At 75.2% G+C, this 55,565-nt stretch carries 56 protein-coding genes and 1 riboswitch (2 of these 57 only partly in view); of the genes, 16 read left to right on the top strand and 40 right to left on the bottom strand.

The window, feature by feature from the left end:
* The 3 genes in view from tilS to dacB are tightly spaced (at most 13 nt apart) and all read right to left on the bottom strand, a layout consistent with a single transcriptional unit that may run on beyond the window.
* Window positions 1–830, bottom strand: partial view of a tRNA lysidine(34) synthetase TilS gene (tilS, locus tag K8Z61_RS10085; protein WP_224129076.1) — the 5' portion only. Its footprint begins 169 nt before the window's first position; 830 of the gene's 999 nt are visible here — the first part of the coding sequence; the start codon lies at window positions 828–830; its stop codon lies beyond the left edge, outside the window.
* A gap of 13 nt (window positions 831–843) precedes the next feature.
* Window positions 844–1,893 (bottom strand): zinc-dependent metalloprotease, encoded by a 1,050-nt coding sequence (locus tag K8Z61_RS10080; RefSeq protein WP_224129074.1) that lies wholly within the window; start codon window positions 1,891–1,893, stop codon window positions 844–846.
* 10 nt (window positions 1,894–1,903) lie between these two features.
* Entirely contained in the window at window positions 1,904–3,454 is a 1,551-nt protein-coding gene (dacB, locus tag K8Z61_RS10075) for a D-alanyl-D-alanine carboxypeptidase/D-alanyl-D-alanine-endopeptidase (RefSeq protein ID WP_224129072.1), read from the bottom strand.
* Window positions 3,455–3,575: 121 nt separating this feature from the next.
* Here dacB and K8Z61_RS10070 point away from each other — a divergent pair, with 121 nt between their 5' ends.
* Window positions 3,576–4,064, top strand: a complete 489-nt coding sequence (locus tag K8Z61_RS10070) for an inorganic diphosphatase (protein ID WP_224129422.1) — start codon at window positions 3,576–3,578, stop codon at window positions 4,062–4,064.
* Window positions 4,065–4,142: 78 nt separating this feature from the next.
* On the opposite strand, the gene K8Z61_RS10065 is transcribed toward K8Z61_RS10070, so the two are convergent.
* The 6 genes from K8Z61_RS10065 to K8Z61_RS10040 form a co-directional block, all read right to left on the bottom strand.
* A complete protein-coding gene (locus K8Z61_RS10065) occupies window positions 4,143–4,835 on the bottom strand; it encodes a class I SAM-dependent methyltransferase (protein ID WP_308116770.1) in 693 nt (230 codons plus the stop codon).
* A 67-nt stretch (window positions 4,836–4,902) separates the two neighbouring features.
* Complete coding sequence (locus tag K8Z61_RS19290) at window positions 4,903–6,279, bottom strand: C40 family peptidase (RefSeq protein WP_224129070.1); 1,377 nt, start codon at window positions 6,277–6,279, stop codon at window positions 4,903–4,905.
* 229 nt (window positions 6,280–6,508) lie between these two features.
* Window positions 6,509–7,531 (bottom strand): ABC transporter ATP-binding protein, encoded by a 1,023-nt coding sequence (locus K8Z61_RS10055; protein ID WP_224129068.1) that lies wholly within the window; start codon window positions 7,529–7,531, stop codon window positions 6,509–6,511.
* Window positions 7,531–9,186 carry an iron ABC transporter permease gene (locus tag K8Z61_RS10050; protein WP_224129066.1) on the bottom strand — a complete coding sequence of 552 codons (1,656 nt, stop codon included), beginning with the start codon at window positions 9,184–9,186 and terminating at the stop codon, window positions 7,531–7,533. Before K8Z61_RS10050 ends, K8Z61_RS10055 begins: the two co-directional genes overlap by 1 nt.
* 1 nt (window position 9,187) lies before the next feature.
* The gene (locus K8Z61_RS10045; RefSeq protein WP_224129064.1) at window positions 9,188–10,270 is read right to left on the bottom strand and encodes a thiamine ABC transporter substrate binding subunit; all 1,083 of its coding nucleotides are present in this window, start codon (window positions 10,268–10,270) and stop codon (window positions 9,188–9,190) included.
* Window positions 10,262–10,389, bottom strand: a riboswitch (TPP riboswitch). (Overlaps the previous gene by 9 nt.)
* Window positions 10,390–10,444: 55 nt before the next feature.
* Entirely contained in the window at window positions 10,445–11,092 is a 648-nt protein-coding gene (locus tag K8Z61_RS10040) for a response regulator transcription factor (RefSeq protein ID WP_224129063.1), read from the bottom strand.
* Window positions 11,093–11,382: 290 nt separating this feature from the next.
* Here K8Z61_RS10040 and K8Z61_RS10035 point away from each other — a divergent pair, with 290 nt between their 5' ends.
* A complete protein-coding gene (locus K8Z61_RS10035; RefSeq protein WP_224129061.1) occupies window positions 11,383–11,763 on the top strand; it encodes a response regulator in 381 nt (126 codons plus the stop codon).
* On the opposite strand, the gene K8Z61_RS10030 is transcribed toward K8Z61_RS10035, so the two are convergent.
* Window positions 11,764–12,141, bottom strand: a complete 378-nt coding sequence (locus K8Z61_RS10030) for an STAS domain-containing protein (protein ID WP_224129059.1) — start codon at window positions 12,139–12,141, stop codon at window positions 11,764–11,766.
* Window positions 12,142–12,233: 92 nt separating this feature from the next.
* Between K8Z61_RS10030 and K8Z61_RS10025 the strand changes: the two genes are divergently transcribed.
* Both K8Z61_RS10025 and K8Z61_RS10020 read left to right on the top strand, forming a co-directional pair.
* Window positions 12,234–12,887, top strand: coding sequence for a TetR/AcrR family transcriptional regulator (locus K8Z61_RS10025; protein ID WP_224129057.1), 654 nt, complete (start codon window positions 12,234–12,236; stop codon window positions 12,885–12,887).
* A gap of 155 nt (window positions 12,888–13,042) precedes the next feature.
* Window positions 13,043–13,612 (top strand): TetR/AcrR family transcriptional regulator, encoded by a 570-nt coding sequence (locus K8Z61_RS10020; RefSeq protein WP_224129055.1) that lies wholly within the window; start codon window positions 13,043–13,045, stop codon window positions 13,610–13,612.
* Here K8Z61_RS10020 and K8Z61_RS10015 read toward each other — a convergent pair.
* The 4 genes from K8Z61_RS10015 to K8Z61_RS10000 form a co-directional block, all read right to left on the bottom strand.
* A complete protein-coding gene (locus K8Z61_RS10015; protein WP_224129054.1) occupies window positions 13,558–13,953 on the bottom strand; it encodes a sterol carrier family protein in 396 nt (131 codons plus the stop codon). The genes K8Z61_RS10020 and K8Z61_RS10015 overlap by 55 nt on opposite strands.
* Window positions 13,953–14,807: a prolyl oligopeptidase family serine peptidase gene (locus K8Z61_RS10010; protein WP_308116769.1), complete on the bottom strand. Its 855-nt coding sequence runs from the start codon at window positions 14,805–14,807 to the stop codon at window positions 13,953–13,955. The genes K8Z61_RS10015 and K8Z61_RS10010 overlap by 1 nt, the downstream gene beginning before the upstream one ends.
* 43 nt (window positions 14,808–14,850) lie before the next feature.
* Complete coding sequence (gene purL / locus K8Z61_RS10005; protein ID WP_224129053.1) at window positions 14,851–17,124, bottom strand: phosphoribosylformylglycinamidine synthase subunit PurL; 2,274 nt, start codon at window positions 17,122–17,124, stop codon at window positions 14,851–14,853.
* Between the two features lie 116 nt (window positions 17,125–17,240).
* On the bottom strand, window positions 17,241–17,792 hold the full coding sequence (locus tag K8Z61_RS10000) for a TetR/AcrR family transcriptional regulator (RefSeq protein WP_224129052.1): 552 nt from the start codon (window positions 17,790–17,792) through the stop codon (window positions 17,241–17,243).
* Window positions 17,793–17,916: 124 nt separating this feature from the next.
* Here K8Z61_RS10000 and K8Z61_RS09995 point away from each other — a divergent pair, with 124 nt between their 5' ends.
* On the top strand, window positions 17,917–19,389 hold the full coding sequence (locus K8Z61_RS09995; RefSeq protein WP_224129051.1) for an MFS transporter: 1,473 nt from the start codon (window positions 17,917–17,919) through the stop codon (window positions 19,387–19,389).
* Between the two features lie 100 nt (window positions 19,390–19,489).
* Complete coding sequence (locus tag K8Z61_RS09990; RefSeq protein WP_224129050.1) at window positions 19,490–20,905, top strand: glycoside hydrolase domain-containing protein; 1,416 nt, start codon at window positions 19,490–19,492, stop codon at window positions 20,903–20,905.
* Window positions 20,906–20,917: 12 nt separating this feature from the next.
* Here K8Z61_RS09990 and K8Z61_RS09985 read toward each other — a convergent pair whose 3' ends face one another.
* The 4 genes from K8Z61_RS09985 to K8Z61_RS09970 all read right to left on the bottom strand — a co-directional run bounded on the left by K8Z61_RS09985 (window position 20,918) and on the right by K8Z61_RS09970 (window position 22,621).
* Window positions 20,918–21,403, bottom strand: coding sequence for a DUF3817 domain-containing protein (locus K8Z61_RS09985; protein ID WP_224129049.1), 486 nt, complete (start codon window positions 21,401–21,403; stop codon window positions 20,918–20,920).
* Window positions 21,400–22,086: a phosphoribosylformylglycinamidine synthase subunit PurQ gene (gene purQ / locus K8Z61_RS09980; RefSeq protein WP_224129048.1), complete on the bottom strand. Its 687-nt coding sequence runs from the start codon at window positions 22,084–22,086 to the stop codon at window positions 21,400–21,402. Before purQ ends, K8Z61_RS09985 begins: the two co-directional genes overlap by 4 nt.
* Window positions 22,083–22,325: a phosphoribosylformylglycinamidine synthase subunit PurS gene (gene purS / locus K8Z61_RS09975; protein ID WP_224129046.1), complete on the bottom strand. Its 243-nt coding sequence runs from the start codon at window positions 22,323–22,325 to the stop codon at window positions 22,083–22,085. The genes purQ and purS overlap by 4 nt, the downstream gene beginning before the upstream one ends.
* 80 nt (window positions 22,326–22,405) lie before the next feature.
* Window positions 22,406–22,621 (bottom strand): hypothetical protein, encoded by a 216-nt coding sequence (locus K8Z61_RS09970; RefSeq protein WP_224129044.1) that lies wholly within the window; start codon window positions 22,619–22,621, stop codon window positions 22,406–22,408.
* A 132-nt stretch (window positions 22,622–22,753) separates the two neighbouring features.
* Here K8Z61_RS09970 and K8Z61_RS09965 point away from each other — a divergent pair, with 132 nt between their 5' ends.
* The gene (locus K8Z61_RS09965) at window positions 22,754–23,260 is read left to right on the top strand and encodes a general stress protein (RefSeq protein ID WP_224129042.1); all 507 of its coding nucleotides are present in this window, start codon (window positions 22,754–22,756) and stop codon (window positions 23,258–23,260) included.
* An 81-nt stretch (window positions 23,261–23,341) separates the two neighbouring features.
* On the opposite strand, the gene K8Z61_RS09960 is transcribed toward K8Z61_RS09965, so the two are convergent.
* The 4 genes from K8Z61_RS09960 to K8Z61_RS09945 all read right to left on the bottom strand — a co-directional run bounded on the left by K8Z61_RS09960 (window position 23,342) and on the right by K8Z61_RS09945 (window position 26,985).
* Window positions 23,342–24,928, bottom strand: a complete 1,587-nt coding sequence (locus K8Z61_RS09960; RefSeq protein WP_224129040.1) for a long-chain fatty acid--CoA ligase — start codon at window positions 24,926–24,928, stop codon at window positions 23,342–23,344.
* A 78-nt stretch (window positions 24,929–25,006) separates the two neighbouring features.
* On the bottom strand, window positions 25,007–25,459 hold the full coding sequence (locus K8Z61_RS09955; protein WP_224129038.1) for an SRPBCC family protein: 453 nt from the start codon (window positions 25,457–25,459) through the stop codon (window positions 25,007–25,009).
* A complete protein-coding gene (locus K8Z61_RS09950) occupies window positions 25,456–26,352 on the bottom strand; it encodes a phosphoribosylaminoimidazolesuccinocarboxamide synthase (RefSeq protein WP_224129036.1) in 897 nt (298 codons plus the stop codon). The genes K8Z61_RS09955 and K8Z61_RS09950 overlap by 4 nt, the downstream gene beginning before the upstream one ends.
* 9 nt (window positions 26,353–26,361) lie before the next feature.
* Window positions 26,362–26,985, bottom strand: a complete 624-nt coding sequence (locus K8Z61_RS09945; RefSeq protein ID WP_224129034.1) for an antibiotic biosynthesis monooxygenase — start codon at window positions 26,983–26,985, stop codon at window positions 26,362–26,364.
* Between the two features lie 68 nt (window positions 26,986–27,053).
* Here K8Z61_RS09945 and K8Z61_RS09940 point away from each other — a divergent pair, with 68 nt between their 5' ends.
* Window positions 27,054–28,526, top strand: coding sequence for an MFS transporter (locus K8Z61_RS09940; protein ID WP_224129032.1), 1,473 nt, complete (start codon window positions 27,054–27,056; stop codon window positions 28,524–28,526).
* Window positions 28,523–29,344, top strand: a complete 822-nt coding sequence (locus tag K8Z61_RS09935; protein WP_224129029.1) for an NAD(P)H-binding protein — start codon at window positions 28,523–28,525, stop codon at window positions 29,342–29,344. The genes K8Z61_RS09940 and K8Z61_RS09935 overlap by 4 nt, the downstream gene beginning before the upstream one ends.
* Window positions 29,345–29,477: 133 nt before the next feature.
* Here the strand turns inward: K8Z61_RS09935 and K8Z61_RS09930 are convergent, their stop codons facing one another.
* Window positions 29,478–31,337, bottom strand: coding sequence for a Na+/H+ antiporter (locus tag K8Z61_RS09930; protein WP_224129028.1), 1,860 nt, complete (start codon window positions 31,335–31,337; stop codon window positions 29,478–29,480).
* A gap of 131 nt (window positions 31,338–31,468) precedes the next feature.
* On the opposite strand from K8Z61_RS09930, the gene K8Z61_RS09925 reads away from it, so the two are divergent.
* Window positions 31,469–32,335: a 3-hydroxybutyryl-CoA dehydrogenase gene (locus K8Z61_RS09925; RefSeq protein WP_224129026.1), complete on the top strand. Its 867-nt coding sequence runs from the start codon at window positions 31,469–31,471 to the stop codon at window positions 32,333–32,335.
* A gap of 27 nt (window positions 32,336–32,362) precedes the next feature.
* Here the strand turns inward: K8Z61_RS09925 and menD are convergent, their stop codons facing one another.
* The 3 genes from menD to K8Z61_RS09910 are packed head-to-tail and all read right to left on the bottom strand — an operon-like array spanning window position 32,363 to window position 35,999.
* Window positions 32,363–33,958, bottom strand: coding sequence for a 2-succinyl-5-enolpyruvyl-6-hydroxy-3-cyclohexene-1-carboxylic-acid synthase (menD, locus tag K8Z61_RS09920; RefSeq protein ID WP_224129024.1), 1,596 nt, complete (start codon window positions 33,956–33,958; stop codon window positions 32,363–32,365).
* Entirely contained in the window at window positions 33,955–34,917 is a 963-nt protein-coding gene (locus K8Z61_RS09915) for an o-succinylbenzoate synthase (protein ID WP_224129021.1), read from the bottom strand. Before K8Z61_RS09915 ends, menD begins: the two co-directional genes overlap by 4 nt.
* On the bottom strand, window positions 34,914–35,999 hold the full coding sequence (locus K8Z61_RS09910; RefSeq protein ID WP_224129019.1) for an AMP-binding protein: 1,086 nt from the start codon (window positions 35,997–35,999) through the stop codon (window positions 34,914–34,916). The genes K8Z61_RS09915 and K8Z61_RS09910 overlap by 4 nt, the downstream gene beginning before the upstream one ends.
* 80 nt (window positions 36,000–36,079) lie before the next feature.
* Between K8Z61_RS09910 and K8Z61_RS09905 the strand changes: the two genes are divergently transcribed.
* Window positions 36,080–36,985, top strand: coding sequence for a 1,4-dihydroxy-2-naphthoate polyprenyltransferase (locus tag K8Z61_RS09905; RefSeq protein WP_224129017.1), 906 nt, complete (start codon window positions 36,080–36,082; stop codon window positions 36,983–36,985).
* A 21-nt stretch (window positions 36,986–37,006) separates the two neighbouring features.
* Here the strand turns inward: K8Z61_RS09905 and K8Z61_RS09900 are convergent, their stop codons facing one another.
* On the bottom strand, window positions 37,007–37,273 hold the full coding sequence (locus K8Z61_RS09900; protein ID WP_224129016.1) for a DUF4229 domain-containing protein: 267 nt from the start codon (window positions 37,271–37,273) through the stop codon (window positions 37,007–37,009).
* A 66-nt stretch (window positions 37,274–37,339) separates the two neighbouring features.
* On the opposite strand from K8Z61_RS09900, the gene K8Z61_RS09895 reads away from it, so the two are divergent.
* Window positions 37,340–37,573 carry a hypothetical protein gene (locus tag K8Z61_RS09895; RefSeq protein ID WP_224129014.1) on the top strand — a complete coding sequence of 78 codons (234 nt, stop codon included), beginning with the start codon at window positions 37,340–37,342 and terminating at the stop codon, window positions 37,571–37,573.
* Window positions 37,574–37,641: 68 nt separating this feature from the next.
* Here the strand turns inward: K8Z61_RS09895 and ccsB are convergent, their stop codons facing one another.
* Genes ccsB through hemL form a run of 6 tightly spaced genes read right to left on the bottom strand, consistent with a single transcriptional unit; the run spans window position 37,642 to window position 43,677 of the window.
* On the bottom strand, window positions 37,642–38,661 hold the full coding sequence (gene ccsB, locus K8Z61_RS09890) for a c-type cytochrome biogenesis protein CcsB (protein ID WP_224129012.1): 1,020 nt from the start codon (window positions 38,659–38,661) through the stop codon (window positions 37,642–37,644).
* Between the two features lie 2 nt (window positions 38,662–38,663).
* Window positions 38,664–40,271, bottom strand: coding sequence for a cytochrome c biogenesis protein ResB (locus tag K8Z61_RS09885; protein ID WP_224129010.1), 1,608 nt, complete (start codon window positions 40,269–40,271; stop codon window positions 38,664–38,666).
* Entirely contained in the window at window positions 40,268–41,020 is a 753-nt protein-coding gene (locus K8Z61_RS09880) for a cytochrome c biogenesis CcdA family protein (protein WP_224129008.1), read from the bottom strand. Before K8Z61_RS09880 ends, K8Z61_RS09885 begins: the two co-directional genes overlap by 4 nt.
* Window positions 41,013–41,633, bottom strand: a complete 621-nt coding sequence (locus K8Z61_RS09875) for a TlpA disulfide reductase family protein (protein ID WP_224129006.1) — start codon at window positions 41,631–41,633, stop codon at window positions 41,013–41,015. Before K8Z61_RS09875 ends, K8Z61_RS09880 begins: the two co-directional genes overlap by 8 nt.
* Window positions 41,633–42,322 carry a histidine phosphatase family protein gene (locus tag K8Z61_RS09870; RefSeq protein ID WP_224129004.1) on the bottom strand — a complete coding sequence of 230 codons (690 nt, stop codon included), beginning with the start codon at window positions 42,320–42,322 and terminating at the stop codon, window positions 41,633–41,635. Before K8Z61_RS09870 ends, K8Z61_RS09875 begins: the two co-directional genes overlap by 1 nt.
* Window positions 42,319–43,677, bottom strand: a complete 1,359-nt coding sequence (hemL, locus tag K8Z61_RS09865) for a glutamate-1-semialdehyde 2,1-aminomutase (RefSeq protein ID WP_374227933.1) — start codon at window positions 43,675–43,677, stop codon at window positions 42,319–42,321. The genes K8Z61_RS09870 and hemL overlap by 4 nt, the downstream gene beginning before the upstream one ends.
* 224 nt (window positions 43,678–43,901) lie before the next feature.
* Here hemL and K8Z61_RS09860 point away from each other — a divergent pair, with 224 nt between their 5' ends.
* Window positions 43,902–45,155 (top strand): lytic transglycosylase domain-containing protein, encoded by a 1,254-nt coding sequence (locus K8Z61_RS09860; protein WP_224129002.1) that lies wholly within the window; start codon window positions 43,902–43,904, stop codon window positions 45,153–45,155.
* 60 nt (window positions 45,156–45,215) lie between these two features.
* Here the strand turns inward: K8Z61_RS09860 and hemB are convergent, their stop codons facing one another.
* From hemB to K8Z61_RS09825, 7 genes are all read right to left on the bottom strand, one after another.
* On the bottom strand, window positions 45,216–46,220 hold the full coding sequence (hemB, locus tag K8Z61_RS09855; RefSeq protein WP_224129000.1) for a porphobilinogen synthase: 1,005 nt from the start codon (window positions 46,218–46,220) through the stop codon (window positions 45,216–45,218).
* A complete protein-coding gene (locus K8Z61_RS09850; protein ID WP_224128998.1) occupies window positions 46,217–47,818 on the bottom strand; it encodes a uroporphyrinogen-III synthase in 1,602 nt (533 codons plus the stop codon). The genes hemB and K8Z61_RS09850 overlap by 4 nt, the downstream gene beginning before the upstream one ends.
* Window positions 47,815–48,774: a hydroxymethylbilane synthase gene (gene hemC, locus K8Z61_RS09845; protein ID WP_224128995.1), complete on the bottom strand. Its 960-nt coding sequence runs from the start codon at window positions 48,772–48,774 to the stop codon at window positions 47,815–47,817. The genes K8Z61_RS09850 and hemC overlap by 4 nt, the downstream gene beginning before the upstream one ends.
* Complete coding sequence (locus K8Z61_RS09840) at window positions 48,771–50,051, bottom strand: glutamyl-tRNA reductase (protein ID WP_224128993.1); 1,281 nt, start codon at window positions 50,049–50,051, stop codon at window positions 48,771–48,773. Before K8Z61_RS09840 ends, hemC begins: the two co-directional genes overlap by 4 nt.
* Complete coding sequence (locus K8Z61_RS09835; RefSeq protein ID WP_224128991.1) at window positions 50,048–50,782, bottom strand: redox-sensing transcriptional repressor Rex; 735 nt, start codon at window positions 50,780–50,782, stop codon at window positions 50,048–50,050. The genes K8Z61_RS09840 and K8Z61_RS09835 overlap by 4 nt, the downstream gene beginning before the upstream one ends.
* A 174-nt stretch (window positions 50,783–50,956) precedes the next feature.
* Entirely contained in the window at window positions 50,957–51,211 is a 255-nt protein-coding gene (locus K8Z61_RS09830; RefSeq protein WP_224128989.1) for a glutaredoxin family protein, read from the bottom strand.
* The gene (locus K8Z61_RS09825) at window positions 51,208–52,833 is read right to left on the bottom strand and encodes a class I adenylate-forming enzyme family protein (protein ID WP_224128987.1); all 1,626 of its coding nucleotides are present in this window, start codon (window positions 52,831–52,833) and stop codon (window positions 51,208–51,210) included. The genes K8Z61_RS09830 and K8Z61_RS09825 overlap by 4 nt, the downstream gene beginning before the upstream one ends.
* Before the next feature lie 52 nt (window positions 52,834–52,885).
* Here K8Z61_RS09825 and K8Z61_RS09820 point away from each other — a divergent pair, with 52 nt between their 5' ends.
* From K8Z61_RS09820 to K8Z61_RS09810, 3 genes are all read left to right on the top strand, one after another.
* A complete protein-coding gene (locus tag K8Z61_RS09820) occupies window positions 52,886–53,806 on the top strand; it encodes an HAD-IB family hydrolase (RefSeq protein WP_224128985.1) in 921 nt (306 codons plus the stop codon).
* A gap of 107 nt (window positions 53,807–53,913) precedes the next feature.
* Entirely contained in the window at window positions 53,914–54,705 is a 792-nt protein-coding gene (locus tag K8Z61_RS09815) for a sigma-70 family RNA polymerase sigma factor (RefSeq protein ID WP_224128983.1), read from the top strand.
* A gap of 118 nt (window positions 54,706–54,823) precedes the next feature.
* Window positions 54,824–55,565, top strand: the 5' portion of a protein-coding gene (locus tag K8Z61_RS09810; RefSeq protein WP_224128981.1) for a DUF5667 domain-containing protein. 455 nt of this gene lie beyond the right edge of the window; the window shows 742 of its 1,197 coding nt (coding positions 1–742); it begins with the start codon at window positions 54,824–54,826; its stop codon lies off the right edge, out of view.

Genomic DNA, 55,565 nt, shown 5'->3' with positions numbered 1-55,565 from the left:
AGGGCCATCAGCCGCAGCACCCGCCGACGCAGCGCCGTGGGCTGCGCGGCGAGCCCGTCGACGGCGGCGGTGACGACGCGCCCCTCGACGTCGACCAGCCGCGTGAGCAGCTCGTCGGCGAGGTCGTCGAGCAGCTCGACGTCGTGGCGCAGCTGCTCGGCGGTGCGGGCGAGCGCGGCGGCGACGCCCGGCCCGAGCTGGTCCTCCAGCACCGGCAGGACCCGCCGGCGCACCCGCACCCGGGCGTAGCCGGGGTCGTCGTTGTGGGGGTCGTGCCAGGGCTCGAGCCCCTCGACCTGGCAGGCGGTGACGGTGTCGTCGCGCGCGACCCCGAGCAGCGGACGGCGGAACGGGCCGAAGCCGGCGCGCATGCCGGCGATCGCCCGGCCGCCCGAGCCGCGGGCCAGGCCGAGCAGCACGGTCTCGGCCTGGTCGTCGCGGGTGTGGCCGAGCAGCACCGCCGACGCGCGCAGGTGCGCCGCCATCTGCTCGAGCACCGCGTACCGGGCCCGCCGCGCGGCGTCCTCGGGCCCCGTGCCGCTGGACTCCACGACGACGCGGGAGGAGATCGTCTCGTCGCACCCGAGGGCGGCCATCGTGCCGACCAGCCGGCGCGCGTGCTCGTCCGAGCCCTCTTGGAGGCCGTGGTCGATGGTCCCCCCGACGACCCGCAGCCCCGCGCGGTGGCCTTCGTGGAGGGTCGCGGCCAGCAGGGCGAGGGAGTCGGGGCCGCCGGAGCAGGCCACCAGCACGGTGTCGCCGGACGCCAGGTCGTCCAGCGAGCGACGCACCGCCCGTCGGACGGCGGCGACCGAGGGATGCAGCGCCATCGGATCGGGCCGCTCAGCCGTGGACGCGGGCGACCCAGGCGGCGGGGTCGGCGATCTCGGCCCGGCTCGGCAGCGCCTCGGGCGCCGACCAGACGGCGTTGAAGCCGTGCATGCCGACGGCGTCGATCGCACCCCGCACGAAGCGCGCGCCGTCGCGGTACTGCGCCATCTTGGCCTCCAGGCCGAGCAGCCGGCGCAGCAGCCGGTCGAGCGCGCCGATGCCCTGGCGCCGCTCGGTGAACCGCTCGCGGATGTGCGCGACGGTCGGGATGACGGTGGGCCCCACGTCGTCCATGACGACGTCGGCGTGCCCCTCGAGCAGCGACATGACCGCGGTGACGCGGTCCAGCAGCTCGCGCTGGGCCGGGCTGGAGAACAGCTCGACGAGGCTGCCGCGCCGGGCGTCCCTGTCGGCCAGCAGCTCGCGGACGCGGGCCAGGCCGCCGTCGACGAGGCTGGTCGCGTCGCCGCCGACGGTGCCGGCGACCTCGGCCACCAGCCCCTGGAGGTGGTCGCGCATCCACGGGACGGCCGTGAACTGCACCCGGTGGGTCTCCTCGTGGAGCGCCACCCACAGGCGGAAGTCGGACGGGTCGACGTCGAGCTGGCGCTCCACGTCGACGATGTTCGGGGCCACCAGCAGGAGTCGTCCGGTGGGCTCGTGGAAGGGGTCGAACTGGCCGAGCACCTTCGAGGCGAGGAAGCCCAGCAGCCCGCCGACCTCGGCCCCGGTGATGCGCGAGCCGATCGAGAGGGTCAGGCCGCTCGGCGGCCGCTTCTCGGTGAGCCGTCCGACGAGCGGGCCGAGCAGGTGCGCGAAGGCGTCGGCGTTGGCCTGCACCCAGCCGCCGCGATCGACGACGAGCAGCGGCGCGGTGCGCTCGCCGGCGTCGAGGCCCGTGCAGGCGCGCACGAGGTCGGTGGAGCGGCCGGCGGCGGCGCGCAGCTCGGCCACGGCGGCGTCGGCCTCGGCCCGGGTGACCCGCGGACCCTCGCCCGCCAGCCGGGTGCCCAGCGAGACGGCGAGGTCCCAGTCGATCATCGCGGCGGGGTCGGCGGCCATGCGCTCGACGCTACCGGGGGGCCGGGCGGCTGCCGGCGGTGCACCGGCAGCGCGCGAGGGCGCCGAGCGCGCGCTCGAGCAGCTCGCGGGCGTCGAGGCTGCGCGCGTCGGGGATGCGGTCGGCGCTGAGGGCGACGAGGAACGGGGTGCCGGACGCGTCGGCGCCGACGCCCGCCAGCGCCCGGACGCCGGTGAGCGTGCCGGTCTTGGCCCGGACGACGCCGCGTCCGTCGGCGGGCACCTCGGCGAAGCGGGTCGCGAGCGATCCCGTGAGGCCGGAGACGGGGAGCCCGGCCAGCAGCGTGCGCAGCGGCGAGTCCGCGGGAGCGCGGGCGGCGACCGACAGCACCCCGAGCAGGGTGTCGCCGCCGAGGCGGTCGCGCCGCGAGAGCCCGCTGCCGTCGTAGAGGCGGGTGGGCGCGGGGACGCCCAGCCGCTGGAGGCCCGCGCGCACCGCCCGCACGCCGTCGACGGTGGTGCCCGGGGAGCCGGCGGCGAGGGCGATCTGCCGCAGCAGCACCTCGGTGGCCTCGTTGTCGCTGACCAGCAGCAGCTGCTGCACCTGCTGGCCGACGGGCGCCCCGGCGACCTCGGCGACCTCCTCCTCCGCGTCGACCGGCGCCCGTCCGGCCCGGGGGACGCCGCCCACCTCGACGCCCGCGGCCGTCAGCGCCCGGGCGAAGGCGTCGGCCGCGGCGCGTGCGGGATCCTCGACCCGCGCCGCGAGGCCGGGCGCCACGCGGCCCTCGTCGACCCACAGCGCGCTGGTCCGGGAGACGACGTCGGCGCCCCCGGGCTGGCCGGTGTAGCTGCGCGGCCAGGCCGGGTTGACGGCGGGACCGGAGAAGAGGGAGGCGTCGTAGGCGAGCCGGACCCGCTCGACTCCGCGACGCTCCAGCACGCGCGCGGTGCGCCGGGCCAGGGTCGTCACGTCGGCGCGCGGTGGCCAGACCCCGGGCCGCGGGACGCTGGCGAGGTACGGGTCGCCGCCGCCGACGAGGGTCAGCGTGGGCGCGTCGGCCCCGGAGAGCACCGTGCGGGTGCGGAACCGGGTGGTCGCGGGCAGCACGTCCAGCGCGACCAGCGAGGTCAGGAGCTTGGTGGTCGACGCCGGAGTGATCGACGCGGGCCCGCCGCGCAGGACGCGGGTGCCGTCGAGGCCGTCGACGGCCACGAGCACGCGGCGTCCGAGCGCCGCGGCGTTGCGGCCGCCGAGCACCGGCCGCAGCGCGCGGGCCACGCGCGCCTCGTCGAGGCGACCCGCGGCCGAGCCGGGGAGCCCCTCGGCGGCGGCCACCGGCCGCGCGTCGACGGCCGCCGCCGGCAGCCCGAGCGCCGTCAGCGCGCCGAGGTCGCGGGGACGCGTGGGCGAGGCGAGCCGGTGGGGCCAGAGCAGGACGCCCGCGACCAGCGCGAGCGCGACGGCACCGGTGGCCGTCCGGACGAGCCGGCGACCGCGGCGGGGACGCCGGTCCGGCCCGGGCGGGGCGTCGACGACCGGCGTGGCGTCGGCCCCGCGGTCGGCCGGTCGGTCGGCCTCGGCGCGTGCGTCGCGTCCCATCCCACCTCCCGCTGCGGCGTCGTCGCACATTGTGCGGGAGGATGGCCCGACGACCCACCCCGGGTCACCCGATCTCGCCCGGCCCGCACCCACGGGCCCGCCACCACCGGAGGAAGCAGTGCTGGAGTTCGACGTGCTCGTGGAGATCCCGAAGGGTCAGCGCAACAAGTACGAGGTCGACCACGAGTCCGGCCGGATCCGTCTCGACCGCACCCTCTTCACCTCGACGCAGTACCCGGCCGACTACGGCTTCATCGAGGACACCCTCGGCCAGGACGGCGACCCGCTCGACGCGCTCGTCATCCTGCAGGAGCCGACCTTCCCCGGCTGCCTGATCAAGTGCCGCGCCATCGGCATGTTCCGCATGACCGACGAGGCCGGCGGCGACGACAAGGTGCTGTGCGTGCCGTCGTCCGACCCGCGCCTGGAGCACCTGCGCGACATCTCCCACGTGTCGAAGTTCGACCGCCTGGAGATCCAGCACTTCTTCGAGGTCTACAAGGACCTCGAGCCCGGTAAGTCGGTCGAGGGCGCCGAGTGGGTCGGCCGCACGGAGGCCGAGGCCGAGGTGCACGCCTCGTTCGCGCGGTTCAAGGAGTCCGGCCACTGACCGGACGCCCGCAACGTCGCCCGAGCCCCCCGGACCGCACGGTCCGGGGGGCTCGTCGCGTCGGGAGGGACGCGGGCCTCAGCCGACCTTCTCGCCGCCGAAGTAGCCGAAGGCGCCGCTGAGCTCGACCTCGACGTCGACGCCGCCGCGGGCGAACCAGGTGCGCACCTCGCCGCTCGTGCAGCCGGGGCCGATCAGCCCGGAGAGCCGGCCGGCGGCCCGCAGGCCGGCGAACCGGAGCCCGGCGTCCTCGAGCACCGCGCTGCCGACGACCCCGCCGCCGGGGCGGAGCACCCGGGCCATCTCCTCGACGGCGCGCTGCGGGTCGGGGAAGCAGTGCAGGCCGGTCAGGCTGAGCACGAGGTCGAAGGAGTCGTCCTCGAAGGGCAGGTCGGTGACGTCGGCGCGCTCGGTGCGCACCAGGTGGCCCAGCCCCCGGCGCCGCGCGGACGCCGCCGTGCGCTCGAGCATGCGCGGGTCCAGGTCGGCCGCGACGTAGGAGAGGTCCTGGTCGGGCCGCAGCCCGCGCAGGGCGACGCCACCGCCGCACGGGACGTCGAGCACCCGGCCGCCGTCGGGCACCGCGGCGATCACGTCGGCCGCGCGATGCAGCCGGCGCAGGTCGGACTGGGTGCCGGCGAACCAGACCAGGCCCCCGACGTGCGGGTGCTCGACGGTCCAGTCGTAGACGGTGCCCCACAGGGGGTCCTCGCCCCAGGTGCCCCACACGCGGGGCAGACGACCGGCCAGGGACGCGACGTCGATCCTCACGCCCCCACGCTACGGGTGCCCGCGTGAGGGACGACGGCGTCGGCCCGCTACCGGGTCTGCGACCGGCTCAGGGACGGGCGAAGAAGGTCGGCGGCTCCCAGGCGTACATCGACTCCTCGTCGACGTCGCGCCCGGTGCGCGGCGCCTGGATGATCATGCCGTTGCCGGCGTACAGCGCGACGTGGTGGATGCCCGACGGGCTCGAGGTGGACGACCAGAACACCAGGTCTCCCGGACGGAGCTCGGAGAGCGAGATCGGCGTCGACTGCTCGTACTGGGCGACGCTGTAGTGCGGCAGCGAGCGACCGCCCTGCCGCCACGCCATCATCGTCAGGCCCGAGCAGTCCCACGAGCCCGGCCCGGCAGATCCCCAGACGTACGGCTCGCCGATCTGGGCCCGCGCGAAGCCGAGCACCGCCGAGACGTCGCCCGTGCTCGGCGGCACCTGGGGCGAGGGCTGGCCGGACGACCCCGAGCCGGACGAGCCCGAGCCGCCCGCGTCCTGCTGCTGCTCCTGCTGCTGCTGGGCCTGCTGCTGGGCCTCCTGCTGAGCCTGCTGCTGGGCCTCCTGCTGGGCCCGGATCTGCGCCTGCCGGAGGGCCTCGCGGCGGGCCCGCTCCTCGGCGGCCCGGCGGCGGGCCTCCTCGAGGCCGGCCTGGCGGCGCTCGGCCAGGCGGGTGCTGATGCCCTGGAGCCGGGCGAGCTCGGCGACCAGCGCGGTGCGCCGGCGCGCGACGCTCGTGGCCTCGGCCTGCGCGGCCTCGGCGGCGCGGGCGGCCTGCTCCCGCGCGGCAGCGGCCGCGGCGGTGGCGTCGGCCTGCTCGGCGCGGGCCTGCTCCGCGCGGGCCGCGGCGCGATCGGCCGACGCCCGAGCCGCCTGGAAGTCGCCGTAGCGCTGGCCGAGCGCCTCCTGGGCGTTGGCCATGGTGGCCATCGAGTCGAGCACGCCGTCGATGCCGCGGGCATCGGTGACGGCCGCCATCGCCTCGAGGGTCGGGGACTGCTCGTAGGCGGAGGTGACGCTGCGGACCACGCCGTTGCGCATCGCGCTCAGCGCGCGGCGGGCGGCCCGCGCGTCGGCCGCGGTGCGGGCGGCCCGGGCCTGGACGAGCTGGAGGCGGTAGCGGGCGCCGTTGTAGGCCTCGGCCGCGGCTCCGGCGGCGTCCGCGGCGCGGTGCAGGCGTGCCTCGGCGGCGTCGAGATCCGCCTCGACGGCGGCGACGTCCCGAGCCTGGTGGCGCGCGGCCCACTCCGCGTGGCGCACCTCGTGGCGGGTCGGCGTCCGGTGGTGGTCGGCCGCGACGGCGGTGGTGCCCCCGCAGGCCAGGGCGGCGATCGACAGTCCCGCCAGCAGGGCGCTCGTGCGCCGCCGCGCTCCCGTCGTCCCGGTCATCCTGGTCTCCGCTCGCTGCAGGAACGCCCCCGCGGCGATCCGGATCGTCACGCTAGACAACTTTCGTCACACCAGAAACATCTTCACCAGAAATCCGTTCGGCGATCGGCGTGTCGGCTTGACGATGACATCCGTGTAATTCGCAGGAATGACACGCGTGTCGTTCCGCGACCACCTGCGAGGACGACCGGTCGCGGCGGCTCGGACCACCTGTCGCGACGCATCCGGCGCGGGTCCGGGGAGACCGACAGCGCCGTCCCACATGCTGGGACGATCGGGCTCAGCCGACCGGCGCGGTCCGGCCCGCGTCGAGGAGCAGCGTGACGCGATCGCCGACCGCGGGCTCGGCCGTGCGCGGCGCCACGGCGTCGAGCTCGGCCACGCCGGCACCGGCCAGCGGGGAGCCCGGGTCGGGCACGACGCGCAGCCGCACCTGCTCCGGGGTCGGCCGCACGCCCAGCACCCGGGCCGTGAGCCGGGGCGAGCCGTCGACGTCGGGGATCACCCGCAGCGCCGAGCGACGCAGGGCGAGGCCGCCGGGCCCGGGCTCGAGCCCGGCCAGCTCACCGGCGGCCCGGGCCGCGGAGCCCTCGAGCACCCGGGCGTAGCCGAGGAACAGCGCCGTGGCGGCGTCCACCGGCCCTCGCCACACGGCGTCGATCGGGCCCTGCTGGACGACGGCGCCGTCGCGCATCACCGCGAGGCGGTCGGCCACCGCGAAGGCCTCCTCGTGGTCGTGGGTGACGAGCAGGGCCGTCGTGCCCGACTCCGTCAGGATGCGGCGGAGGTCGCCGGCCAGGCGCAGCCGGAGGCCGGCGTCGAGCGCCGAGAGCGGCTCGTCCAGCAGCAGCAGCCGGGGCCGCACCGCGAGCGCCCGGGCCAGCGCCACCCGCTGCCGCTCGCCGCCGGAGAGCGAGCCGGGCAGGCGGTCCTCGAAGCCGTCGAGGCCGACGAGCGCCAGCAGCTCGGCGACCCGCGCCGCGATCTCGGCGCGCGGACGACGCCGCAGCCGCAGCGGGTAGCCGACGTTGCGGGCCACGCTCAGGTGCCCGAAGAGCTGGCCGTCCTGGAACATCAGCGCGAAGCCCCGGCGGTGGGTCGGCACGCGGGAGAGGTCCGTGCCGTCCCAGCGCACCCGCCCGGCGGCCGCCTCGAGCCCGGCCACGGCGCGCAGCAGCGTCGACTTGCCGCAGCCGGACGGGCCGAGCACCGCGAGCACCTCGCCGTCGGGCACGTCGAGGTCGACGCCGCGCACCGCCGGGACGCCGTCGTAGGCGACCTCCAGCCCCTCGAGCCGGAGCATCAGAGCACCCCCGCCGGCACCCGGAGCCGCTCGATCGCGAGCATCACCAGCGCGGTGGTCGCGGCCAGCACCACGGACGCGGCCAGCGCCATCTCGTAGTTCAGGCCGCCCGGGCGGCCGAGCAGCCGGACGATCACCACCGGCAGGGTCGGCCGGGCGTCGCGGGCGAGGAACGACGTCGCCCCGAACTCCCCCAGGGACACGGCGAAGGCGAGGCCCGCCACCGCCAGGAGCGGCCGCGCGATCACGGGCAGCTCGACGCTCAGCCAGGCGCGGACGGGGTCGGCCCCCATCGACGCCGCGGCCTGCCGCTGCCGGTCGTCGATGCCGCCGAGCAGCGGCGCGAGCGTGCGCACCACCAGCGGGAGGGCGACCAGCGCCTGCGCCAGCGGCACCAGCAGCGGGGAGTCGCGCAGGTCGAGCGGCGGCCGGCTCAGCGTGATCAGCAGGCCGAAGCCGAGGGTGACCGCCGAGACGCCGAGCGGGAGCATGAACAGCCCGTCGAGCACCGTCCGGACGCGCCGCTCGGCCCGCCCGCGGGAGCGGCGGGTCACGGCCACCGAGACCAGCAGGCCGAGGAGCAGCGCCATCCACGTGGCGTCGACGGCGGTGCGCAGCGAGATCTGGACGGCCGTGGTGACCGGGACGACGAGGGCGTTGCCGCCCCCGGTCGTGTCGAGCGCGCGGTAGGCGGCGAGGGACCACGCGCCGTCGACGCGCAGCGAGCCGATCACCAGCATCGCCAGCGGCGCGACGACCAGCGTCAGCACCGCAGCCGTGACGACCAGCGCCGGGACGTCGGCCGCGACGATCCGGCGCGGCCGCAGCCGGGGGGCGTCGGAGCCGCGGCCGGTGGCGTCGGCGGGCCGCGCCCGGGCCGCCACGAGCAGCAGCGCCACCACCGAGGCGATCTGCAGCAGCGAGAGCGCCGCGGCCGCGCGCAGGTCGAGCAGCTGCGTGGTGAGCAGGTAGATCTCGGTCTCGACCGAGGAGTAGCGCAGGCCGCCCAGCGTCAGCACGATGCCGAAGGCGGTCGCGCAGAAGAGGAAGACGACGCTCGCCGACGACACGATCGCCGGACGCAGCGCTGGCAGGGTCACGGTGGTCAGCACCTGCCGGGGCGACGCGCCGAGGGCCGCCGCGGCCTGCGCGGGCCGCGGGTCGAGCCCGGCCCAGGCGGCGCCGACGCCGCGGACGACCACCGAGACGTTGAAGAACACGAGGCCGGCGACGATCGCGGCGGCCGAGCCGTCGAGCCCCAGCCCGCCCAGCGGACCGCCCTCGCCGACGAGCTGCCGGAAGGCGACGCCGACCACCACGGTCGGCAGCACGAAGGGCACGAGCAGCAGCAGCCGCACGAGCGAGCGCCCCGGGAACCGCAGCCGGTGGGCGACGAACGCGGCGGGCACGCCCAGGAGCACGGCGACGATCGTCGCGAGGCCCGAGGACCACACGGTGAACCACAGCACGCGGTGCACGCGCGGACGGCCCAGCACCTCCAGCACGCCCCCGAGGTCGGGACGCCCGTCGACGACCACGCCGCGGCCGAGCATCCCGGCCACCGGCACGACGAAGAGCACGACGAGCACCGCCGTCGGCAGCACCGCCAGGGCCAGGAGCCCCGGCAGCCCGCGCAGCGACGACGCCCGGCGCACCTCAGCTCCCGACCAGGTCGCTCCACTGGCGCAGCCACGTGTCGCGCTGCTCGGCGATCCGCTCCGGCGCGACCGACGCCGGGGACGCCGGCTGCTTGGCGAACCGCGCCCAGTCCTTCGGGAGCGCGGTGCCCTCGGCCACCGGGAAGACGTACATCGACTCCGGGAGCGCCGCCTGCACCTCCGGGCTCTGCAGCCAGGCGACGACCGCCTTCGCGCCCGCCTCGTTGGCGGCGCCTCGCAGGGCGCCGACGTACTCGACCTGCTGGAAGCAGGTGTCGAGCAGCGCCGAGGTCGTCGTGCCGCCCTTGCCGTCGACGGTGAACGCCGGCGAGGAGTCGTAGGAGACGACGATCGGACGCCGACCCTTGCCGCCGCCCTGGGTGAAGTCGACCTCGTAGGCGTCCGACCAGCCGCTCACGACCTTGGTGCCGTTGGCCAGCAGTCGCCGCCAGTAGTCCTGCCAGCCGTCCTCGCCGTACCGGGCGATCGTGGCGAGCAGGAACGCCAGGCCGGGCGAGCTGGTGGTGGCGCCGGGGGTGACCAGCAGACCCCGGTACCGCGGGTCCAGCAGGTCGTCGAAGGTGCGCGGGGGCGTCAGGCCCTTGGCCGCGAACCAGGTGTCGTCGACGTTGACGCAGACGTTGCCCTGGTCGACCGGACGCAGCGCGTGCGCGTCGTCGCCCGGCAGGTCGTACGCGGCGGCGCCGGCCGGCTCCGTGACGTCGACGGGCGTGAAGACCTGCGCCTGGAGGGCCCGGCTGCCGAAGGTGTTGTCGACGCCGTAGGCGACGTCGGCGACGGGGTCGTCGGCGTTGAGCACCAGCTGGCTGGTGAGCGTGCCGGCGTCGCCGGAGGAGCGCACCTGCAGGTCGTAGCCGGTGTCCTTCTCGAACTGCGCGATCAGCGCCTTCGGCAGGCTGAAGGAGTCGTGGGTGACGAGCACGACCTTCGTCGGCGCCGCCCCGTCGGAGCCGGACGCCTCCTCGGTGCCGGGACCGCCCAGCGAGCAGCCCGCGAGGGCCGAGAGCGCGAGCAGGCCGGCGGCCAGGGTCGTGAGCGAGGTGGGACGGGCACGAGTCATGGCGAGACTCCCTTCGCCGGTGTGAGCCGGTGCAGACGCCGTGCGGCGCCTCAGGTTCGGAGGGTCGTCGCCGACCAGCGACCTCTCAGCCCCTGCGCGGGGCTCCCCTGTCTGTCGTGCCCGAGTGTAGGGAGGGCGTCGCGGCCGCACGGAGGCGGCGTCCGCGGAGCGGGCTCAGCCCACCTGGCCGTCGGAGTCGGAGAGCGGGGCGAGCCCGTGCTCCATGCCCCACGCGACCGCCTGCGCGCGACGGCTGACGTCGATCTTGCGGTAGGCCGTGCGGATGTAGGTCTTCACCGAGTTGATCGACAGGTAGAGGCGTCCGCCGATCTCGGCGTTCGTCAGGCCCTGCGTGACCAGCGAGAGGATCTCGGCCTCGCGCGGGGTCAGATCGAAGTCGGAGGTGCCGGCGGCGGCCACCGCCTTGAGCGGGCCCTTGTCGACGGGCACCCGCACGCTGATGACCTGCTCGCCCGCGGCGAGGGCCTCGACGGCGGTGACGAGCTCCTCGGCCGGCAGGGCCTTGGAGAGGTGCCCGGCGAACGAGCCGTACGCGGCGCCGTCGGCGCGATCGCGCCAGGAGTAGATGACGGCACGGCGCTGCGAGCCCGAGATCAGGCGACGCAGGACCTCCTGGCTCGCGGGCGTCTGGTGCACCGGCTCGTAGAGGATGACGTCGAGGGAGGCGGGGTCGCGCAACGCGGTGTCGAGATCGACGAGGTTCAGCCGTCCCGCGTACGGCCGGAGCACGGCCTGGAGGCCTGCAGCTGCCAGCTCGTAGTTGTCCACCAAGGTGGCGCGCACGGGGCGCACGGCTATCACCCGAAGAAACCTACCGGACGATCAGGTGATCCGGCGATCCCCGGGCCCCCGGGAACAGGAACGAGGCGGTGGGGACGAACCCCACCGCCTCGTTGCTCACAGTCGGGTAGGCACCCATCGGAGCAGGTTCTCTGAGGCTCACCCGGCGCTGGTGACGGTTCACCCGCAGGAGGTGTTCAGCAAGAACGCCTGCACGATATCCGGATCCGCGCCCGAAGAGAAGTCATCGTCCCCACATCCTTCCCAGACCACCCCGGAGGGTGGCGGCGCCGGACGGCTAGCCTGAGGTCGTGGCCCGGATCCTCATCGCCGACGACGACGAGGACATCCGTCTGCTCATCGTCATGCGGCTGCGTCGCGACGGCCACGACCTCGAGGCCGTCACCGACGGCCAGGCCGCCTGGGAGGCGCTGCGCGCCGGCGGGTTCGACCTGGCGATCCTGGACAACTCGATGCCGGCGCTGACCGGGCTCGAGGTCGTCGAGCGGTGCCGGGCCGAGCCGGGCCTGGCGGGCCTGCGCATCCTGATGGTCACGGCCCTGGCGCAGGAGCAGGACGTCGAGGGCGGCCTCGCCGCGGGCGCGGACCGCTACATGACCAAGCCGTTCGGCCTGGGCGACCTCTCCCGCGAGGTCGGGGAGCTGGTCAGCCGGCAGGCCGACCCCGCCTGATCAGGCCGGCTCGGGCACGTCGACCTCGGCGGTCGACGACGGGATCGGGGCCGCCAGCGCGGCCTCGCGCGTCGGGTGCACGGCGAAGACCCGGTCGAGCGCGGTGACGCGCAGCAGCCGCAGCACGGTGGGGTGCGCCGCGACCAGGACGAGGCTGCCCTTGAACGCGCGCGCCTTGCGACGGGCCGCCACCAGGGCGCCGAGGCCGGAGGAGTCGAGGAAGGAGACCTCGGAGAGGTCGACGACCAGGTTGACCCGGCCCTCGATGATCTGCTCACCGATCACCGTGCGGAACTCGGCGGTGCTGACGAGGTCGACCTCGCCGCGGCAGACGATGACCGAGCGGCCGCCCTCGTCCAGGACAGAGATCGCGAACATGTTCGGACCCTATCCGCTCCCGCCGAACCCGCCTCACCCCTTTTCACCGCGGGGACGCCCGGACGTCGCCCGCCCCCTGCGAGACTGACGCCGTGTGCCCGGCGTCTCGTCCCTCCCGCCCGGCCGCCTCGACCCGTCGCTACGGGGGCAAGAGCGCCGAGGAGCGCCGCACCGAGCGGCGCGCCGCGCTGGTCGCCGCCGCGCGGGAGACCTGGCGCGAGCAGGGCTGGGCGGCGGTCACGATGCGCGGGGTGTGCGCCCGCGCCGGGCTCACCGACCGCTACTTCTACGAGTCGTTCCGCGATCGGGAGGAGCTGCTCGCCGCGGTGTGGGACGTCGTCCGCGAGCGCACCTTCGCCACTCTCGTCGAGGCGATCGCGTCCCACGCGAGCGAGGATCCCGACGCCCAGCTGCGGCACGTGCTCGAGCGGGTGCTGCACGAGATCGCCGACGACCCGGCCGAGGCGCAGATCCTCTTCGGCGACCACGCGGGCAGCGTCCTCCTCGAGCAGCGACGCCGCGAGACCATCCAGCTCACCTGCGACCTGCTGATCGACCTGCTCCGGCCGCGCCTGCGCGCCGACGTCGACGAGACGGCGCTCCGGGTCGGCGTGCTCGTGGGCATCGGCGGATTCGTCGAGGTGGTGCTCGCCTGGCGCTCCGGGCTGATCGGCGTCGACGTCGACACGCTCGTCGAGCACATCTCCGCCGCGGCCGACGCGGTGAGCCCGCGCTTCCTCGCCTGAGCGCATTCTCCCCCGCCGTCGGCTCACCCGGCCGGGCGGCCGCCGCGATGGGCGGGCGGGCGAGGTCCGTGCGAGGCTGCCACCACCCCTCGGGAGATCAGCGCACATGTGTGCACCGACGTAGGCTCCCACCTCCGTCCAGGACAGGAGGACCCGTGGTGCCCGCACCCCGCCGTGATCGCGACGACTTCGTGCGCGCGGCCATGGAGCTCATCGCCGAGGTGGGTCCCGACGGGCTCAAGGTCGGACGCGTGTGCGAGCGCCTCGGCGTCACCACCGGCTCCTTCTACCACCACTACGACGGGCTCGGCGTGCTGCTGCGCGACGTGCTCGCCGCCTGGCGCCAGGAGACGACCCGGCAGGTGGCCGACGCCCTGCTCGACCTGGAGTCGGCCGAGGACGCCATCGCGGTGCTCAAGCGCACCGCCGTGGGCCTCCCCCACGCCTTCGAGGCGCGCGTACGCTCCTGGGCCCTGCGGGACGCCGCGGTGGCCGAGGCGCAGGCGAGCGTCGACGAGGAGCGGCTGACGGTGCTCCGCTCGGCGATCTCCGCGGTGGCCCCGGGCGCCGACGCCGACGACCTCGCCCTGGTCGGCCTCACCGTGCTGGTGGGCTTCCAGCAGGCCCGCGACGTCACCGACCTCGCCGAGCTCGAGCGGCTGATGGACCGCTACGAGGCGCTCATCCTGCTCTCCGGCGCGGGGCCGGGCAGGATCGGCAGGTAGGGCGTCAGGTCGGCGCGCTCGCCGCTCGCGCGCACCGCGCGCGACTCCTCGGCGTCGGCCCAGTCGAGCTCGCCGGTGGCCAGCGCGATCAGCGTCGCGGCGTCGGTCTCGACGACCGCCGGCGGGGTGCCACGGGTGTGGCGCACGCCCTCGATGATCTGGACGGCGGCGTACGGCGGCACGCGCACCTCCACCGAGCGTCCGGGCGCCCGGGTCTCGAGCACCGCCAGGACGTGCTTGACGAGCAGCCGCAGGTCGGCCCGCTCGGCGGCGCCCGCACGGTGCCGCGCGAGCGCGGCGGCGACGTCGGCGGGATCGGCGGGCCGCAGCCGCGCCGGCATCAGGCCCCGCCCCCGGGCGCGATGCCCTCGAGGACCTCCAGCGTGCGGGCCCAGGCCGAGGAGCCCGGGTCGATGACCGCGAAGTGGTCGCCGTCGACCCGCACCAGCTCGGCGCGCGCGCCCGCCTCGGTGGCCGCCGCGACGTAGGCCTCGGACTGACTGGGCGGCACGATGTCGTCGTCGCCGCCGTGCACGCACCACACCGGCACGTCCAGCGGCACCTGGGCGATCGGGTCCCAGCGGGCGTCGCCGGGGCCGTAGGGGTGGCCGAGCAGCGCCTGCACCGCGCCCCCGCCGAGCCGCTCGGACGCAGCCGAGGCCAGGTCGACGACGCCGGCCTGCGAGATCACGTGCGTGAGCACCCCGCCGCCGCCGCGGCCGCCGGCCCAGGTGACGAGGTGTCCGCCGGCGGAGTGGCCGAGCCCGACGACGACGTCGAGGCCCGCGAGCGCCGGGTCGAGGTCGGCGACGGCGGCCAGCGCGGCGGCGACGTCGTCGAAGGTCTGGGGCGTGCCGCCGCCCCCGCCGGTGCCGCCGCCGACGCGGCGGTACTCGACGTTCCACGCCGCCCAGCCGCGGCCGACCAGCGAGCGGGCCAGCGGCGCGCCGAGGTCGAGGCCGTACTCGCTGCGCCAGAACCCGCCGTGGACGACCACGACCAGGCCGCGCGGCGTGCCGCCGGGCAGGTAGAGGTCGCCGAACTGGCTGGGGTCGGTGCCGTAGGGGATGCGGCGGGTGACGGCGTCGTCGCTGGGCGCGTCCATGGCGGTCTCCCTCCTCGAGCCCACCCCGCAGGCCGCGGCGAGCGCCGCGAGGCCGAGGGCGGGCAGGGTCAGCAGGCTACGACGACGCACGCCCAGGGGTTCGACGCGGGGCGCCGGGCCGGATGGGCCTCCGTCAGGCCAGCGCCGCCGGCAGCGTCGCCATCCAGCGCGAGCGCACCTCGAGCAGCGGCGTCGCGAAGAGCGCGTCCTCGCCGTTCGCGACGACCAGCGAGTCGCCGCCGGTGCGGCCGATCGCCGCGGCCGGGACGCCGTGGTCGGCGGCGAGCGCGAGCAGGGCGTCGCGGTCGTCGTCGGCGACGGTGACGAGCACGCGTCCGGCCGACTCGGCGAAGAGCGCGAGGAAGGCGTCCCCGCCCGCCACCGACGCGAGGTCGACCTCGGCGCCGACCATGTGCCGCAGCCCCGCCTCGACCAGCGCCTGGGCGAGACCGCCGTCGGAGAGGTCGTGGGCGGCGGTGAGCAGGCCCCGCTCGGGCCCGGCGGCGCGCAGCAGCGACGCCAGCGCCTTCTCGGCGGCGAGGTCGACGCGCGGCGGGCGGCCGCCGAGGTGGCCGTGGACGACGTGGGCCCACTCGGAGCCGGAGAGCTCCTCGCGGGTCTCGCCGAGCAGGACGATCGTCTCGCCGGCGGCCGACCAGGCCGACGGCGTGCGGCGGCGAACGTCGTCGATGACGCCGAGCACGGCGACGACGGGGGTGGGCAGGATCGCGGTGTCGCCGGTCTGGTTGTAGAGCGAGACGTTGCCGCCGGTGACCGGCACGCCGAGCTCGAGGCAGCCGTCCTTGAGGCCGCGGCAGGCCTCGGCGAACTGCCACATGACGCCGGGGTCCTCCGGGGAGCCGAAGTTGAGGCAGTCGGAGATCGCCAGCGGCTGCGCCCCGCCGGTGGCGACGTTGCGGTACGACTCGGCGAGCGCGAGCCGCGCGCCCTCGTAGGGGTCCAGGCGCGCGAAGCGGCCGTTGCAGTCGGTGGAGACGGCGACGCCGAGGTGGGTCTCCTCGTCGACCCGCACCATGCCGCTGTCGCTGGGCTGGGCCAGCACGGTGTTGCCCTGCACGTACCGGTCGTACTGGTCGGTGATCCACGACTTGTCGCACAGGTTCGGCGAGGCCGCGAGCCGGAGCAGGGTGTCCTCGAGCTCCGCGCCGCTGGACGGGCGGGGCAGCGCCTCGGCGGCGTCGGCCTGGAGGGCGTCCTGGGCCGCCGGCCGGGCGAGGGGACGGTGGTAGGTCGGACCGTCGTGGGCCACCGAGCGCGGCGGCACGTCGACGACCCGCTCGCCGTGCCAGTCGATCTCGAGCCGGCCGGTGTCGGTGACCTCGCCGATGACGACGGCGTCGACCTCCCACTTCGCGCAGATGGCCAGGAAGGCCTCGACGTCGCCGGGCTCGACGACGGCCATCATCCGCTCCTGGCTCTCGCTCATGAGGATCTCCTCGGGAGCCAGCCGGGAGTCGCGCAGCGGGACGCGGTCGAGGTCGACCCGCATGCCGCCGTCGCCGGCGCTGGCCAGCTCGGAGGTGGCGCAGGAGAGGCCCGCGCCGCCGAGGTCCTGGATGCCGGCGACCAGGCCCGCGGCGAAGATCTCCAGCGTGCACTCGATGAGCAGCTTCTCCATGAACGGGTCGCCGACCTGCACGCTGGGGCGCTTGGCGGGGCCGTCCTCGGAGAAGGTCTCCGAGGCGAGCACGGAGACGCCGCCGATGCCGTCGCCGCCGGTGCGGGCGCCGTAGAGCACGACCTGGTTGCCGACGCCGCTGGCCTTGGCCAGGTGGAGGTCCTCGTGCCGGAGCACGCCGACGCAGAGCGCGTTGACCAGCGGGTTGCCGAGGTAGGTCTCGTCGAAGACGGCCTCGCCGCCGATGTTGGGCAGGCCCAGGCAGTTGCCGTAGCCGCCGACCCCGGCGACGATGCCCGGCAGCACGCGGTGGGTGTCGGGGGCGTCGAGCGGGCCGAAGCGCAGGGGGTCCATCACCGCGACCGGACGCGCACCCATCGCGATGATGTCGCGCACGATGCCGCCGACGCCGGTGGCCGCGCCCTGGTACGGCTCGACGTAGCTGGGGTGGTTGTGCGACTCGACCTTGAAGCTCACCGCGTAGCCCTGGCCGATGTCGATGACGCCGGCGTTCTCGCCGATGCCGGCGAGCATCGGACCGATGGGGGTCTCCTGCGGGATCTCCGAGAACTGCTTGAGGTGCACCTTGGAGGACTTGTAGGAGCAGTGCTCGCTCCACATCACCGAGTACATCGCGAGCTCGGAGCTGGTGGGCCGGCGGCCGAGGATCTCGCGGATCCGCTCGTACTCGTCGGCCTTGAGGCCGAGATCGGCCCAGGGCTGCTCGCGGTCGGGATCGGAGGCGGCGACGGCGACGGTGTCCAGCACGGCTGCAATCTATCGGTGACCCGTGGCGTCCGGTGACCCGACGCCGGGCCGCGGGACGCCGGCGTCCGAGCGGCTGCGTGGCGGCCGGGGGTGGCCGGGAACGTGCCGGGGAGGGCTCAGGCCCGCAGCAGGCCGTCGGCGACGACCACCAGCAGCGGACGCACTGCCGCAGCGTCGAGCCCACCGTCGTCCGCGACGGTCGCGACGCCGCCGACGAGCCGGGCGGCCTGCACGGTGTCGACGCCCTCGCGCAGCGCGTCGGCGTCGCGCAGGCGTTGCATGACGCGCTCGAAGGCCCCGGTGAGCACCTCGCACTTGGTGCGGATCGGCGAGTCGGGGTCGCCGAGGGCCGAGGTGATCTTGGCCGGCCCGCCCCGGTGCAGGCTGATCAGCCCGACGTAGACGTCGAACCAGCCGAGGAGCAGCTCGCGCGGCGGGCCCTCGAAGGCCAGCGCCTTCTCGGCGGCCTCCTCCACGCGGTCGACCCAGGTCTGCATGATCGCGTCGAGCAGCGCGTCGCGGGTCGGGAAGTGGCGGTAGAGGGTGCCGGCGCCGACGCCGGCGCGCTTGGCGATCTCGTCGAGCGAGGCGTCGTAGCCCTGCTCGCGGAAGACCTCGCGTGCGGTGTCGATGATGCGCGTCCGGTTGCGCAGCGCGTCCGCGCGCATGGGACACCTCCGGTCCGGGTTGCTAAACGGAGACTGTCTCCGTATTGTCCTTCTCGATGCGGAGGAGATCTCCGCTTCTCGAAGTCTACGTCGGCCGCCCCGGCCAGAACAGGACACCCCTGGCATGTCTGCTCACTCCCGAGACCTCCCGGTCGACCTGCCCGACGGCGCCACCCGCGCCGCCACGGGCATCGCCGTCGTCCTCGTCGCCCAGCTGATGCTGGTGCTCGACGCCACTGTCGTGAACGTCGCCCTGCCGCACATCGGCACCGACCTCGGCTTCGGCCCCGCGTCCCTCTCCTGGGTGCTCAACGGCTACACCCTCGCCTTCGGCGGGCTGCTGCTCCTCGGCGGTCGCCTCGGCGACGTGCTGGGCCGCCGCCGGCTCTTCACCGTCGGCCTGGCCCTCTTCACCCTCGCCTCCCTGCTCGGCGGTCTCGCCCAGAGCCCGGGCGAGCTCGTCGCCGCCCGGGCCGCCCAGGGCGTCGGCGCGGCGCTGGCCGCGCCGAGCGTCCTGGCCCTGCTCACCACCAGCGCTCCGGACGACGCCGCGCGCTCGCGGGCCTTCGCGCTGTTCGCGGCCGTCTCCTCGGGCGGCGCCTCCCTGGGCCTGCTGCTCGGCGGCGTGGTCACCGACCTGGGGTCCTGGCGCTGGACGCTGTTCATCAACGTGCCGATCGGGCTGGCCGTGCTCGTGCTCGTCGGGCGGGTCGTGAGCGAGACCCCGCGCCGCCCGGGCCGCTTCGACGTCGTCGGCGCCACGACCGCCACCCTCGGCGCCGTGGCGGTCGTGTGGTCGCTCATCGGCGCCCCCGAGCAGGGCTGGACGTCGGCCCGCACCCTGGGCGGGCTCGCCCTGGGGGCCGCGCTGGTCGCCGTCCTGGCGCGCACCGAGACCCGCATCGCCCACCCGATCATCCAGCCGGCCCTGCTGCGCGACCGCCGCCGGGTCGCCGCGCTGGCGATGATGGCGATGCTGATGGCCGGCCAGCTGGCGGTGTTCTTCCTGGTGGTGCAGTTCGACGAGGGGGTGCTCGGTCTCGGCCCGGTCGAGACGGGCCTGGCGTTCCTCCCGCTGAGCCTCTCGATCTTCGCCGTCAGCCGGATCACCCCGCGGCTCGTCGAGCGCATCGGCGCCGGTCCGCTGCTGCTCGCCGGCAGCCTGTCGGTGACGGCCAGCTACCTGCTGCTCAGCCGGCTCGACGCCGGCTCCGCCTACGCGCCGGCGGTGCTGGTGCCGATGCTGCTCAACGGCCTCGGCGCCGGGCTGATGTTCATGCCGATCACCCGCACGGTGCTGCTCGGCGTGGAGCCCGAGCACGCCGGCGCGGCCTCCGGCCTGCTGCAGACCATGCAGCAGCTGGGCGGCGCGATCGGCGTCGCGGCGATCGTCTCGGTCTACGCGGCCGGTGCCGTGCCCGGGCAGATCGTGCCGGGGCTCGCGGCCGCGTTCCTCACCGCGGCGGCGCTCGGCGCGGTCGCCGTCCTCGGCGCCGTCGCACTGCTGCGGGCCGAGCGTCGCGCTCGCACGACGCACCCGGTCGCCGACCTCGCCCCGACCGCGCCGGCGGACGCGCTGGCGACCGAGGCGGCCTGACAGCACGCTCCTGACCTGCACGAACCGGGCGCCGGAACTACATGTCTGTAGTTCCGGCGTCCTGCTGTGACGGGTGTGACCCGTGTGATCAGATGCCCGCATGCGTCCTCGGGTCACCGTCCTCCGCCGGCTCTCCGGCGCCCTCGCCGTCGGCCTGCTCGGGCTGGGCGGCCTCGCCGTCGGGCTCCCGGACTCGACGCCCGGCGGCGCCGACCTCGCCGCGGCGACCACCCGGCCCAACCCCGTGACGCCGGGCAGCCTCACCGGCTACGGCTTCGACCAGTGCCACACGCCAAGCCAGAGGGCGATGGACGCCTGGTGGGCCTCCTCGCCGTTCATGGCGGTGGGCGTCTACCTCTCCGGGGACTCCCGCGGCTGCCGCGAGCAGCCGAACCTGACGCCGACCTGGGTCTCCACCCAGCTGCGCACCGGCTGGCGGATCCTGCCGATCACGCTCGGCCCGCAGGCCTCGTGCAACCCACGCTTCCCGCGCTACCGCGACGACGTCGTCATCTCGCCGGTCAAGGGCACCGGCGCCACGTACGCGAAGGCACGTGCCCAGGGCCGGGCCGAGGCCGAGGACGCCGTCGCCGCCGCCGGGCGGCTCGGGATCGTCCGCGGCAGCACGATCTTCTACGACCTCGAGGCCTTCGACATCGGCAAGACGGCCTGCCGCGAGTCGTCCCTGCGCTTCCTCGGCGGCTGGACCGACCGCCTGCACGACCTCGGCTACGTCTCCGGCTTCTACTCCAGCGCCGGCTCGGGCATCAAGATGCTCGACGACGTCCGCGCGCAGCGTCCCGGCCTGATCACCCTGCCCGACCAGATCTGGGTCGCGCGCTGGGACGGCGGGGCGAACAGCCGCGTCGAGCCGCAGTACCTGCGCGCCGACGGCTGGACGCCGCGCCGCCGCGTCAAGCAGTACCAGGGCGGCCACGACGAGACGTGGGGCGGCGTCACCATCAACATCGACCGCAACTGGCTCGACCTCGGTCGCGGCACCCGCGCCGCAGCCGAGCGCGACCATTGCGACGGCACGCGGATCGACTTCACCGACTACCCGGCGCTGTCCGCCCCCAGCCGCTCCTCGAACGGCGCGACGACGACCCCGTCGCCGACCCGGATGAGGGCCGCCCAGTGCCTGCTGAAGGAGGCCGGGCTCTACCGCGCGTCGCTCAACGGCCGCTGGTCGCGGACGTTCGCGACCGCGCTGAACGCGTGGCAGGGCTCGGTGCGCCACCGCCGGCAGCCCGTGGTCACCCGCGAGGACTGGATGAGCCTGCTGACGCGCGGCACCCAGCGTCAGCTCAAGGTCGGCAGCGGCAGCGCCGCCGTGCGCCGCGTCCAGCGTGCGCTCGACGCCTCGAGCAGCGCCTACCGACTGCCCGTCACCGGGGTCTTCGACCAGGCCACCGAGACCGCGCTGCGCTCGTACCAGAAGCGGATCGGCGCCTCGCGCACCGGCGTCGTCAGCCCCGCGATGTGGCGGGCGCTGCAGCGCGGCCTGCGCTCCTGACGCCCGCCCGGACTACTTCTGGAACGGCGGGCCGACGACCAGCGCGACGACGGTGAGCACGGCCACCGCCGCGACGCCCACCGCGACGCCGCGGCCGGGGTGGCGCAGCAGCCAGCCGGCGAGGCGCTCGGCCGGACGGGCCGACCGGCTCGCGGGCTCGCCGAGCAGACGCCACGCGCCGGCCAGGTGACCGAGGCGCTCGGCCCGGCGGTCGAACCAGATGGTCGCGAACGGCGGGATCGAGGACGCCAGGCCGAGCAGGACACGCCCCGCCGGCCAGCGCTGGTCGACCGCGACGAGCAGGACGGTCAGGCAGAAGCCGATGAACACGACGCCGTGCACGAGCCCGAACACGCGCACGCCGAGCTCGGTGACGCCGGAGTACTTGAGCACCATGCCGGCGAGCAGCAGGGCCCAGGTGATCGCCTCGGCCGTCGCGATGCGTCGGAACCAGACCAGCGGGCTCGGCAGGGTCCGGGCGGGCGCCTCGGCGCTCACGACAGCACCGCCTCCGCGACGCCGACCCAGCCGGCGAGGCCGGTGAAGAAGCCGAGGCCGTCGGTGCCGGAGCCGGTGAGCTCCTCGACCGAGTGCTCCGGGTGGGGCATCAGGCCGACGACGTTGCCGCGGGCGTTGCGCACGCCGGCGATGTCGCGCATCGAGCCGTTCGGGTTGAGCTCGAGGTAGCGGGCCACGACCTGCCCCTCCCCCTCGAGCCGGTCGAGCGTCGCCTCGTCGGCGACGTAGCCGCCCTCGCCGTTCTTGAGCACGACGGTGATCTCCTGGCCGGGCGCGTAGGCGCGCGTCCACGGGGTGTCGGTGCTCTCGATCCGCAGACGCTGGTCGCGGCAGACGAAGTGCCGGTGGTCGTTGCGGATGAGCGCACCGGGCAGCAGGTGGGACTCGCAGAGGATCTGGAAGCCGTTGCAGATGCCGAGCACCGGCATGCCGCGCTCGGCGGCGGCGATCACCTCGGTCATCACCGGGGAGAACCGGGAGATCGCGCCGCAGCGCAGGTAGTCGCCGTAGGAGAACCCGCCGGGCAGGATCACCGCGTCGACGCCCCGAAGGTCGTGCTCGCCGTGCCACAGCGCCACGGCCTCGTGGTCGCCAAGCCGCACGGCGCGCCGCGCGTCGACGTCGTCCAGCGAGCCCGGGAAGGTGACGACGCCGACCCTCACGACTCGACCCGCACGCGGTAGTCCTCGATGACCGGGTTGGAGAGCAGCGTCTCGGCCATCTTCTCGACCTCGGCGAGCACCGCGTCGTCGACGTGCGCGACCTCGAGCTCGAACCGCTTGCCCTGGCGGACCTCGGTGACGCCGCTGAACCCCAGCCGCGGCAGGGCGCCGAGCACGGCCTTCCCCTGCGGGTCGAGGATCTCGGGCTTGGGCATGACGTCGACGACGACTCGGGGCACGGGGCGCTCCTCGGGTGGGCCTGGCGGCCTGGGTGGTTCCGGCGGGACGAGTCTAGGGGCGGACGCGGGGGCGGACGCGCTCAGGCGTCCGCCTCGGGACCGTCGTCGACGTCGGCCACCGGCGCCACCGCCGAGGTCGTCTGCGCGTCGGCGGCGTCCGGCCCGGAGCGGGCGTCGTCCTGGCTGACCAGCATGGCGGCCATGACGCTCGCCGACGCGCACAGCCCGGCGGTGACCATGACGGTGCGGCGGCGGCGGGACGCGGCCGGACGGGCGGACGGCTCGGAGTCGCTCATGACCCCAGGGTGCCCGGACGCGCGCCCGTCGCCCAGGGTCCACGGGCCCGTCCCAGGAACGAATCAGGGGACCCTCAGCAGGTGCACAGTCGGGGGACCCGATCGCGACCGATCGCGCGGCACACTGGAGGCATGAGCATGTCGAGCCCGTCCCGCCCCACGTCCCCGCTCCGCCTGGAGTGGCCGCAGTCGCTCGCGGTCTACGACGACTACGCGGCGGCGCAGCGAGCGGTCGACTTCCTCTCCGACCAGCACTTCCCGGTGCAGCACTGCATGATTGTCGGCACCGACCTCAAGCGGATCGAGCGGATCACCGGCCGGCTCACCACCGGGCGGGTCGCGATGAGCGGCATCGCCTCGGGCCTGTGGCTCGGCCTGCTGCTCGGCGTGCTGTTCAGCGTCTTCACCGACGGCGAGAGCGCCCTGGCGACGATCGGCTCCACCCTGGTGCTCGGCGCGCTGTTCGGCATGATCTTCGCCCTGGTCGGCTACGCCATGACCCGCGGCCAGCGCGACTTCTCCTCGGTCACCCAGGTCGTCGCGACGCGCTACGAGGTGCTGGTCGAGCACAAGGTCGCCGCCCAGGCGCGACAGACCCTCAGCCAGCTGCCCGGCGCGCTCACCGAGCCGTTCGCCTGAGCCGCACGGCCCGCGACGCACCACGGCCCCGCACCCGGATCGGGTGCGGGGCCGTGGCGCGTCAGGCGCAGGGGCCGGGCGTCAGGAGAGCTCGCGCTTGAGGATCTTGCCGGTCGCCGTCATCGGCAGGCTCGGCACGATCTCGACCATCCGCGGGTACTTGTAGGCGGCCATCTGCTCCTTGCCCCAGGCGACGATCTCCTCGGCCGTGGCCTCGGCGCCGGGCTCGAGGATGACGTACGCCTTGATCTCCTCGCCGTGGCTCTCGTGCGGCACGCCGATGACGGCGGCGAGCGAGACGGCGGGGTGCGTCAGGAGCACCTCCTCGATCTCGCGCGGGTACACGTTGAAGCCGCCGCGGATGATCATGTCCTTGGAGCGGTCGACGATGTAGTACCAGCCGTCGGCGTCGCGTCGGGCGAGGTCGCCGGAGCGGAACCAGCCGTCGGGGCTGATCGCCTCGGCGGTGGCCTCGGGGCGGCCGTAGTAGCCCTTCATGACGTTGTGGCCGCGGATCGCGATCTCGCCGACGGCGTCCTCGCTCCACTCGATCGGCTCCCAGGAGTCGGCCTGCAGCAGCTCCATCTCGACGCCGGGGATCGGCGTGCCGATGGAGCCGACGCGCACCGGCTGGCCCCACGGCGAGAAGGACGCGACGGGCGAGGTCTCCGAGAGGCCGTAGCCCTCGAGGATCGTGACGCCGAAGCGGCGCTCGAACGCCTTGTGCACCTCGACCGGCAGGGCCGAGCCGCCGGCGACCGCGACCCGCAGGTTGGCCTTGATCGTCGCGACGTCGATCGAGTGGTCGCCGGCCTTCTCGGCCTCGCTGAGCGCGTTGAGCAGGCCCCAGTACATCGTCGGCACGCCGGCGAAGAAGGTGACCGACTCGCGCAGCATGAGCCGCAGCGCGGGCTCGGCCTCGAACCGCGGCAGCATGACGACGGTGCCGCCGAAGGCGAAGCCGGTGTTCTGCACGGCCGTCTGGCCGAAGGAGTGGAAGAGCGGCAGCACGCACAGGTAGGTGTCGGGACGCTCGGTGCTGGCGCCGAAGGTGTCGGCGCTGACCAGGGCGTTGTCGCGCATGTTCCGGTGGCGCAGCTCGGCGCCCTTGGGCTGGCCGGTGGTGCCGGAGGTGTACAGGATGACCGCGGTGTCGTCCTCGTCGGTGGCCACGGTCTCGAAGGTCGGGGCCTGGCCGGCCAGCGCCGAGCCCAGCGTCTCGGCGCCCTCGATCGGGGACGCCGCGGCGGGGTCGGCGGTGATCAGGAAGAAGTGCTCGCAGCCCCCGACCTCGCCGAACCCGGCGAAGCCCTCGGCGCCGAGCGGCAGCTCGGGGGTGCCCTGGAAGCAGAGGTAGGCCTTCGCGTCGGAGTCGCGCAGGTGGTAGGCGATCTCGCGGCCCTTGAGCAGGACGTTCAGCGGGACGACCGCCGCGCCGGCCTTGAGGATGCCGTAGTAGGCGATCGTGAACCACGGGATGTTGACGCAGCTGAGCGCCACCTTGTCGCCGTGCCCGACGCCGCGGGAGGCGAGCAGGTTGGCGACCTGGCTGGCCAGCGCGTCGACCTGCGCGTAGTCGAGCCGGGTGTCGCCGAACACGATGGCGGTGCGCTCGGGGTTCGATCGGGCGCTGTCCTCCAGCAGGCTGGACAGGTTGTACGCGGTCACGTGGCCTCCGTCACTCAGGTGTTGGTGCGGCCAACCTAACCGGCGTCCCTACCGGGCGGTACCGGTCTCAGGGTCGCCTCAGCCGTGCGCCGCGTCCACCAGGCGCGCGGCCCGGCGCAGATCGGCCCGGACGGTGCCCGGCGCGATGCGGTTCAGCACGAAGCCGAGCGGGCCGCGGATGACGAACCGGGGCGCCACCAGGCAGCCGCCCGGGGCGTCGGGGTCGGGGGCGAAGTCGAGGGTGAGCTCGGCGGAGTAGGGACCCATCCGGCCGATCTCGGTCCAGCTGCCGGGGCCGCCGTCGACGGGCGCGTCGAGCGCGGTGGTCTCCATGCGGGGCCGCAGGCCGGGCACCGTGACGTCGACCCAGGTCTGACCGACGCCGACCTCGCCGCGCACGTCGTCGACCCGCCGCAGGCTCGACTGCCAGGACGCGCGGTTGCGCGGGTCGGCCAGGTACGCGCACGCCACGTGCGTCGGCACCGGGAACCGCACCGCCTCGACGCCGTCCGGGCCGGTCGCGCGGCTCACCACGACTCCCCCGTCAGGCGCTCGTAGGCCTCGACGTACCGGCTGCGGGTGCGCTCGACGACCTCGGGCGGCAGCGGCGGCGGCGCCTCCCCGGACGCGCGGTCCCAGCCCGACGCGGCCGAGAGCGCCCAGTTGCGCACGATCTGCTTGTCGTAGGACGGCTGCGCGCGGCCCGGGCGCCAGTCGTCGGCGGGCCAGAAGCGGGAGGAGTCGGGGGTGAGGACCTCGTCGGCGAGCACGATCGTGCCGTCGGGGCGGGCACCCATCTCGAGCTTGGTGTCGGCCAGGATGATGCCGCGCTCGCGGGCCAGCGACTCCGCCCGCGCGTAGACGGCCAGCGTCAGCTCGCGCAGCGCGGCGGCGGTCTCGCCGCCGACCGCGCTCTCGACCGCGGCGTAGTCGACGTTCTCGTCGTGCTCGCCCAGCTCGGCCTTGGTGGCGGGCGTGAAGATCGGCTCCGGCAGCCGGCTGCCGTCGACCAGGCCCTCGGGGAGCGCGATGCCGCACACCTCGCCGGTGGCGTCGTAGTCGAGCAGGCCCGAGCCGGTCAGGTAGCCCCGCGCGACGCACTCGACCGGGAACATCGCGAGCCGCTCGCAGACGACGGCGCGCCCGCGGACGGCGTCCGGCACCTCGGTGGACACGACGTGGTGCGGCACGAGGTCGGCCAGCTGCTCGAACCACCACAGCGACATGCGCGTGAGGATCTCGCCCTTGTCGGGGATGGTCGAGTCGAGCACGAAGTCGAAGATCGAGATGCGATCGCTGGCCACCATCAGCAGGTGGCCGGCGTGCGGCCCGTCGGTGAGCTCGTAGAGGTCGCGCACCTTGCCGGAGTGCAGGTGACGCGCGCCGGGCAGGGTCGGCGCGGGCGGGAGGAGGACGTCGGCCACGGGGCCAGCCTAGGCCGCCGCGTCACCGGCCCCGGACGAACCCGCGGTCCTCGACCCGTGCCGCCACGGCGCGGGCCGGCCGTGCAGCCACCACTCGAGCCGCCGGGTGATCCACGGCAGGCCCAGGTAGGTCATCAGCGGCGTGAGGACGGCGGTGACGGCGAGCACCCGCAGCGGAACCGCCCAGGTCGCCAGCGGGGTGCGAGCGACGATCTCGTTGGCCAGGACGCTGAGCGGCAGGAAGACCAGGAAGATCGCGCAGGCCTGCTTCCACCGCGGCGGCACCGACGGGCCGGCGCCCTCCTCGACGTGGCGGGTGGCGGGGTCGTCGAACCAGCCCTCGATGCCGGTGACCCGCTCGACCCGCGACTCCTCCACGCCCAGCGCCGTCGCCGACGCGCGCCACCAGCGTCGCTCCGGCGAGCCCTCCCAGGCGGCCAGCGCCTCGGCGTCGACGAACCGGAACAGCACGTGCCAGGTGTCGGAGCCGGCGTCCGGCCGCAGCCACCCCGAGCCCAGGAAGCCCGGGAAGCGCTGCACCAGCGAGGTGCCCGCCTCGAGCCACGCCACCATCTCCGACTCGTGGTCGGGGTCGAGCCGGCGGGTGATCGCGACGGTGACGGGGGCGGTCATGGACGCCAGGCTCGCAGCCTGCCCGAACGGATGCGAGATCGATCGGGCGAGCACGGCACGCTGGGCGGGTGAGCGATGTCGACGAGCGCACGGCCGACGCCGCGACGGCCCCGCCGTCGCCGCACCCGCACCGGTGGCGGATCCTGGGCGTCACGCTCGTGGTCGGCTTCATGGCGCTGCTGGACGTCTCGATCGTCAACGTGGCGATCCCCGCGATGCAGCAGGGGCTGGACACCGACACCGGCACGATCCAGTGGGTCGTCTCCGGCTACGCGCTGGCGTTCGGCCTCGTGCTCGTCGCCGGCGGACGCCTGGGCGACGCCTACGGCCGCCGCCGGCTCATGCTCGTCGGCCTGACGCTGTTCGTGCTGACCAGCGCGGCCGTGGGCCTGGCGCCGACCGCCGAGCTGGTCGTCGTCGCGCGGCTGCTCCAGGGCGCCAGCGCCGGTCTGCTGACCCCGCAGAACTCCGGCCTCATCCAGCAGCTCTTCACCGGACGCGAGCGGGCACGCGCGTTCGGCGCGTTCGGCTTCACCGTCTCGGCCGCCTCGGCGGCCGGACCCGTGATCGGCGGCGGCATCCTCGCCCTCGCCGGCGACGACGGCTGGCGCTACCTGTTCCTCGTCAACGTGCCGATCGGGCTGGTCGCGCTCGTCGCCGTCGCCGTGCTCGTGCCGCGACGTCCGGCCGCGTCCCGCACGGCCGTCGGCATCGACGGAGTCGGCGCGGTGCTGCTCGGCGTCACCGTGCTGTGCCTGCTCTACCCCGTGGTGCGGTTCGAGGGCGGGGCGCGGCTGCCGCTCGTCCTGCTGCTCGGCGTGCCGCTGGCGGGCTGGGCGTTCGTGGCCTGGGAGCGGCGGGTCGCCGACCGCGGCCGGCCGCCGCTGCTCGACCTCGCGCTGCTGCGCGGACTGCCCGGCTACCTCGACGGCCTGGCCGTCGGCACCCTCTTCTTCACCGGCTTCACCGGGCTGCTGCTCGTCCTCTCCCTCTACCTGCAGCAGGAGCTCGGACGCACGCCGCTGCAGGCGGCGTTCGTGCTGCTGCCGTTCGCGCTGGGCTCGGCGGCGGGCTCGCCCCTGGCGGCGCGGTTCGTCTCCGACCGGGGTCGCGTGGTGAGCGTCGTCGCGCTCGTCGTGATGATCCTCGGCGTCGGCGCGGCGGCGCTGGTCGCGATCGGCCGCGATCCGCTGTGGCCGTGGCTGGCGCCGCTGCTGCTGGTGGCCGGGCTGGGCTCGGGTGCGGTCGTCTCGCCCAACTTCACCCTGACGCTGGCCGAGGTGCCGCCGCGGATGGGCGGCGCGGCCGGCGGGGCGCTGCAGACGGGCCAGCGGATCGGCGCCGCGATCGGCGCCGCCGTGCTCGTCACGGTCTACGAGGCGGCGCTGCGCCGCACCTCGCCGGACGTCGCCCTGCGCACCGCCCTGCTCACCGGCGTCACGCTGCTCGTGCTCGCCCTGGTCGTGGCCGTGCGGGCGTGGCGGCGCGATCCCGCGCCAGCCGCCGCCGAGGCCTCCGGGACCTCTAGCGTGGGCGCATGAGGATCGCGCTCACCGGGGCCACCGGCGCCGTCGGCCGGCTCGTCGCCGCCGAGCTCGCCGACCTGCGTCCGCTGCTGCTCGGACGCGACCCCTCGCGGCTGACCGACCTCGGCGGCGGGGTCGCGCGCTTCGACTACGCGCAGGCGGACGCCTCGGTGCTGGCCGGCGTCGACGTGCTGCTGCTGGTGTCGGGCGCGGAGGCCGCCGACCGCCGCGACCAGCACCGCCGAGCCGTGGCCGCGGCGGCCGAGGCGGGCGTCGGCCACGTCGTCTACACCTCGTTCCTCGGCGCGGCGCCCGACGCCACCTTCACCCTGGGCCGCGACCACGCCGACACCGAGGCCGCGCTGCGCGACTCCGGCTGCGCGTGGACGTTCCTGCGTGACGGCTTCTACGCCGACCTGCTGCCGTTCTTCGCCGACGACGCCGGGGTGCTGCGCGGCCCCGCCGGCGACGGCCGGGTCTCGGCCGTGGCCCGCGCCGACGTGGCCGCGTGCGCGTCCGCCGTCCTGCGCTCCCCGGCGCCGCACGCCGGCGTCGCCTACGAGCTGACCGGCCCCGAGGCGCTGACCCTCACCGAGGTCGCCGCCCGCGCTGGCGCTGTCCTGGGCCGGACGCTGCGGTTCGAGGACGAGACGGTCGAGCAGGCCTACGCGTCCCGCCGCGCGGCCTACCCCGACGCGCCCGACTGGCAGCTGGACGCGTGGGTGAGCACGTACACCGCGATCGCCGAGGGCTCGCAGGCCCGCGTCAGCCCCGACGTCGAACGGCTCACCGGCCACCCGGCCCGCACGCTCGAGCAGGCGCTGCGCGGCTGACCGCGCGTCCCACGGGCCTCGTGCCGGGGGCGACTGGTCAGGGAGAACTGGACGTTGTCAGGCGAAACTTCCCCTGACAACGTCCGGAATCCCCGGATATCCGGGGAAACCTGCGCGAGGTGCCCCGCCGTCCCTACGCCGTCACGTGGTGCACGAAGCACCACCGCCAGTGCTCGTCGGGCTCGGCGGACTGCATGACGGGGTGCGTGGTGTCGCGGAAGTGGCGGGTGGCGTGCTGGCCGGGCGAGGAGTCGCAGCAGCCGACGTGGCCGCAGGCCAGGCACTGGCGCAGGGCGACCCAGCGGGTGCCCTCGCGCAGGCAGTCGGGGCAGGTGTTGGTGTGCACGGTCTCGACCGCGGGGTGCTCGCGCAGGTCGTCGCACTCCTCGCCGGCCTTGAAGTGCAGCGAGCCGTAGGAGCGCAGCTCGTCGCGCTCGGCGGTGGCGACGTCGATCATCGACTCCTCGACGTCGAGGGTGGCGAGCACCTCGGCGATCACCTCCGAGGCGATCCGGCCGGAGCGACGGATGTCGAGGATCCGCTCGCGCTCGGCGGCGATCATCTCCGTGCGGACGCGGGCGTAGAGCTCCGAGGGCGTCTCCTCGTCGGCCGTGGTGCCGAGCCGCTCCCAGGCAGCGAAGTTGCGCTGGTCGATGCGGGTGCGGATGGCGTCGACCATGCCGTGGGGGTCCTCGTACTCCAGCTGCTCGAGCCGCTCGAAGCCGGCCTGGGAGGCCTTCTGCAGCAGCGTGGCGCGGGCGAGGGCGTCGTCCATCGGGTCGGGCCCGGGCACCCGCAGCCGCCGGGTGAGCCACGGCAGGGAGAGGCCCTGGATGAACAGGGTGCCCGCCACCACGCTGAACGCGACGACCAGCAGCACCTCGCGGTGCGGGGTGTCCTCGGGGATGACGAAGGCCGCGGCCAGGGTCACCACGCCGCGCATGCCGGCCCACCCGAGCAGGAACGTGTAGGGCCACGGCGGGCCGCCGGCGCTCGCGCTGCCGGGACGGATCAGCAGGTACCGCACCGGGAACACCCACGCCAGCCGCAGGACGATGACGGTCGCCAGGGTCGCGGCGCACAGCGCGATCACCATGGGGACGCCGAGCTCGGAGTCGCCGACGTCGGCCACCAGCAGGTGGGCCTGCAGGCCGATCAGCAGGAAGACGGCGTTCTCCAGGACGAACGCGATCGTGCGCCAGTTGGTGCGCTCGGCGATCCGCGACTGCGCGGTCTGGAGCACCGGCGCCCGGTGGCCGAGCAGCAGTCCGGCCACGACCACGCCGATCACGCCGCTGGCGTGCAGCTCCTCGGCGGCCAGGTAGGCGGCGAAGGGGATCAGCAGCGAGATGCCGGTGTCGAGCACCGGCTCGGTGACGTGGTGCCGGATGCGGCCCACGACCAGGTACGTGACGACGCCGACCAGCGCGCCGCCGCCGGCCGCGACGAGGAAGTCGAGCGCGACGCCCTGTGCGGTGATGCCGACGCCGGCCGCGGCGACGGCGGTGCGCAGCGCCACCAGCGCGGTGGCGTCGTTGAGCAGCGACTCGCCCTCGAGGATCGTCACGATGCGACGCGGCAGCCCGATGCGGCGGCCGATCGTCGTCGCGGCCACCGCGTCCGGCGGAGCGACGACGGCGCCGATCGCGAACGCCGCCGGCCACCCGACGTCGGGCACCATCGCGTGCACCACGAGCGCGACGCCGGCGGTCGTGAAGGCGACCAGCCCGACCGAGAGCAGGAGGATCGAGCGGCGGTTGGCGTTGAAGTCGACCAGGGAGGTCTGCAGCGCCGCGGAGTAGAGCAGCGGCGGCAGCAGCCCCAGCAGGACGATCTCCGGCTCGAGGGTCACCTCCGGGATCTGCGGCACGTACGACACCACGACGCCGACCACGATCAGCGCCAGCGGGGGCGGCACCGAGATCCGCTCGGCCAGCGCCGCGACGAGGATGACGGTCGCCACCAGCGCGACGAGGCCCAGCGCGATGTCCATGGGCCCATCATCGCGGGCCCGGGCGCGCGGCGGCACCTCCCGTCGGCGTCGGCGGGATCCGGGCGTAGGGTCCGAGCCGGGAGATGCATGGACGTCCATGCATCGTCGCACCCAGATCGGGAGGGGTTCGGATGACGCAGGGGAGTCGGGAGATCGAGCGGGTCGGCGTGGTCGGCTGCGGGCTGATGGGCGCGGGCATCGCGGAGGTGAACGCGCGCGCCGGCCTCGACGTGGTCGTCGTGGAGTCCTCGCCCGCCGCCGCGGACGCCGGTCGCGCCCGGCTGGAGCGCTCGCTGCGGCGCGCCGAGGACAAGGGCAAGCTCGCGGAGTCGGCCGACGACGTCCTCGCCCGCATCCGCCTGGTCACCGAGCTCGACGCGCTGGCCGACCGGCAGGTCGTGGTCGAGGCGATCGTCGAGGACGAGGACGCCAAGGTCGCGCTCTTCCGGCGCCTCGACGCCGTGGTGACCGACCCGCTGGCGATCCTGGCGTCCAACACCTCCTCGATCCCGATCATGAAGCTCGGCGTCGTCACCGCCCGCCCGACCCAGGTCATGGGCATCCACTTCTTCAACCCCGTCCCGGTGCTGCGGCTCGTCGAGCTCGTGCCCTCGCTGCTCACCGCGCCCGAGACCACCGAGCGCGCCCGCGCCTACGTCGAGGGCCCGCTCGGCAAGTCGGCCATCGACTGCCAGGACCGCGCGGGATTCGTCGTCAACGCGCTGCTCATCCCGTTCGTGCTCTCGGCGATCCGGATGTTCGAGTCGGGCTTCGCCTCCGCCGAGGACATCGACCGCGGTCTCGTGCTGGGCGCCGCCCACCCGCAGGGCCCGCTCGCGCTCGCCGACCTGATCGGCCTCGACACCGTCCAGGCGGTCGCGGAGTCGCTCTACGAGGAGTTCAAGGAGCCGCTCTACGCCGCGCCGCCGCTGCTCGCCCGGATGGTCGACGCGGGGCTGCTGGGCCGCAAGAGCGGGCGCGGCTTCTACACCTACTGAGCCCGGGGAGGCCGGGGAGCCGCCGGGTCAGGGACGCAGCGCCCGGATCCGCTCGTCGAGCGCCCGCCGGTCACCGCGGCCGACCCGCGCCTCGACGACCTCCAGCCCGCCGTTGGGCGAGGCGAGCACCTGCTCAAGCTCGGGCAGGCTGTCGACGCGCACGTGCGGCGTGCGCGACGCCGCGCACAGGGACGCGAGGTCGGCGTGGTGCGGGGTGGCGAAGAGCCGCTCGAACCGGTCGGCGTACGCGGGCCCGCCCTGCTCGAGGGTGGCGAAGATCGAGCCGCCGTCGTCGTTGACGACCACGAGCGTCAGGTCGGGACGCGGCTCGTCGGGCCCCAGCAGCAGGCCGTTGGCGTCGTGCAGGAAGGTGACGTCGCCGAGGAGGGCGATCGCCCGCGTGGAGTGCGGACGCGCCAGCGCGGCGCCGATCGCGGTCGAGACGACGCCGTCGATGCCGGCCAGGCCGCGGTTGGCCAGGACCATCCGCCGCTCCCCCACCCCGAAGCCGCGCTGCATCAGGTCGAGGTCGCGGATCGGGTTGGACGGGCCGACCACCAGCAGGGCGCCCGGCTCGGTGGCCCGCACGACCGCGCCGGCGACCTCGTACGGCGTCAGCGCCGGCTCGGCGGCCAGCAGCAGGTCGAGCGCGCGGCCGAGGGCCGCGTCGGCCTCGGCCCACCGCCGACGCCAGGCGAGCTCGGCGGAGTCGGGCTCGCCGTCGACCCGTGCGCCCGGCACGTGCCGCGCCACGGGATGCGGCCGGGCGAACCGGCCCGGCGGCTCGAGGTCCAGCACCTCGACGTCGGCGCGGGCCAGCAGCCGCTGCACGGGTCGCGAGAGGGTCGGGTGACCCGCCACGACGACCCGCTCGACGTCGGCCGCCAGCCCGAGGTCGTCGGCACCGAGGAGGAGCCGGTAGCAGCGCAGGGCGGCCTCGCCCGTGCGGGAGCCGCTGGACGGCTCGGCCAGCAGCGGCCAGCCCCCCGCCTCGGCCAGGCGCCGGGCGGGCGGACCGGCGTCGTCGCCGGCCACCACGACCGTGCGCGGGCCGCGGGGCAGCGTCCCGCCCGGGGCACGGCCGCGGACGGCGCGCCAGCCGTCGACGGCCGGGACGGCTGCCGGCGTCCAGCGGTCGTCCGGCGTCAGCGGGTCGTCCAGCCGCAGGTTCACGTGGGCCGGCCGGTCGAGCGGCAGGTCCGGCACCGGGCCGGCCTCGAGGTCGACCGTGGTCAGCAGCGGGCCGAACACGTCGACCTGCTCGGTGGTCTGGTTGGCGCTGGTGCCCGCGAGCCGACGGGGCCGGTCGGCGGTGAGCGCGATCATCGGCACGCCGGCGTGCACGGCCTCGAGCAGGGCGGGGTGCAGGTTGGCCACCGCGGTGCCGGAGGTGCAGGTGACGACGGCACGCCCGCCGGCCCGGGTCAGGCCGAGGGCGAGGAACGCCGCCGAGCGCTCGTCGATGCGGGTGTGCAGGCGCAGCAGGCCGGCGGCCGCCGCGTCGGCCGCCGCGAAGGCCACGGGGGCGTTGCGGGATCCGGGCGCGAGCACCAGGTCGGTGACGCCCTGCGCGAGCAGCGCCTGCAGGACGTCGCGGGCCAGCGCGGTGGCCGCCCCGCTCACGGACGGCCCCCGTCGGCGAGCGCGCGGACGGCGTCGAGCCGCTCCTGCCAGTGCCGCACCCGCTCCGCTGGCGCCGCGAGCCGGTCGAGGGCCGCCTCGTCGACGTCCGGACGGCCGACCGGCAGGTGCCCCTCCACGGGCAGCAGCGGCGCGGCGACGACGTCGTCGGCGAGCAGCCGGACGGTCGCCAGGCCGCACGCGAAGGGCAGCTCCGGCAGGGCCGCGGCCAGCGCCAGGCCGGCCGCGATGCCCACCGAGGTCTCCAGCGCCGAGGAGACCACCACGGGCAGGCCGATGTCCTCGGCGATCCGCAGGCAGGCCGCGACGCCGCCGAGCGGCTGCACCTTGAGCACCGCCACGTCGGCGGCCGCGAGGTCGCGGACGCGGTACGGGTCGACGGCCCGGCGGATCGACTCGTCCGCGGCGATCGGGACGTCGACGGCCCGGCGCACCGCGGCCAGCTCCTCGACGGTCGCGCAGGGCTGCTCGACGTACTCCAGCCCGCCGGCGGCCCGGTCCAGCACGGGGATCGCCGCGAGCGCGGCGTCGAGGTCCCAGCCGCCGTTGACGTCGATCCGCACCCGGCCGCCCGGGCCGAGCGCGTCGCGGACGGCCTCGAGCCGCGCCTGGTCGTCGGCGAGGGTCTGCCCGGGCTCGGCGACCTTGACCTTGGCGGTGCCGCAGCCCGCAGCGGCGACGATCGCGTGCGCCTGCGGCCCGTCGACCGCCGGCACCGTCACGTTCACGGGGATGCGCGTGCGGCGCGGCTCTGGCCACCCGCCGCGCGCCGCCTCCTCGGCGCAGCCCAGCCAGGCGGCCGCCTCGCGGGCGTCGTACTCGAGGAACGGCGACCACTCGCCCCACCCGCCGTCGGGGCCGCGGACGAACGCCGCCTCGCGCACCGTGAGGCCGCGGAAGCGGGTGCGCATCGGGATCCGCACCACCCGCAGGTCGCTCATCGCCCGACCTCGGGAGCGGCGGCCAGCGCCAGCGCCCGCAGCGCGGCGCGGTCGGGCTTGCCGTTGGCCAGCAGCGGCAGGTCGTCGAGCCGCTCCAGGACGACGAGCTGCCGCGGCGCCCAGCTGCGCGGGTGCGCCTGGGCGACCCAGGCGCGGGCGGCCTCCAGGTCGAGCGCGCCGACGACGACGGCCACCAGCCGGTTGCCCCACTCCGGGTCGGGCAGCCCCAGCGCCTCCGCGGCGACGACGTCCGGGTGCGCCCGCAGCCGGGCCGCCACCACCCCGGCCGGCACGTTGACGCCGCCGGTGACGACGAGGTCGTCGAGGCGCCCGAGGACCTCCAGCCGGCCGTCGTGGTCGAGCCGCCCGGCGTCGGAGGTGAGGAACCAGCCGTCGACGAGCGTCTCCGCGGTGAGCGCGGGGTCGTCCTGGTAGCCGGCGAACACCGTGGGCCCGCCGATGCGCAGCCGCCCGTCGGCGCCCACCGCGAGCGCGACGCCGTCCAGCGGCACGCCGTCGTAGACGCAGCCGCCGGCCGTCTCGGCGCTGCCGTAGGTGGCCACCGTCCGGACGCCGTGGGCCGCCGCCCGCTCGCGCAGACCGGGGTCGACGGGTCCGCCGCCGAGCAGCACCGTGTGCAGCGAGGCGAGCGCGGCCAGGTCGGCCGCGGCGGACCCGTCGGCCCCGTCGGACTCGGCCGCGTCCAGCACCCGCAGCAGCTGCGTGGGCACCAGCGAGACGAACCCGGGGACGCCGTCGGGCAGCGCGGCGACGGCCGCGGCCAGGCTCGGGTGGTCGTCGCGCAGCACGGGACGGTGGCCCGCGACCAGCGAGCGGCAGATCACCTGCACTCCGGCGACGAAGCCGGCGGGGAGCGCGAGCACCCACGCACCGGACGCGCCGAGCCGGTCGGCGGAGGCCCGCACCGAGGCCAGCACCGCAGCACGGGGCAGCAGCACGCGCTTGGGCTGACCGGTCGAGCCGGAGGTCTCGACGATCCACGGCGGCGGGGCGTCGGCGCGCAGCCAGTCGGCGAGGCAGTCGACGACGGCGCTCGCGGGGGCCTGGGGCGCGCTGCTCACCCCGGCACGGTAGCGGTCGGCTCCCAGCCTCCGGGGTGGGCGATCGGCCGCGGCGCCGACCGACGCGGGATGATCGCCCCATGGCCTCACCTGCCGCCCCCACCTCGGTCCCCCTCTCGGCCTGGATCGCCGGCGCCCGACCCCGCACCCTCCCCGCCGCGCTCGCCCCGGTGCTGGCCGGCACCGCGGTCGCGGACTTCGTCGACCACGCGGTGCTCTGGCGCGCGCTGCTCGCGCTGGTCGTGAGCGTCGCGCTGCAGGTCGGCGTCAACTACGCCAACGACTACTCCGACGGCATCCGCGGCACCGACGACGCCCGCGTCGGCCCGATGCGGCTCGTCGGCTCCGGCACGGCGGCCCCCGCCGCGGTGAAGCGGGCGGCGTTCGCGGCGTTCGGCGTCGCCGCCGTCGCCGGCCTGGTGCTGGCCGCCGCCACCGCCTGGTGGCTGGTGGCGGTCGGCGCCGTCTGCGTGCTGGCCGCCTGGTACTACACCGGCGGCTCGCGGCCCTACGGCTACCTGGGGCTCGGCGAGGTGATGGTCTTCGTGTTCTTCGGCCTGGTCGCCGTCGTCGGCACCACCTACGTGCAGACCGAGACCTGGGAGTGGGCGGCGCTGTGGGCCGCGGTCGGCGTCGGCGCGCTCGCCTGCGCGATCCTCGTCGCCAACAACCTGCGCGACATCCCGACCGACGCCCAGGTCGGCAAGCGCACGCTCGCGGTCGTCCTCGGCGACGCCCGCACCCGGCTGCTCTACGTCGGCCTCGTGGCCGTCGCCGCGCTGGCCGACGTCGCGCTGGCGCTGGCCACCACCGCGTGGGCGCTGCTCGGGCTGGGCTTCCTGGCCCTCGCCCAGCGCGGCGTGCGGGTCGTCCGCTCCGGCGCCGGCGGCCCGGGGCTCATCCCCGTGCTGCAGAGCACCGGGCTCGCGGGGGTCATGTGGGCCGCGCTCGCCGGGCTCGGGCTGGTGATCGGCGCCCGCCTCTGACGGGCGTCGGGGCCGGGAGGCTCAGGCCTCGCCGGCGTCCTCCTTGGCCTTGAGCTCCTCGAACCGGGCCGCGGCCCGGCGGGCGCGCTCGTCGACGCGCTGGGCGAACCGCTCGCGCGGGGTGTTGAGCAGGTAGTAGCTGCCGATGCCGCTGAGCACGAACGCCGCCAGCACCGCCCAGAAGAGCACCACCTCGCCTGCGATCAGCTGCCAGACGCCGAGGACGATCCCGAGGGTGGCCGCGAACATCACGATCCGCAGAGCGGTGTAGACGAGGAACTCCTTCACTCCTCCAGGGTAGGCGCATCGCGCATGACCGCCGCGCGCTCACCACGACGCGCCTACATTGGACCCGTGCTCCGGTTCGTGCTCATCGTCCTGCTCATCGCCTGGGCCACGTACCTGCTGGTCCGTGCGGTCCAGGGTCGCGGCTCGGGTCCGCTCGCGCAGAGCCTGCGTCGTCCCGGCACCGCGGCACCGCGACGCCGACCGCCCGCCAAGCCGCGGATCGTCGCCCCCGACGACGACGAGGACTTCCTGCGCGACCTCGACCGCAAGCGCCTGCACCCCGAGGACCCCGACGCCTGAGCCTCCTCCGCCGTGACGACGGACGGCCCCGCACCCACCCGGGTGCGGGGCCGTTCGCGCGTGCGGGGTCAGACGATCGGCGTGGAGGCCACCGGCGCCTCGACCGTCACGGCCGGGGCCGCGTACGAGTGCTGCGAGGTGGTCGAGAAGTAGTTGATGCCGATGAAGTTGAACCACAGCGTGGCCATGCCGACGAGCGCGAGCGCGGCGGCGTTGCGGCCCTTCCAGCCGGCGGTGGCCCGGGCGTGGAGGTAGGCGGCGTAGACGACCCAGGTGATGAACGCCCAGACCTCCTTGGGGTCCCAGCTCCAGTACGACGACCACGCCTGGTGCGCCCAGATCGGGCCGGTGATCAGCACCGCGAAGGTCCAGACCGGGAACGCGAAGGCGTGCATGCGGTAGGAGACCAGGTCGAGCCGGGCCGGCTCCGGCACCCGTGCGAGCCAGCCGGTCTGCGGGCGGCCCTTGGCCAGGCTGCGCTCCTTGACGAGGTACAGCGCCGAGGTCATGCCGCCCAGGCTGAACGCGCCGGTGGCGATGACCGCCGACACGACGTGGATGACCAGCCACGGCGAGTTGAGCGCCTCGGTGAGCGGCGCGACCGGGCCGTAGAGCCAGATGACCGCCACCATCAGCGTCGCCAGCACGAACGTGACGACCGGCAGCGAGAGCCAGGAGAGCCGGTAGCGGCGGTAGAAGACCAGGTAGAGCGCCGTGACGAAGAACGTGCCCGAGAGCGTGAACTCGTACATGTTGCCCCACGGCACGCGGTTCGGGTCGGCGGCCATGCCGCGTCCGAGCAGGCCCACGGCGTGCAGCGCGGCGGCGAGGCCGGTGAGCAGCAGGCCGAGGCGGCCGAACATCGCGACGCGCGACGACCCGTCGTCCTCGGCGGCCTCGGGGCCCGTGCGCACGAGCACGTCGCCGGCGGGCGTGGCGCCGGACGTCGCCGTGCCGGCGGCCACGGCGGCGGGCACCTTGCGCAGCGAGGCCCACTCGACCAGGTGCGCCAGCAGCGCCAGGAAGTAGACGATGCCGCAGGCGGCGACCGCCTGGTTGCTCAGCGTCTCCCACGCGGTGTCGGTCACGATCACTCCTCCTTCGACGGCGCGGCGTCACCGCGCACGGACGCGACGATGCCCGCCAGCACCGGGGCGACGTCGCCGCCCCCGGAGCGGTCGAGCGCCGCCACCTCCACCAGTGTGCCGGACCCGTCCTCGGGACCGGCAGGGCGGGCGCGCACCCAGACGCGCCGCGGGCGGACGAACAGCGAGCCGATCAGGCCGACGAGGGCCATCACGACGCCGGCCAGGGCGATCAGCTTGCCCGGGGTGTGGCTGATCTGCACGCGCACCCAGGGCTGGATCGAGTCGAAGCTGACGCTGCCGAGGCCGTTCGGCAGCGCGACGGTGTCGCCGAGGGCGAGGTCGAGGCGGTAGGGCTTGCCGTCGGCCTTCTCGAGCATGGTGGTGCGCGACTTGTCGAGCACGTACACCGACTGCGGGGCGCCGCCGTCCATGTTGAGGTCGCCGGAGTACACCCGCATCGAGAGCACCGGGTTCTTGTCGTCGCCGAAGACGTTGAACGGCTCGCCGTTGACCGACGCGAACGTCGGGTAGAGCAGGCCCTCGAGGCCGATGCCCCGCGGCTGGGCGTCGGGCGCCTTGACGACGCCGAAGGACAGGAACGACTGGTTGGTCGGCAGGAACGGGGTGGGGCCGCTGTAGACGACCCTGCCCTGGCCGTCGCGGATCGTGACGACCGGCGCGTACCCGTGGCCGATCAGGAAGACGTCGGTGCCGTCGATGGTGAGCGGGTGGTTGACCCGCAGGTCGTACTGCTGGGCCGGGGCCCCGGGCGCGCTGCGGTAGGTGAGCGGCGCCTCGAACGCCCGGGCCATGCCCTGACGCGGGCCGCTGGTGAGCCACTCGATCTTGAAGTCGTCGACGGTGAGGTCGAACGGCTTGAGCATGTCGGGACGGAACAGCGAGCCGGGCACGAAGTCGTCGTACTGGTTGGCGGAGTTCGAGAACGTGCCGCCCTGGACGATGATCACGCCGCCCTTGAAGCCGAGCAGGCCGCCGATCGCGAAGCCGACCAGCACGACGAGCACGGCGAGGTGGAAGAGCAGGTTGCCGGCCTCCCGCAGGTAGCCGCGCTCGGCGCTGACGGCGTCGAGCGGGTCGCCCTCGGCGGCCGGACGCAGCCGGTAGCCGCGCTTGGCCAGCACCGCCCGGGCCCGCGCCAGGACGGCCTCGGGGTCGTCGGCGGTCGTGAAGGTCTCGTGGTCGGGCAGCCGGGTCAGGTTGCGCGGCGCGGCCGGCGGCACGGCCCGCAGGCCGCGCGCGTACACGAGCAGCCGCGGCACGATGCAGCCGACCAGCGAGACCATCAGCAGGATGTAGACGGCCGCGAACCACACCGAGCCGTAGACGTCGAAGAGGTCCAGCCTCTCGTAGATCGGCGTGAGGGACGGGTGGGCGTCCTTCCAGTTCGCCGTCTTGAGCGCGTCGACGCCCTCCTGCGGGATCACCGAGCCCGGCACCGCCGCGAGCGCCAGCAGGAGCAGCAGCACCAGCGCCGTCCGCATGGACGTCAGCTGGCGCCAGCCGAAGCGCAGCAGCTCGCGGAAGGTCAGCTCCCCGGGACGCCGCTCCGGCGTCGGGGCCTGCCTCGGGGTCTTCTCGATCGTCGTCATACCGGCACCGATCCCGTTCCGATCCTGATCTGCAGCCAGGTGATCGCGTAGTCCCACCAGCCGGTGAGCAGCGCGATCCCGACCACCACGAGCATGCCTCCGCCGAGGCGGGTCACCAGCGCCTGGTGGCGCCGGACGAACGCGATCGCGCCGAGCATGCGTCGCCACAGCAGGGCGGCGACGATGAACGGCACGCCGAGTCCGAGGGAGTAGAAGGCCAGCAGCACGCCGCCGCGCGCCGAGGAGCCGTCGTTGATCGCGAGGGTGTAGATCGCCCCCAGCGTGGGGCTCACGCACGGCACCCAGCCGACGCCGAAGAGGAAGCCGAGCAGCGGGGCGGCGGCCAGGCCGACGGCCGGCACCCGGTGCACCCGCAGCTCGCGCTGGAGCAGCGGCACGAGCCCGATGAAGGCGAGCCCGAGCACGATCGAGATCACGCCGAGGACGACGTTGAGCAGCGTCCGGTTGAGCACCAGCCAGCGCGAGACGCCGCCGGCGGAGATGCCGAGCAGCACGAAGACGACGCTGAACCCGAGCACGAAGAGCACGGCGCCCGCCAGCATCCGACCGCGGCGGGCCGTGCCCTCGACGATCTCGGCGCCCGAGAGCCCGGTGGCGTACGAGAGGTAGCCCGGCAGCAGCGGCAGCACGCAGGGCGAGAAGAAGGAGACGAGCCCCGCCAGCACCGCGATCGGCACCGCGAGCGCGAGGGAACCGGAGAACGCGGTCTCCCGGAACCACTCAGCCACGCGCGCCGCCCGACGGGCTGCCGGTGCCGCCCGAGCCGCCCGAGCCGGTCTCCCCCGCGACGTCGCGCACGAGGTCGACGAGGGTCTGCTGGGACGGCAGCTGGCCGCGGATCACCGCGGCGACGCGTCCCTGGGCGTCGAGCACCACGAAGGCCGGGATGGTGTTGGGGTTGAGCGCCGAGTCGAAGGCGAGCATCTCCTGGCCGCCCGGCGCGAAGATCGACGGGTAGGTGACGTCGAACCGCTGCACGTAGGCGTCGGCCGCGGCGGTGTTGTCGCGCAGGGCGATGCCGACGAACCGGGCGGTCGAGCGCAGCTCGTCGGCCGCCGCGGCCACGGTGCCGGCCTCCTCGCGGCACTCCACGCACCACGACCCCCACACGACGACCACGGTCGGCCGGCCACGCAGGTCGGCGAGGTCGAGCGCGGTGCCGTCGAGGGTCTTCCCGGACAGCTCGACCGGCGCGCCCCGGTCGGCGGCGTCGAGCGTCTGGATCGTGCCGTCGCCCGAGACGTAGCCCTTGGAGCCGCTGCCCTCGACGCTGCTGCAGCCGGTGACGGTCAGCAGCACCGCGAGCAGGGCGGCGACGATCAGGGGGAGCCTGCGGGTCATCAGGGCCGGTGCTCCTCGGGCGCCCCGCCGGCGGAGAAGGGCGCGCGGCGGTCGGCGACGGGGATGAGGTCGCCGGCCGGCTCCGAGTAGGAGACCCGCACGAGCCGGTCGTCCTCGAAGTGCAGCGAGGTGAGCGAGCACAGGGTGCACTGCCGCTTGCGGGGGTCGTGCAGGAACGAGCGGCCCTCGACGTGCAGCCGGGTCGTCCAGATCGGCAGCTGGTGGGAGACCAGCACGGCCTCGTGACCGGCGGCGGCCTCGCGGGCGGCGTGCACCGCGCCCATCATCCGGGCCGAGATCTCCTTGTACGGCTCGCCCCATGACGGCTTCCAGGGGTTGTAGAGGTGCCGCCAGGCCGACGGCTTGCGCAGGGCGCCGTCGCCGACGCCGAAGCGCTCGCCCTCGAAGACGTTCTCGGACTCGATCAGCCGCGCGTCGGTGACGACCTCCAGGCCCCGGGCGGAGGCCAGCGGGGCGGCGGTCTCCTGGGCCCGCTCGAGCGGCGAGCAGCGCAGGTGGACGACGTCGCGCTGGCCGACGACCTCGCCGATGCGCTCGGCCATGCGGCGACCGAGCTCGGAGAGGTGGAAGCCCGGACGGCGTCCGTAGAGCACGCCCTCCGGGTTGTGCACCTCGCCGTGGCGCAGCAGGTGGACGGTCGTGGCGACCACGGGGGTCGAGGCGGTCATGCGGCACCTCCGGCGGCGGCCGCGGCGCGGGCGGCCGCGGGCAGGGCGTCGAGCACGGTCGAGATCGCCCGGTCGTCGTGGGCGCTGGAGAGGAACCAGGCCTCGTACGCCGACGGCGGCAGGTAGACGTTCCGCTCGAGCATCGCGTGGAAGAAGGCGGCGTAGGCGGCGGTGTCGGTGCGCGAGGCGTCCGCGAAGTCGCGCACCGGGCCATCGGTCAGGAAGACCGAGAACATCGTCCCGGCCGACTGCACGGTGTGGGCGACGCCCTCCGCGCTCAGCGCCTCGGAGACCGCGGCCTTGATCGTCGTGGCGGCGGCGTCGATGTGCGCGTAGACCTCGTCGTCGGCCAGGCGCAGCGTGGTGAGGCCCGCGGTGGTGGCGATCGGGTTCCCCGAGAGCGTCCCGGCCTGGTAGACCGGCCCCTCGGGAGCCAGCCGGCCCATGACGTCGGCGCGGCCGCCGAACGCGGCCGCCGGGAAGCCCCCGCCCATCACCTTGCCGAAGGTGACCAGGTCGGGCGTCCAGCCCTCGACGGCGCCGTCGATGCCCCAGTAGCCCTGCCGGGTGGCGCGGAAGCCGGTCATCACCTCGTCGGTGACGAACAGGGCGCCGTGGCGCCGGCAGATCTCGGAGAGGAACGCGTTGAAGCCGGGCTCCGGCGGCACCACGCCCATGTTGCCGGCCGCGGCCTCGGTGATCAGGCAGGCCACGCGGTCGCCGTGCTCGGCGAAGGCGGCCTCGACGGCCGCGCGGTCGTTGTACGGCAGGACGACGGTGAGCCCGGTGGCCGACTCGGGGACGCCGGGGGTGCCGGGCACCGCCAGGGTCGCCAGACCCGAGCCGGCCGAGGCCAGCAGGGCGTCGACGTGGCCGTGGTAGCAGCCGGCGAACTTGATCACGACGTCGCGGCCGGTGAAGCCGCGCGCGAGCCGGATGGCCGACATCGTGGCCTCGGTGCCCGAGGAGGTGAAGCGCACCCGCTCGACCGGCGTGCGCGCCACGATCTCCTCGGCCAGCTCGACCTCGGGCGTCGTCGGGGTGCCGTAGGACGTGCCGCGCGCGACCGCCGCCTGCACCGCCGCCTGCACCTCGGGGTGCGCGTGACCGAGCAGCATCGGCCCCCACGAGCAGATCAGGTCGACGTACTCGTGGCCGTCGACGTCGGTGAGCCACGCACCCTGCGCGGAGGCGATGAAGCGCGGGGTTCCGCCGACCGCGTTGAACGCGCGCACGGGCGAGTTGACGCCGCCGGGCGTCACCGCGACGGCGCGCTCGAACAGCGCGCGGGACGCCTCCGGGTCGCGCACGGGCGTGCTGGTCTGGCTGCTGCGGGGAGCGGTCGGCGCTGACACGTCTCCATCATCGCGCTCCGGCCAACCTCCGGCCGCATCGGCGGCCCTCCGACGAGCCCGAGATCACACCCCCAGGGGCATCCGAGGAGCGGGAGGACGTGACGGGCGTAACGGATCGGTGCGATGCTTCGTTGCACACGTCACAGACGGGGTGCCGGCGCTTGAGGGAGCGGCGGCGCGCTCGGCCCGCCATGACCGCACCACGCATCGTCAGGGAGAAACGAATGCCCATCCGCCGGATCGCCACACGTCGCGCCGCGACGCTCGTGCCGCTCGCCCTGCTCTCGACCGCCTGGACGGCGAGCCTGGCCACGTCCGGCGGCGGGGTCGTCGTCGCGGCCCCGGCCGCGCCCGCCGCCGACGTCGAGGCGCCGGCCACGGTGCCGAGCCAGGCGATCGAGGCGCCCGCGTCGGTCTCGGCGCCCGACGAGATCGCGCCCGGCGTGGCCGGCGTGCGGCAGGCCGGCGGCGTCGGCGGGGCCGACTTCTCCGAGGTGGTCGCTCGCTCCACCACCGCCGGCATCCCGGCCGTCGCCCTGGCCGCTTACCAGCGCGCCGAGTCGGTCATCAACGCCGCCGACCCGTCCTGCAACCTCACCTGGCAGCTCGTCGCCGCGATCGGACGCGTGGAGTCGAACCACGGCCGCTTCGGCGGCAACGTGCTGAACGACCAGGGCGTCGCCACGCCGGGCATCTACGGCCCCGCCCTCGACGGCCGCAAGGGCACCACGAAGGTCACCGACACCGACGCCGGCGCGCTCGACCGCGACCGCGTCTACGACCACGCCGTCGGCCCGATGCAGTTCATCCCCTCGACCTGGTCGGTGGTCGGCGTCGACGCCGACGACGACGGCCAGCGCAACCCCCAGGACATCGACGACGCCGCCCTCGCGACCGCCGTCTACCTGTGCTCGGGCAGCGACGACCTCTCCACGACCGCCGGCCAGGAGGCCGCGGTGTTCCGCTACAACCACTCGAAGTCCTACGTCGACCTCGTGCTGCGGATCATGGACGCCTACGCGTCGGGCGATTACACCGCCGTCCCGAACACGGTCTCGGCCGCCGGCTACCTCGCGCCCGTCCGCTCCACCCCGAGCGCCTCGCCCAGCCGCGGCGGCACCCCGACGAAGGTCCGCCCCAGCGGCTCCGGCGGCACCACCGGCGGCGGCGCGCAGGCCGGCTCGCCGACCGAGCCCGACCCGTCCTCCTCGCCCTCGCCGAGCCCCTCCGCCTCGCCCTCGCCGGGCACCGGCGGCGGCTCCGGCTCCGGCGACGGCCCGAAGGGCGGCCTCGGCGTCCCCGGCCTGCCGACCCCGACGATCCCGGCCCTGCCCAGCACGGGCGTCAAGCCGGTCGACGGTCTGCTCTCGCTCACCCAGGCGCTGCTGCAGTGCACGCTCGACGGCTACGTCAACAACCTGCTCGACGGCAACGACCCGTACGACCAGTGCGTGAAGCGGTACACCACCAAGGGCTGACGCCCCTGACGCAGATCGGGCCCCGGACGAGATCTCGTCCGGGGCCCGATGCGCTCTCGCTCAGCGCGCGAGCAGCCGTGCGACCTCGCTCGCCCAGTAGGTGAGCACGACGTCGGCGCCGGCGCGGCGGATCGAGGTGAGCGTCTCGAGGATCGCGGCCTCGCGGTCGATCCACCCGTGGGCGGCGGCGGCCTCGACCATCGCGTACTCCCCCGAGATGTTGTACGCCGCCACCGGCACGTCGACGGCGTCGCGCACGCGGCGCAGCACGTCGAGGTAGGCCAGCGCGGGCTTGACCATCACCAGGTCGGCGCCCTCGGCGACGTCGAGCAGCGCCTCCCGGACGCCCTCCAGGCCGTTCGCGGCGTCCTGCTGGTAGGTGCGGCGATCGCCCTGGAGGCTGGAGTCGACGGCCTCGCGGAAGGGCCCGTAGAACGCCGAGGCGTACTTCGCGGAGTAGGCGAGGATCGAGACGTCGGTGTGCTCGGCGGCGTCGAGGGCCTGACGGATCACCCGCACCTGGCCGTCCATCATGCCGGACGGCCCTACCATGTCGACGCCGGCGTGCGCCTGGGCGCGCGCCATCTCCGCGTAGATCTCGAGGGTGCGGTCGTTGTCGACCCGTCCGTCGGGCGTGAGCACGCCGCAGTGGCCGTGGTCGGTGAACTCGTCGAGGCACAGGTCGCTCATCACGGTCAGCGCGTCGCCCACCTCGGCGACCACGTCGGTGATGGCGAGGTTGAGGATGCCCGCGGGGTCGACGGCGCCCGAGCCGACGGCGTCCTTGCGCTCCGGGATGCCGAAGAGCATCACGCCGCCGAGGCCGAGCTCGGCGGCCTCGCTGACCGCGCCCAGCAGCGACGAGCGCGTGTGCTGCACGACGCCGGGCATCGAGGAGATCGGCTGCGGCTCGGCCAGGCCCTCGCGGACGAAGAGCGGCAGCACCAGCTGCCGCGCCTCCAGCGAGGTCTCGGCGACCATCCGCCGCAGCGCCGGGGTGGTGCGCAGCCGCCGCGGCCGCACCAGCGGCCGCGCGATCTCGGGGACGTCGGGCTGCTGCGTCATCGGGCGGTCGACTTCCGGCGCGCGGCCGGCTTGCGCTCCGAGGGCCGGGTGACCGGCTGACCGGCCTCCACCAGCGCCGCCCGACGGCTCGCGCCGAAGTCGGCGAGCGCGTCGACCAGCACCTCGACGTCCGGTTTCGGCGAGAGCACGTCGACCCGCAGGCCGTGCTCCTCGGCGGTCTTCGCCGTCGCCGGGCCGATCACCGCGATGATCGTCGAGGGGTGCGGCTTGCCGGCGATGCCGACCAGGTTGCGCACGGTCGAGGACGAGGTGAAGACGACGGCGTCGAACCGGCCGGCCTTGATCGCGTCGCGGGTCTCGGCCGGCGGCGGCGCGGCCCGCACGGTGCGGTAGGCGGTGACGTCGTCGCACTCCCAGCCGAGGTCGATCAGGCCGGCGACGAGGTTCTCGGTCGCGATGTCGGCGCGGGGCAGGAACACCCGGTTGATCGGGTCGAGCACCTCGTCGAACTCCGGCCACACCTCGAGCAGGCCGGCGGCCGACTGCTCGCCGGTCGGCACGAGGTCGGCCCGCAGGCCCCACGCCGCGATGGCCTGGGCGGTCTTGTCGCCGACCGCGGCGATCTTCAGGCCCGAGAAGGCGCGGGCGTCGAGGCCGTACTCCTCGAACTTCTCGCGCACGGCGCGCACGGCGTTCACCGAGGTGAAGGCGATCCACTCGTAGCGGCCCTCGACCAGGCCGCGCACGGCCTTGTCCATCTGCTGCGGGTTGCGCGGCGGCTCGACCGAGATCGTCGGCACCTCCTCGGGCACCGCGCCGTACCCGCGCAGCCGCGCGGAGACCGGGCCCGCCTGGTCCTTGGTGCGCGGCACCAGCACGCGCCAGCCGAACAGCGGCTTGGTCTCGAACCACGACAGCGTCTCGCGCAGGTCGACGACCGCGCCGACGACGGTGATCGCCGGCGGGGCCATGCGGGCCGCGCGGGCGTCGGCGGCGATGTGGGCGAGGGTCGAGGTGACGGTGGTCTGCTCGGTGGTGGTGCCGACCCGGGTCATCGAGACCGGCGTGGTCTCGGGGCGTCCGGCGGCGATCAGCGCCTGGGCGATCTCGCCGATCTGGCCCACCGCGGAGAGCAGGACGAGGGTGCGGTCGTCGGCGTAGCGGCTCCAGTCGACCCGCTCGCCGCAGGTGACGACGGCCATCTCGCGGTGGTCCTTGGTGGTCAGCGGCACCCCGGCGTAGGCCGGCACGGCGCTGACCGAGGACACGCCCGGCACGACCTCGAAGCCGATGCAGGCCTTGACGCAGGCCTGCGCCTCCTCGGGGCCGGAGGCGTAGAGGAAGGGGTCGCCGGTCATCAGGCGCACGACCCGCAGGCCGCGCTTGGCCTGCTTGACGACGACCTTGGCCCGGGCGGCGTGGGTCAGCGGCTGGCCGTCCTCGCCGAAGCCGCCGTCGACGACCTCGACCTCCACGCCCAGGGACGCGAGCAGGTCGACGTGGTCGGGCGCCTCGGTGACGACGACGTCGGCGCGCCGGATCAGCTCGGCCGCGCGGACCGTCAGCAGCTCCGGGTCGCCGGGGCCGGCTCCCACGAAGGAGACCCACCCGCGCGTCGTGGTCTGGCTGCTCGTCATCTCATCGCACCTTCTGCGTCGTCGGCGACCGGACCTGGCTGGCCCAGCTGTCCTGCCCCGTCGTCGAGCATCTGGCTCGCCAACCGGGTGCCGACGCCGGCGGCGTCGGCGGGGTCCCCGGTGGCGGACATCCGCACCGAGAGACCCCCGTCGGGTGAGAGCACCACGGCCCGCACCCAGAGCTCGTCCCCGTCCTCGCCCTCGACCACCTCGGCGAGCGCGCCGATCGGGGCCGAGCAGCCGCCCTCGAGGGTGGCCAGCACCGCGCGCTCCGCGGTGACGGCGGCCCGGGCGTGGGCGTCGTCGAGACCCGCGATCGCGACGGCGAGCTCGCCCTCGCGGCACTCGATCGCGAGCGCGCCCTGGCCGGGGGCCGGGAGCATCTGCAGCGGGTCGAGCACCTCGGTGACGTCGTCGAGCCGGCCCAGCCGGGCCAGGCCCGCGCGGGCGAGCACCACGGCGTCGAGCTCGCCGCTGCGGACCTTGCCGACCCGGGTGTCGACGTTGCCCCGCACGGCCAGCACCTCGACGCCGAGGCCGAGCGCGTGCAGCTGCGCGGCGCGTCGCGGGGAGCCGGTGCCGACCCGCGAGCCCGGGGGGAGCTCGCCGAGGGTCAGGCCGTCGCGCGCGACGACGACGTCGCGCGGGTCCTCGCGGCCGGGGATCGCGGCGAGCGCGATGCCGGGGCAGGGGTAGGTGGGCAGGTCCTTGAGCGAGTGGACGGCGACGTCGACCTCGCCGGCGAGCAGGGCGTCGCGCAGCGCGCTGACGAAGACGCCGGTGCCGGCGCTGCCGACCAGCGAGGTGCCGGCCGCCTGCGAGCGGTCGCCGTCGGTGGTGATCTCGACCAGCTCGACCTCGCGTCCCAGGTGTGCGCGGAGCAGCTCGGCGACGTGACCGGACTGGGTGGTGGCGAGGGCCGAGCGCCGGGTGCCGAGCCGCACGGGCGCGCTCATGCGACGCCGCCCGGGCGGGTGACCGCGGTGACGGCCTCGGGGTCGAGCGCGAACAGCTCGGCCAGCGCGGCGGCGTACGACACCGCGCCGGTCTCGTTGGCCAGCTCGCGGACGCGGACGGTGGGCTCGTGCAGCAGCTTGTCGGCCACGCGGCGCATGGTCTGCAGCACCTCGGCGCGGGCGCGCTCGTCGAGGTCGGGCAGGCGTCCGTCGAGGCGCGCCATCTCGGCGTCGACCACCGAGGTGGCCATCGAGCGCAGGGCGACGACGGTGGGCGTCACGCTCGCCTGGCGGCGGGCGGCGAGGAAGGCCGCGACCTCCTGGGTGACGATCTCGCGCACCGCCTCGACCTCGCCCGCGGCGCCGCCGGCGTGGACATCCTCGGCGAGCTCGGCGAGGCCCACCAGCGTCACGCCGGGCAGCGCGGCGACGCCGTCCTCGACGTCGCGCGGCAGCGCGAGGTCGACGACCGCCAGCGAGCGGCCGTCGGCGACGGCCGCGCGCACCTGCTCGGCGGAGACCACGGCGCCGGCCGAGCCGGTGCAGGAGATGAGCAGGTCGGCCCGGGCGAGCTCGGCGTCGAGCCGGTCGAGCCCGGCCGGACGCGCGGCGTACTCGCGGGCGAGCCGCTCGGCCCGCTCGGGGGTGCGGTTCAGGACGACGATCTCGCCGGCGCCCTGCCGGCTCACCGTCGCGACGGCCAGGCCGGCCATCGAGCCGGCGCCGAGCACGACCACCCGGCGTCCGGCGACGTCGCCCGCCCGCTCCAGCGCCGCGGTGACCAGCGAGGGCGCGGCGCGGTCGATGTCGGTCTCGGCGTGCGAGCGCTTGCCCACCCGCAGGGCCTGCTGGAAGAGCACGTTGAGCGCCGGGCCGACGGTGCCGAGCTCCTGGCCCAGCCGCAGCGCCTCGCGCGCCTGGCCGAGGATCTGCCCCTCGCCCAGCGCCATCGAGTCCAGCCCCGAGGCGACCCGGAACAGGTGGCCCACCGCGCCGTCGTCGTAGTGCACGTACAGGTGAGGGAGCATCGCCTCGGTGGTCTCGCCGGCCTTGTCGACCAGCAGCCGGGAGAGCTCCTCGACCGAGCCGTGGAACCGGTCGACCTCGGCGTAGAGCTCGATGCGGTTGCAGGTGGAGATGACGGTGGCCTCGACGACGTGCTCGGCCGCCGCGACCGCGTGGATCATCTTCTGCACGCCGTCGGCGTCGAGCGCGACCCGCTCGAGCAGGCTGACGGGCGCGGAGTTGTGGGAGATGCCCACCACCAGGACGCTCACGCGATGACCTCCTCTGCGGCGTCGTCGTCGACGCCGTCGATCTCGGGGCGGGCGGCGGGCGGGACGACGTCGGCGACGCCGGGGGTCTTGCGGGACTCGTGGTAGGCGAGGATCTGCAGCTCGATCGAGAGGTCGACCTTGCGGACGTCGACGCCCTCGGGCACCGCGAGCACGGTCGGCGCGAAGTTCAGGATGCTGCGGATGCCGGCGCCCACCATGGCGTCGGCGACCGCCTGGGCCGCGTGGGCCGGCGTCGCGATGACGCCGATGGCGACCGCGTGCTTGTGGACGAGCGGCTCGAGCTGGTCGAAGGGGCGCACCGGCAGGTCGCCGATCGTGGTGTCGTGCAGGCGCGGGTCGGCGTCGAGCAGCGCGACGACCCGGAAGCCGCGGCTGCGGAAGCCCGAGAAGTTCGCGAGCGCGTGGCCGAGGTTGCCGATGCCGACGATGACGACCGGCCAGTCCTGCGTCACGCCGATCTCGCGCGCGATCTGGTAGCGCAGGTACTCGACGTCGTACCCGACGCCGCGGGTGCCGTAGCTGCCCAGGTGCGAGAGGTCCTTGCGGAGCTTGGCGCTGTTGACGCCCGCCGCCGCGGCGAGCTCCTCGCTGGAGCAGGTGGCCGTGCCGGCCTCCGAGAGGGAGGTGAGGGCTCGCAGGTACACGGGGAGTCGCGCGACCGTGGCCTCGGGGATGTCCCGGGCGGTCTCGGCGGAAGTCCGTGCGGTCACTGCGTCTTCTCCATACCCAGCCGGGGCGGGGCTCTGAGCGGCCCGGGATCGCCGACGGCGTCTGCCACTGTAGGAGTTTGTGAACGTGAGAACAAAACGCGCGGACGACCGTCCGGGCGAGCGGCTAGCACACGTGAGATGAGTGACATCCGGCGGGGTGTGCCGGACGTCCGCTCAGCCGGTCGCGCCGCCGAGCGCGCGCCGCAGCCGCACGGGGTCGACGCGCCAGAAGTCGTGCTGGCGGCCGTCGACGAAGGTCACGGGGATCTCGTGGCCGAAGCGCTCCTGCAGCGCGGGGTCGTCGTCGATGCTCACCTCGTCGAAGGCCTCGCCGAGCTCCGCGCAGACGGCCGCGATCACGGCGCGGGCGTCGTCGCACAGGTGGCAGCCGGGCCGGGAGTACAGCCGGACGCGCGGCTCCCCGCTCACTCCAGCAGCCCCGTCGCGCGGCGCCGCTCGTACGCCCGGAGCCGGCCGCGCTGCACCTTGCCGGTGACGGTGTGCGGCAGCTCGTCGACGACCTCCACGCGGGCCGGGCGCTTGAACCGCGCCAGCCGGACGGCGCAGCGCGCGAGGACCGCCGCCTCGAGCTCGTAGGCCCCGTGGCCGGCCAGCGGGCGCACGTAGGCGACGACCGCCTCGCCGGTGGCCTCGTCGGGCACGCCGATGACGGCCGCCTCCGCCACCCCGGGCACCTCGCGGACGACGTCCTCGACCTCGGCGGGGTAGACGTTGAAGCCCGAGACGATGATCAGCTCGCCGAGCCGGTCGACCAGCACGAGGTCGCCATCGGGGTCGAGGTAGCCGACGTCGCCGGTGCCCCACCAGCCGTCGGCGTCCGGGCCGTCGGCGCCGTCGGGCCAGTAGCCGGAGAAGAGGTTGGCGCCGCGGACGCCCACCTCGCCGGCCTCCTGCGGGTCGCGCACCACGCGTCCGGTCTCGTCGACCAGGCGCAGCTCGATGCCCGGCAGCGGCGCGCCGACCGATCCGGGTCTTGCCCGCTCGCTCAGCAGCGTGCTGGTCACCACCGGCGCGGCCTCGGTGAGCCCGTAGCCCTGGTGCACCGCGACGCCGGCGCGGGCGGAGAGGTCCTCGGTGACCTCGGCCGAGAGCGGCGCGGAGCCCGAGAGCAGCAGCCGCACCCCGGCCAGGCGCGCGCGCAGGTCGCCGCCGTCGTCGTCGAGACGCCGCCACTGGGCGAAGACCGGCGGCGCGAGCGGCAGCACCGTGCAGCCCTCGGCGGCGACCACGTCGAGGGCCTCCACGGCGTCGAACCGCTCGAGCAGCACCAGGCGGGCGCGCTGGCGCAGCACGGTGCCGAGCACCGCGTTGAGGCCGTAGACGTGGAAGAGCGGCAGGGCGCCGAGCACGACGTCGTCCGGTCCGATCAGCGGGGGCTCCGCCGCGGCGAGCTGCTCGACGTTGGCCAGCAGGGCGCGGTGGCTGAGCATCGCGCCGCGCGGCCGGCCGGTGGTGCCGCTGGTGTAGAGCAGCGCGGCGATCCGCTCGGGGTCCTGCAGGGCCGGGAGGACGCGGGCGCGGTCGGCCCGCAGCTGCGACCACGTGCGCTCGGCGGGCCGCAGGTCCAGCCGCTCGCCCTCGCGGTCGACGACGACCAGCCGCGGACGCACGGCGTCGGGGAAGTCGGCCTCGAGCTCCTCGACGGCGGCCCGCAGCAGCGGCGCGGTGGCGGGCTCGACGATCGCCAGCCGCGGCGCGGCATCGGCGAGCACCCGGGCGATCTCGGTGACCGAGCCGCGTGGGTTGGTCGGCACGACGATCGCCTGCGCGCGCAGCGCGGCGAGGTGGGCGACCACGTGCTCGGGCCGGTTGCCCAGGCACAGCAGCACCCGGTGCCCGGCCACCAGGCCCGCGGCGCCCAAGCCCGTGGCGACCCGGCCGACCTCGTCCTCGAGGGTCGCCCAGGTGAGCGGACGGGCGGGCGCGTCGGTCGAGCCGGGCGCCGGCACGGGCGTGATCGCGACGGCGTCGGGCGCCTCCTGCGCCGCGCGGGCGAGCAGGTCGGCGAGGTTCGTGGGGGCGGTCGCCATGACGGGATCCTTCCATGTCGCGGCGGCGGGCGGGCGCACTAGGGTGGCGGCCGTGACGACGCCGGACGAGGGCCTCGAGCGGCCGCAGCGCGCCGACCCGGTCAGCCGCGAGCGGCGCCGGCTGCCCGACCTGCAGCAGCGCTCCCGCCTCGCCGGCGAGGCCGCGGCCGCGGCCGCGGAGGTCGAGGCCTCGCTCGACGCCCCCGCCGACCCGGCCTCGGCGGCCTTCTTCGACGTCGACAACACGCTCATGCAGGGCGCGAGCATCTTCCACCTCGCCCGCGGCCTCCACCGGCGCGAGTTCTTCACCACCCGCGACCTCCTCGGCGCAGCGTGGAAGCAGGCGTACTTCCGCGTCGTCGGGGTCGAGGACCCCGAGCACGTGGCCGAGGCGCGGGCCTCCGCGCTGTCGTTCATCGCCGGCCACACCGTCGCCGAGCTCCAGGAGCTCAGCGAGGAGATCTTCGACGAGGGCATGGCCCACCGCATCTGGCCCGGCACCCGGGCGCTGGCGCAGCTGCACCTCGACCGCGGCCAGCGCGTGTGGCTGGTGACGGCCGCCCCCATCGAGATCGCGCAGATCATCGCCCGCCGGCTCGGCCTGACCGGGGCGATGGGCACGGTCGCCGAGCACGTCGACGGCGTCTACACCGGCCGGCTGGTGGGCGACATGCTGCACGGCCCGGCGAAGGCCGAGGCGGTGCGGGCGCTCGCCGCGCGGGAGGGCCTCGACCTCGCCCGCTGCTCGGCGTACTCCGACTCCGCCAACGACCTGCCGCTGCTCGGCCTGGTCGGCGACCCCTGCGCGGTCAACCCCGACCACCGCCTGCGGGCCCACGCCCGCGAGCAGGGCTGGCGGATCCGCGACTACCGCAACGGACGCAAGGCCGCACGCGCCGGGCTGATCGCCGGGGCGCTGGCGGGCGCCGCCACCGGGGCGGTCGCGGCCGGCGTCCGCGTCCGCCGGCGCTGACGTCCGCGGCGGTGCCTCCCGGGGCATTCGCCGTTTCCATGGTGAAGATCACTCAGCCGCCGTACGATCGTGCCGAGGGTAGGTCTGACCGGGGGGAGGGTTGGCCGATGCAGCAGCGTCACGATCTCGCTCGCGGGCTCGCCGACCTCCGCGCCGCCGTGCTCGCGGTCCTCGCGCCCGCCCCCGTCCTCGCGGGGGTGCCGCTCGGCGCTCCGGCCGGCGCCCGCCGATCGTCCGGGTGGCTGCTCACCGAGGCTGTCGCCGACGTCGCGGCCGGTGCGCCCGAGCCGGGCGGGCCCGGCTTCGGGGACGCCGAGCTCGCCGCGTCCTCGGAGGTCTCCGAGGAGGAGCGCACCCGCCTGATCGCGCTGGTCGAGCTCGCGCGCGGCGGCGACGCCGACGCGTTCGGCCTGCTCTACGACCACTACCAGGGCTCGGTCTACCGCTTCCTCTTCTACCGCACCCGCTCCGCGGTCGTGGCCGAGGACCTCACGTCCGAGACCTTCTTCCGCGCCCTGCGCTCGATGCAGGGCTTCCGCTGGCAGGGCAAGGACTTCGGCGCCTGGCTGATGACCATCGCCCGCAACCTCGCCACCGACCACTTCAAGGCCGGACGCACGCGCCTCGAGCTCACCACCGAGGACATGAGCCAGCACGACGACGCCACGGAGAGCCCCGAGGCCACCGTGCTGGCGAGCGTCACCAACGAGATCCTCCTCGAGGCGCTCACCCGCCTGCCCGACGAGCAGCGCGACTGCCTGATCATGCGCTTCCTGCAGGGCATGAGCATCGCGGAGACCGCCGCGGTGCTCGGCCGCTCCGAGGGCGCGGTCAAGCAGCTCCAGCTGCGCGGGGTCCGCAACCTCGCCAAGCTCATGCCGGAGGGGATGCGCGGATGACCCCTCTCGCTCCGGCCGTAACCTCCGCGACCGATCGCTCGTTGCCCCGATGCACGGCCCACCGGCCGTCCCACACCTTCCCGGCCCACCGGCCGGCCGACCCGAGGAGCGTGACGCGATGAGCCCGGTCCTCCCGTCCCAGCGCCGCGCCGAGGCGTTCGCCGCCCTGGTCGACGCGCCCTCCGCCGCCCCTGCCGAGCGGCACCGCGACGCCGACCTGCTGGCGCTGACCGCCAGCCTGCGCGCGGTGGCCCCCGTCGAGGCGCGACCCGAGTTCGTCGGCTCCCTGCGCGAGCGACTGCTGGCGGCCGCCGCCACCGAGCTCGTCCCGCTCGCCCCCGAGCCGAGCGTCGCCGACCGACTCACGGTCGCGCCGCGCCGCTCGGCCCGCGACCGTCGGCTCGCCGCCGCGGTCGGCGGTCTGGCGATCATCGGCGGCACCGCCTCGATGGCCATGGCCTCCGAGAGCGCCCTGCCCGGCGACGTCCTCTACCCGGTGAAGCGGGTCATCGAGGACACCCGGGCCACCGTCGCCTCGGGCGACGACGCCAAGGGCGAGGTCCTGCTGCGCAACGCGGCCGAGCGGCTCTCCGAGCTCGACGCCCTCACCGCCGCCGGCGCCGACCCCGACGACATCCGCTCCACGCTCTCCGACTTCAACGCCCAGACCTCCGAGGCGTCCAGTCTGCTCATGTCCCCCGCCGGCGGCGTCGACGACGCCGAGCTCGAGACGCTGCGGACGTTCGCGGCGCAGAGCCTCAGCCTGCTCGACCAGCTCGCCTCGGCGATCCCGGTCGACGCGCGGGACGCCCTCGTCTCGGCCGGCTCGCTGCTCACCGGCATCGACACCCAGGCCTCGC

The organism is Nocardioides sp. TRM66260-LWL, from assembly GCF_020075545.1.
In the GTDB taxonomy this organism is placed as follows: domain Bacteria; phylum Actinomycetota; class Actinomycetes; order Propionibacteriales; family Nocardioidaceae; genus Nocardioides.
Note: the sequence above shows the minus strand (reverse complement) of the source record. Positions and strands in the feature narration are given on the sequence as shown.

Excerpts from the sequence above, each read along its gene's own strand:
- K8Z61_RS09825 (WP_224128987.1), bottom strand. The coding sequence starts at position 52,833 with ATGGCGACCGCCCCCACGAACCTCGCCGACCTGCTCGCCCGCGCGGCG.
- hemC (WP_224128995.1), bottom strand. The coding sequence starts at position 48,774 with ATGAGCGCGCCCGTGCGGCTCGGCACCCGGCGCTCGGCCCTCGCCACC.
- K8Z61_RS10030 (WP_224129059.1), bottom strand. The coding sequence starts at position 12,141 with ATGTTCGCGATCTCTGTCCTGGACGAGGGCGGCCGCTCGGTCATCGTC.
- K8Z61_RS09915 (WP_224129021.1), bottom strand. The coding sequence starts at position 34,917 with ATGAGCGACCTGCGGGTGGTGCGGATCCCGATGCGCACCCGCTTCCGC.
- K8Z61_RS09850 (WP_224128998.1), bottom strand. The coding sequence starts at position 47,818 with ATGACGAGCAGCCAGACCACGACGCGCGGGTGGGTCTCCTTCGTGGGA.
- K8Z61_RS09995 (WP_224129051.1), top strand. The coding sequence starts at position 17,917 with ATGTCTGCTCACTCCCGAGACCTCCCGGTCGACCTGCCCGACGGCGCC.
- dacB (WP_224129072.1), bottom strand. The coding sequence starts at position 3,454 with ATGGGACGCGACGCACGCGCCGAGGCCGACCGACCGGCCGACCGCGGG.
- K8Z61_RS09935 (WP_224129029.1), top strand. The coding sequence starts at position 28,523 with ATGAGGATCGCGCTCACCGGGGCCACCGGCGCCGTCGGCCGGCTCGTC.
- K8Z61_RS09930 (WP_224129028.1), bottom strand. The coding sequence starts at position 31,337 with ATGGACATCGCGCTGGGCCTCGTCGCGCTGGTGGCGACCGTCATCCTC.
- K8Z61_RS09885 (WP_224129010.1), bottom strand. The coding sequence starts at position 40,271 with ATGACGACGATCGAGAAGACCCCGAGGCAGGCCCCGACGCCGGAGCGG.
- K8Z61_RS09945 (WP_224129034.1), bottom strand. The coding sequence starts at position 26,985 with ATGACCGCCCCCGTCACCGTCGCGATCACCCGCCGGCTCGACCCCGAC.
- K8Z61_RS10080 (WP_224129074.1), bottom strand. The coding sequence starts at position 1,893 with ATGGCCGCCGACCCCGCCGCGATGATCGACTGGGACCTCGCCGTCTCG.
- hemB (WP_224129000.1), bottom strand. The coding sequence starts at position 46,220 with ATGACGCAGCAGCCCGACGTCCCCGAGATCGCGCGGCCGCTGGTGCGG.
- K8Z61_RS09815 (WP_224128983.1), top strand. The coding sequence starts at position 53,914 with ATGCAGCAGCGTCACGATCTCGCTCGCGGGCTCGCCGACCTCCGCGCC.
- K8Z61_RS10000 (WP_224129052.1), bottom strand. The coding sequence starts at position 17,792 with ATGCGCGCGGACGCGCTGCGCAACCGGACGCGCATCATCGACACCGCA.
- K8Z61_RS09990 (WP_224129050.1), top strand. The coding sequence starts at position 19,490 with ATGCGTCCTCGGGTCACCGTCCTCCGCCGGCTCTCCGGCGCCCTCGCC.
- K8Z61_RS09970 (WP_224129044.1), bottom strand. The coding sequence starts at position 22,621 with ATGAGCGACTCCGAGCCGTCCGCCCGTCCGGCCGCGTCCCGCCGCCGC.
- K8Z61_RS10045 (WP_224129064.1), bottom strand. The coding sequence starts at position 10,270 with ATGACTCGTGCCCGTCCCACCTCGCTCACGACCCTGGCCGCCGGCCTG.
- K8Z61_RS09860 (WP_224129002.1), top strand. The coding sequence starts at position 43,902 with ATGCCCATCCGCCGGATCGCCACACGTCGCGCCGCGACGCTCGTGCCG.
- K8Z61_RS09925 (WP_224129026.1), top strand. The coding sequence starts at position 31,469 with ATGACGCAGGGGAGTCGGGAGATCGAGCGGGTCGGCGTGGTCGGCTGC.
- K8Z61_RS10015 (WP_224129054.1), bottom strand. The coding sequence starts at position 13,953 with ATGCCGGCGCGGCTGCGGCCCGCCGATCCCGCCGACGTCGCCGCCGCG.
- K8Z61_RS09965 (WP_224129042.1), top strand. The coding sequence starts at position 22,754 with ATGAGCATGTCGAGCCCGTCCCGCCCCACGTCCCCGCTCCGCCTGGAG.
- K8Z61_RS09905 (WP_224129017.1), top strand. The coding sequence starts at position 36,080 with ATGGCCTCACCTGCCGCCCCCACCTCGGTCCCCCTCTCGGCCTGGATC.
- K8Z61_RS10055 (WP_224129068.1), bottom strand. The coding sequence starts at position 7,531 with ATGCTCCGGCTCGAGGGGCTGGAGGTCGCCTACGACGGCGTCCCGGCG.
- K8Z61_RS09875 (WP_224129006.1), bottom strand. The coding sequence starts at position 41,633 with ATGACCCGCAGGCTCCCCCTGATCGTCGCCGCCCTGCTCGCGGTGCTG.
- K8Z61_RS09870 (WP_224129004.1), bottom strand. The coding sequence starts at position 42,322 with ATGACCGCCTCGACCCCCGTGGTCGCCACGACCGTCCACCTGCTGCGC.